Below are 57294 nucleotides of genomic sequence, written 5' to 3' on the forward strand. Positions count from 1 at the left end.
GTCGGCGCCGAACTGGATTTCGCCGTTGGGACCATAGAGGTTCAACATGGCGTTCAGCTCGTGATAGCCCAGCCCCTTATACGCGGCGGGCATCTCAGGCTTCCGGGACCTGGTTACTTCTGTGTCTGCGACAGTCGTGTCCAAAACGTGTCCAATCCTTGGTTGACCCGGGTAACGTCTTCCGGCGTTCCCATAAGTTCGAATCGATAGAGGTGGGGTACGTGGCATTTGGCGGCGATGATGTCCCCGGCCATGCAGTAGTTGTCCCCGAAGTTTGTGTTTCCGGCGCCAATCACGCCGCGGAGCAGTTTCCTGTTCTGCGGGTTGTTGAGGAACCGGATGACCTGCTTGGGAACGGACCCCTCTCCCCCGGTGCCACCGTAGGTGGGCACCACCAGCACGAATGGCCGGGTAGCGAGGAGGGGTGCGTCCTTTGGATAGAGCGGGATCCGGGCAACCTCACGGCCAAGCTTCGCGACGAAGCGGCTGGTGTTCTCGGATGCGGAGGAAAAGTAGATGAGCTGGCTGCCGGTGCGGACCGGTTCAACCTGGTCCTGCGGCCCGGCCGGCGGGGACACCTCCACGCGCTGAGCCGCGTGGATCGAAACAACCTGGTGAATTGGTAAGGCCTCGTGGTCATGCTGTGCTGCTGGTGCTGCCACGTGAGTCACCTCAGCTGATTGATGGTTGCCGGCAGGAAAAGCAGAACTCCTAGGCCACGGAGGAAACGGCGGAAAGCGCCAGTTCCTCGATCTTGTCGGGGCGGAAGCCGGACCAGTGGTCCTGGTCGGTGACTACAACGGGAGCCTGCATGTAGCCAAGTGCCTTTAGGCGCTCGAGTGCCTCGGCGTCCTGGGAGATGTCAACGCTCTGGTAGGTGATGCCCTTCTTGTCGAGCGCGCGGTAGGTGGCGTTGCACTGAACACAAGCAGGCTTCGTGTAAACCGTTACGGTCATTTGTCCCTGTCCCCTTAGTTGAAATCTTGCCGGCCCGGTGTCCCCGTCCAGCTGTATGTAGATACTACATGTAGTGCAGACGCCTCTTTGGAACCCCAAGATGATGTATTACAAGTATGTCATTTAATGCACCGTTAATCCACAGGCAGGGGCGGGAAAAATGCCCGGAATCGCGGGTTTTTTGCGGGCTGGGTCCACACCCTGTGGAGTACTTAGCCACATTTAAAGGACCGCGTGTCGCACGGCTGCGGCGTGTCGCGCCCTGTTTCCTTCCGCATGAAAAGGGTCCGTGACCACTACATGTAGTGGTCACGGACCCGGGTTCCGCTCCCTGCGGCGAAGGTGTGTCCAGCTTGCCCGGGGTTTCCTACCGCTTGGCGGAGTTGAGGTTGGCGATGGCGGTGGACAACGCCGTGGCGAAGCCGCACCACGCCGCGTAGGGAGCCAGCGATACCCCGGCCGCACGGTTCGGCCGATAGGTGCGGCGCACCAGATCGGCGCTGCTGGCGGCGAGCAGGGCGGCCTCGGCCGCCGCAAGCCAGGGCCTGCGTGAGCGCCAGAAGAACCAGCTCCACGATGCATTGAGGACCAGGTTGGCAGCCAATGCACTCCGGTAGGCGCGGAGCTCCCGGCGGGAGCCCTTGCCACCCGGGTCGGATGTGCCGGCCGGGGTGGCAGCAGCCCGGTCCAGTTCAGCAGCCCGGTCCAGTTCAGCAGCCCGGTCCAGTTCAGCAGCCCGGTCCAGTTCAGCAGCCCGGTCCATTTCAGCAGCCCGGTCCAGTGCGACGGCGGACGTCACCGCGAGGTCTGCATACAGGGCCGTCCACACCAGCGGGAAGGCGATGGCCGGCGGCTGCCAGTCCGGCTTGCGCAGCCGCAGGTACCAGCTGCCCTGCGGATCCGTGGCCACTCCGCCAGCGGCGGCTGTGGCGGCCGTCGCCGCCGTCGTCCATGCCACTGTCTTCAGTTTCATGCCTGAACCCCCGATTCCCCTTGCTTCTGCCGAATGCTATAGCTGCGCCTCCCGGCGGTCCAGCACGATCTGCTGGACATCCAGGTAACCGGACTGGAAACCGGCGCGCGAGTAGCAGAGGTAGAACAGCCACATCCGCTGGAACACTGCATCGAAGCCGAGCTCCCCCACTTCCCGGGACCGGGAAAGGAACCGTTCCTCCCACAGCCGCAAGGTGGCGGCATAGTGGTCACCCATCCCCATGCGCTCCCTTACCCGAAGGGTGGTGTGCTGCTGGGTCACGCTCTCGATGGCACGGACGGACGGCAGGAACCCGCCGGGGAAGATGTACTTGTGCACCCAGGTGTAGGCGTTGCGGGTGGCCAGCATGCGGCCGTGCGGCATGGTGATGGCCTGGATGGCCACCTTTCCGCCGGGTGCCAGCACGCGGTCGATGGTCTGGAAGTAAATGGGCCAGTACTCGTACCCCACGGCCTCGATCATTTCCACCGAGACCACGGCGTCGTACTCGCCTTCCACCGCCCGGTAGTCCTGCAGGGCAACGGTCACGCGGTCCGCGAATCCGGCATCCTCAATGCGTTCCTGTGCCAGCGCCTGCTGCTCGCTGGACAGCGTGACGCTGTAGACCGTGGCGCCGCGGGCGGCGGCACGCAGGGCAAGCTCGCCCCAGCCGGTGCCGATTTCCAGCAGCCGCGTCCCCTCGCCCACGCCGGCCTTGTCCAGCAGCCGGTCGATCTTGGCCCGCTGGGCCTCGGCCAGGAACTCCCATGCAACGGTGGACAGCGGACCCGCCTTCTCCGGGAACAATGCCGAGGAGTAGCTCATGGTGGAATCCAGAAAGTTGAAGAACAGGTCGTTGGACAGGTCGTAGTGCCGGGAGATGTTGCTGCGGGTGTTTTGTTCGGCGTTGCGTTCCTGGCGGGGTGTCCGGGGCAGGTACAGCGAGCGCAGCTTCTGCAGCGGCATGGGGATCAGCGTGTCCACGGAGGCCGCGAAGACTTCGAGCAGCGCGGCGAGGTCCGAGGCTTCCCAGTCGCCGGCCATGAAGGATTCGCCCAGACCGATCAGGCCGTTGTCTCCGATCCGTGCCTCGAACGCCTCGGGCCGCAGCATGGTCATCACGGGGGCCTCCGGCCCGCCGGTTCCGAGCACGGACCCGTCCGGATATTCGACGCGGAGCGGCAGCCGCTTGACTGCACCCCTGAACAGCAGGCCGGCTGTCCTGCCGGCCAGTCCGGCTTTCATGCCCGACGGCGGTTGGGCAACACCTGGCCACAGGTCGGGATTGATGATGGCGGGCGACGCCGGCACCCCGGTTGCGCCCCAGGCTGCGGGCACGTGTCCGGCGGATGGTCCGCCGGCCTTGCCTTCGACACGGCCTGCGGTGGTGCCGTTATCGTCCGTCATGGTCATTGAACTGCCTCCTGTGAAGTGTGGGGTGGTCTGGCAACGACGGGCAGGTGTCTTGCCCAGAGTTTAATGCCCTGTATCCGGATCAGGGCGGATACCAGCAGCGGCGCGGCAGGCACTGCGAAAGCCGCCGCCAGGATGTTCGAAACGGTGGCGGGGCGGCGCCGTCCGTCCATGGTGGCCACGAAGGGCCGGTGCCCCTCCCGCTCCAGGATGATTGATACGGCAAGCCTGTCCCCCGGGGCCGGGAGCTTCATCCGGTACTCGCCGTCGACGTCGTTGAAGGGTGACACGTAGAACGCCTTCGGCACCGAGGCCCGCCCGGAGGGATCGGTTCGCAGCAGGTAGCAGTGCCGCTCCCCGTAGGTGTTGTGGACTTCGGCCACCACGCACTGCAGTTCCCCGGTGGAGCGGTAGCACCAGAACAGGGTGAGCGGGTTGAAGACGTAGCCAAAAACCCTGGCACTGGTGAGCATGTGGATGGGTCCGCCGTCGGGCTCCACCCCCTGGGTGCGCAGGTAGCGCTCCACGTTGGCCCGAATGCTTGCGCCGGGATCGCCCAGGTGGTCTCCGGCGCGGAACACTGCCAGCGGCCGGAGCAGGAACGGCAGGCGCGGCATGTGGTCCAGGTCCACGAACCAGCTGTAGCTGCGGTAGGTGAACGCATTCTTCAAGGGGCTGCGCCGGACATGGGAGATGGACGTGCGGAAAATCGAGGCGTGCATGGTCATGCCCGTTCCGTGGACAGCAGTTCCCGCTCCCCCTCGCCGGAGGAGTTGCCCGGTTCATCCGCGCGTGCCTCCGGCCAGGTGCGGCCCAGTTTCTCGGCCGCCCGCACCCCGGAGAGGGCACCGTCCTCATGGAAGCCCCAGCCAAGGTAGGCCCCGGCGTAGGCGATCCGGTTGTTGCTCAGCGCGGCGATGGCCTGCTGGGCCTGGAGGGATTCCGGCGTGTATTGCGGATGTTCGTACACCATGCGCTCCAGCACGGTGGTGCCGGCAATCAGTTCCGACTCCCCCAGGCTCACCAGGTAGGGCTTTCCGTCCACGGGATGCAGCCGCTGCAGCCGGGTCAGGTCGTAGCTCACCAGAACCTTGTCGGGTCGCGCGTCGCACGCCGGGAGCCGGTAGTTCCACGACGCCCTGGCGTTGTCCGCGGCAGGCAGGACTGCCGGGTCCCGGTGGAACACGGTGTGGTTCACCGAATACGGCATCCCGCCCAGCGCTTCCTTCTCTTCCGGTGTGGCGTCGGACAGGAACCGGAGAGCCTGCGCGGGATGGGTGGCGACCACAACGGCGTCAAACTCTTCCGGCCCGCTGGCCGTTACGAGCTCCACGCCGTCGGGCAGGCGCCGGATGGCAGTGACGGGCGTGTTGAGCCGGACGTCGGCAAGCGTGGCGGCGAGCTTTTCCACGTACCGGGCAGAGCCGCCGGTGACGGTACGCCACTGCGGCGAACCCTTGATCCCCAGCATGCCGTGGTGGCCCAGGAACGTGAAGAGGTACCGCGCGGGGTAGGCCAGGGCGGTGGTGGGGTCGCAGGACCAGACTGCACTGACCACGGGGGTCATGAAGTGGGAGATGAAGTAAGGGCTGAACTTCTCCCGTTCCAGGAACGCGCCAAGTGTCAGTTCCGGCACCGGCACCTCGCCGCTGACGGCCGACGGCGGCGCGGTCCTGAGCAACTCCCTCGCCTTCCGGTAGAAACGGGTCACCTCCAGCAGCATCAGCAGGTAGCGGCCGCGGAGCAGGCTGGAGGGTTTGGCGATGATGCCGCGGGCGCCGTCCCGTGCCCCCGCGTATTCCAGCCCGCAGCCGTCGCAGCGGATTGACATGCTCATCTCGGAGTCCTGGGTCTCGACGCCGAGTTCGGCGAACAACCGCAGCAGTGTGGGATAGGTCCGTTCGTTGTGCACGATGAACCCGGTGTCCACCCCGATGACGCTGCCGTCGGGCTGCGGCATGTCGTGGGTGTGGGCATGGCCTCCCAGCCGTGAGTCCGCCTCGAACAGGGTGACGTCGTCCTGCCTGTTCAGCACGTAGGCGGCCGTCAATCCGGCCACGCCGCTGCCGATCACGGCGACGCGCCGCCGCCCGCCTGGACTTCCTGCTGGGTTAGGTGACAATTCATGCTCCTCTGCTGAACATTTGCCGCTGGGCTGCGTATACAACTGGCTATTCGGTGCCGTGCCGGCTGTGGATGGGTGAAGTACTGTGGGCTGGTGTTAAACCCGGTGCACCTGAAGACCCTCCTTGAAGTCACGCGGCTGGGATCGTTTGCTGCCGCAGCGGCAACGCTCGGCTACACGGCCTCCGCCGTGTCCCAGCAGATGTCGGCTTTGGAGCGGGAAACGGGCACCATCCTGTTCCAGCGTTCGGCGCGCGCCGTGATTCCTACGGAAGCCGCCGTCGTCATGACGCGGCACGCCGCAAAGGTGCTCACGGATATCGAGGCACTGATGGCCGCCGCCTCCAGGACCCAGGCCACGGAAAGCCAGGAACTGCGGCTGGGGATCTTCCCCAGCCTGGCCACGTATGTCCTGCCGCGGATCCTGAAGAACCCGGCGTGGAAGAAACTTGGGATCGACCTGCGGGTGTCCGTGGCTGAACCCGGCCAAACCATCCAGGGGCTGCGTACCGGCGGCGACCTGGACCTGGCCGTGGTGTTCCAGGTGGGCCAGACCGGCTTCGCCTGGCCCAACACCATCAACAGGCAATGGATTGGCGACGACGATTTCCGGGTGGTGCTGCCTGCCGGCTGGGGTTTCCGGGCCGACGCGAAGGTCGCGGCCGACCACCTCTCGGAGATGCCGTGGATCATGCACCATCCCGGCACCAGTGACGCCATGGTGATCGAGCGTCTGTTTGCCGGCTGCAACCTGCACCCCAGGGTGGTGGCGCACAGCGACGATTTCCATGCCAGCCTGGAGATGGCCGCCGCAGGACTGGGAGCCGCTTTGGTTCCGGAACTCGCGCTCCGGAACAAGCCGGCAGGCGTTGTGGTGCTGGACGTCCCGGAGATCCGGCTGGCCCGGAACGTGTTTGCGCTGCTGATCAATGACCGGAAGACGGCACGGGTGCAGCTTTTCGTTGACCTCCTGGCCGAAACCCTTGCCGGGATGCGCACGGCAGTGAATTAGGGCAGAACGCTGGAATGGTCTGCCCTTCGGGTCTATGTTGAGAATATGAACAAGGTAGCGAGCCAGCACTTTGGGGAGATCGAGCTCAACCACGGCATGGATCATCTCTTTGCCGCCAAACATGAGCTGCGTGGCCACCCGCTGGAACTCGACCTGAACATCAACGCCCACGACAACTTCGATGAAGCCGCGCTCCGCAAGGTCGAGTACCGGCTGCGCTTCCTGCCGGAACTGGTGGACGAGGTCCGCGAGATGATCGCTGAGGAACTTGAGCAGGAGGGCACCAGTCCGCAGGAGTATCTGCACTTCCACTGCAACGCCCTCAAAGACGAGCACCTGCACAAGGTGTTCGGTGTCCAGGACCGCAGCCAGCTCACCAACGAGGTCTTCCTCAAGGCCCTCAAACTTGGCCATGTGGGCATTTACCCCGGCCAGCCCGAGCGCTACTTTGTCCTGGATTTCACCCTGGGCGAGCACTTCACGGACGAGGTCCTGGTGGCGTCCGCCGACCAGGACGGCGTGGTGGACGACGAGATCGTCTGGGAGTCCTAGGCCGTCGACCGGTCGACAGCGCCCGGGCACCAAGGAGGGTGGGCGGCCATGGATGTGGTTGATGACAGGCGTGGCATCTGGCGGCTGGCTTCGTCGCTGCTCCTCGCCGGCGTGCTTGTTTCGATTCTCGCCGGCATCCTGCATGCTGAGTCCCACGACGCCAACGACCACGTGGCGTCCTTCACCGCCTATGCGAACAGCGGAATCTGGACCGCCGTGCACCTGGGCCAGTTCGTGGGAATGGCGCTGGTGGGGGCCGGACTTGTTACGTTGGGCACCGCGCTCGGCGTCCAGCGCCGCCCGTTGGCCTGGGCCGCACGGTTTGGTGCTCTGTCCGCCGCTGCTGCAGTTGTGCTCTACGCCGCCCTGCAGGCAGTTGACGGGGTGGCCCTGAAACAGGCGGTGGACGCGTGGGCTGCTGCCCCGGACCCGGAAAAGGCGCCCCGTTTTGCCACAGCTGAAGGCATCCGCTGGCTGGAATGGGGAATGCGCAGCTACCAGAGCATCCTGCTGGGTGCCGCCTTGGTACTGGTTGGTGTTGCTGTGGCCGCAGCCCGCCACGCCTCCCGGATTGTTGGCTACCTCATGGCGCTGTCCGGGCTGGCGTATGCGGCGCAGGGGTGGATCATCGGGGAATCCGGATTTTCGGCAGCCAATTCGTTGCCCACGCTGGTGGGCATTGTGGCCATTGTTGTGGCGGCCGTGTGGCTGGCCGTCAGCGGGTGGCGGACGACGCAGACGACGGCGGCCGGCCACCTGGGGTGACCGGCCGCGGTTGCGTCGTTTCCCGTCTTACTTGGCCGCCTCCAGCAGGCCGGCCCGGACCGTCTGCGTGGCCTTGACCAGGTTGCGCAGGGACTCTTCGGTCTCGGCGTAGCCCCGGGTCTTCAGGCCGCAGTCCGGGTTGACCCACAGCTGGCGGGACGGAACGTGCTTGACGGCGGTGGCCAGCAGCTCGGTGACTTCCTGCTCGCCCGGAACACGCGGCGAGTGGATGTCGTAGACGCCCGGGCCCACACCGCGGCCGAAGCCGTGCGACTCGAGGTCGTGGACAACCTCCATCCTGGAGCGCGCAGCCTCGATGGAGGTGACGTCCGCGTCCAGCCCGTCGATCGCGTCGATGATCACGCCGAACTCGGAGTAGCAGAGGTGGGTGTGGATCTGCGTGGAGTCGGCGGCGCCGGCGGTGGCCAGGCGGAAGGAGTCAACAGACCACTTCAAGTAATCCGCCTGGTCGGCCTTGCGCAGTGGGAGCAGTTCGCGCAGGGCGGGCTCGTCCACCTGGATGACCTTGATGCCGGCAGCTTCCAGGTCGGCGATTTCGTCGCGCAGGGCCAGGCCGACCTGGTTGGCGGTCTCGCCGAGGGGCTGGTCGTCGCGGACGAAGGACCAGGCCAGGATGGTGACGGGGCCGGTGAGCATGCCCTTCATCGGCTTGCTGGTCAGGGACTGGGCGTACTTGGCCCACTCAACGGTGATGGGGGCGCTGCGGGTGACGTCGCCCCAGAGGATGGACGGACGCGTACAGCGTGAACCGTAGGACTGCACCCAGCCGTGGACGGTGACGTCGAAGCCCTCGAGGTTCTCGGCGAAGTACTGGACCATGTCGTTGCGCTCCGGTTCGCCGTGCACCAGGACGTCGTAGCCGAGCTCTTCCTGCAGCTCCACCACACGCTTGATTTCGTCCTTCATCAGCTGCGCGTACTGGTCGTCGGTGAGCTCACCCTTGTTGTTCCGGGCGCGCGCCGACCTGATGTCCGAGGTCTGGGGGAAGGAGCCGATGGTGGTGGTGGGCAGGGGCGGCAGGTGCAGTGCTTCCTCCTGCGCCGCTTCACGGACCGCATAGTCGGAGCGGGTGAAGTCGGCTGCGGTCAGTGCCTCGGTGCGGGCCCGGACGTCAGCGCGGCGGACGCCCTCTGCGGAGGCGCGGGAAGCGATCACGGCGGTTGCCTGGTCAATGGCGGCCTTGGCGGAAGCGGGGTCGGCCAGGTAGGACGCGAGGGTTTTGACCTCCACGGCCTTCTGGTCCGAGAACGCCAGCCAGCTGCGGAGCTGCTGGGAGAGCTGTGTCTCCTCCTCGACGTCATGGGGAACGTGCTGGGTGGAGGTGGACGTGGAAACGGTGACCCTGCCGGCAGCTGCCGTCAGTTCATCCAGCTTGGCAGCCGAAGCGGCGAGGTCGTTGCGCCAGATGTTGTGGCCGTCCACGACGCCGGCAACCAGGGTTTTGTTGCCCAGCGCGGCGAGTGCCGCTGCGGAGGGGACGGCGCCCTTGAAGACATCGATATGCAGGGCGTCGATGTTGGTGGCGGCGAGGGTCCCAAGCTGTCCGTCGAGGGAACCGTATGGGGTGGAGACGAGGATCTGCGGGCGGTTGGCCGCAGCGGTGAGGACCTCGTAGGCGCGGGCCACGGCTGCTTCGATTTCGACGGCCGGGGTGTCCTGGTCAACCACGAGTGCGGGCTCGTCGAGCTGGATCCAGCCGGCGCCTGCTTCGGCGAGCTTTTCGAGCAGCTGCACGTAGACGGGCAGGATGTCTTCGAGGCGGGACAGCGGCGCGAAGCCGGCGGGGGCGTCGTCGGAAGCTTTGGACAGCAGCAGGTAGGTGACCGGGCCCACGATGTAGGGGCGGGTCTCGATGCCGTTGGCCAGCGCGAAGGCGAACTCGTCAACCTTGGCGGTGGACGCAAGGGTGAACTTGGTCTCCGGGCCGATCTCCGGAACCAGGTAGTGGTAGTTGGTGTCGAACCACTTGGTCATCTCCAGCGGCTGCTGTTCCTTGTTGCCGCGGGCCAGCGTGAAGTAGCCGTCGATGTCCAGCTGGCCCCCGGCGTTGAGGAGCTTGCCGAACCGGGCCGGTACCGCGCCAAGGTGCGCGGTGGTGTCCAGGACCTGGTCGTAGTAGGAGAACGTGCCCGGGACCGCTGCGGCTTCGGTGAGGCCCAGTTCCTGCAGGCGTTTGGCGATGCTGAGCTGGATGTCCTTGGCGGCGGCGTCCAGGGCGCCGGCGTCGATCCTGCCGGCCCAGTAGGCCTCAACGGCCTTCTTCAGTTCGCGGCGGCGGCCGATCCGCGGGTAGCCGAGGAGTGAAGCTGCCGGAAACGGCGTGCGGGCGGTGTTCTGTTCAGTCATGGGGTTACTCCTGATGTCGAGGGCGTGCGCGGATGAACGCAGCACGGATGAACGCGGCGTGTACGAACGCTGCGTGGGTGAAGGAAAGCTGGTGAGGTGGGCGCCGGTCAGCTGGCGAGCTGGCTGCGGGCGATCGATTCGCGGCGGGTGCCGGGACGGCTGCGCCGCGGCAGGGCCAGCTTGTCCAGCACTTCCAAGGCACTCTGGTGCTCGTTGAAGGTGTAGATGTGGATGCCGGGTGCACCCGCATCAAGGGCGGCGTTGGCCAGGTCAACGGTGGCGTCGACACCAATGTGGAGGCGTTCGAGGTCGGAGTCCGCTGCGGCCAGGCGGGCCATCAGTTCCGGGGCGGGTTCCACGCCCGTCAGCTGGCCCAGCCGGTTCAACCGGCGGAGGCTGGTCAGCGGCATGACGCCCGGGATGATCGGGATGGTCACCCCGGCACGGCGGGCCCGGGTGAGGAGGTCGGCGTACTGCCTGGTCTCGAAGAACACCTGGGTGATGGCGAAATCCGCGCCGGACCGCTGCTTGGCAAGCAGCACCTCGACGTCGTGCTCCTCGCTGGGCGACTCCGGATGCCGGGTTGGATATGCAGCCACGCCCACTGCGATCTTTCCTGCGCACAGCAGGGCCGACCGGCGCTGCTCCACACGGCGGATGAGTTCGATCAGGTCCTGGGCGTACCGGAGCGAACCCGTGGCCGGGGCGCTGGCGTCCTTGGGAAGGTCTCCGCGGAGGGCGAGGATGCCCCGAACCCCGGTGTCCAGCAGTTCGCCGACGATCGCGGCAAGTTCCTGCGGCGTGTTGCCCACGCAGGTGAGGTGGGCCAGCGGCCGCAGCGTGGTTTCCAGCAGGAGCCGGTTGATGAGTTCGACGGCGGTGTCCCGGTTGGATCCGCTGGCGCCGTACGTGACGGACACGTAGTCCGGTTCAGTGGCTTCCAACTCGCGGATGGTGGTCCAGAGCGTCTCCGCTGCCGCGGGAGAGCGCGGCGGGAACAGCTCATAGGAAAGCGCCACCGGAGCGGTGTCGGAGAGGTTGGGATGTGCGTCAATCAGGCTTGGTGGTGACATTTGCGTCCTTGGCTTTGGGCCATTGGGGGTTCCCTGCCACGAAACAGGACAGGAAACCGGCAATGAATTTGAGTTTGGGGAACACGGAGGGACTCCACGAGGACGCAGCCGCGACTGTTACGCCTTGAATGAAGTAGTCCGTGAGCAAATGTCAGGCCCACATGGGGGCACCCACACCCTCCGGAACGGAGGATCGCTGACACGTTACCGCGGTAACTTGTCTATGACTCTATGGGGCCGGGCGGGGCCGGGACAAGTCGGGGCCGAATTAAGACGCACTTTTACGGGCTGTTTCCTGCGGCGGCAGAATTTTCTTCGCCTGGCGGGGTTCTACCAAGGGCGGTCCGGCGCCGTGCCAGTGCCGTTGTCCAGGTATTCTTCCCGTTCGCGCCCGCTGTTCCGCTCCCGCTGGGCCTGCCGTGAATTCTCCTGGAGCCGGTCCAGCTGGCTTTGCTGTGCAGCCGCTGACCCGTCCTGCGGGGATTCCTTTCCCGGCGCATCCTCCGGGTCCTCCGGCCGTCCGGCGGCGCCCAGCTTTCCTTCCAGCCGTTCCCGCGCTTCGGCCAACCTCCTGTCCGCTCCTGCTGCCGCGTCCGGGGACAGGCAGCCTTCCGGTGCCTGCCCGGCGGTTGCCAGTGCTTCGTTGAAAAGCGGAACGGCCGACGACGGGTCCCCGGCCTGGAGCCGCTGGTCGCCCAGGCGTTCGGTCACCAGGACAAGGTTCACCAGGACCAGGCATTCATCGCCGGCTCCGTCCGGGACCAGTCCCAGCGCCTGTTCGAACAGGGCCTTCGCCTCCCCATAGTCACCTGCCAGCACCGCGGCGTCACCGGCAGCGAACGGCGCCTTGTGCGGTTCCACCAGGTTGGCCAGGCCAAGGCCCTCTGCTGCGGAATCCACGGCGGGCGCATTCCCTGCCGCAAAACCGGTCGCGGCACGGTCCGCAAGAACATTGAGGCTCAGGAGTTTGGCGGCGACGCACAGCAGCAGCATTACGGGCACCGCCGACCAGAGGAGCAGGCGTTTCCTGCGGGCCCTGGCAGTCACCGGTCCCCTCCGCTGCGGCGCATGCGGGGCAACCCGCACAGCTGCCGGACGATGCCCACCGCCTCCGGCAGGGCCAGCAGGAAGGCGCCGGCGGCGAAGATCCAGTACAGCTCGGCTGCGGCCGCCGTCGGGCCGTCTCCATCCGCACGTTCCACCCTGCCGGGGCGTGCCTGCTGCATCATGTCCCCCACGGGATCGCCGGCGGCGCGGTGGACGTAGGGCACGCCGAGCTGGCCGGCGATGGTCCGCAGCCTCCCCTCGTCGATGACCGACAGTGCGTCTCCGCTGGTGCCGGCGCGGTTGTCCTGGACATACGTGCCGCCGTCGTCCTCCTGCCCTGAGTTGTCCTGTCCTTTGTTCTCCTGTCCGGTGATCTTCTGTCCGCTGTTCTCCTTCATCCGGCCGCCCGCCGCCGTCCCGTAGCCCAGCACCGCTCCCCCGGCCACCAGGCCGCCGTCGAATGTCATTGCCCCGGGTTCCCTGCCGCTGGTCTGTTCGCCGTCGCCCAGGTAATACACCAGCCGGGGCCGGTCCGGATGGCCGTCCCTGGCGGCGGCCAATTGCTCTGCGAGCACCTGCCTCGCCGCGGTGATGCTGCTGCCTTTGGCGTACGCAGTCACCTGGGGTTCCAGGACATCCGTGATGGTCTCGAGTGCCAGCGTATCCGTGCTGAGGGGCATGCGGACGTGGGCGGTGGTGTCGAACGTGATGACTGAAAAGCGGGCGCCGGGCAACTGCCCGGCGATGGCCATGATGTCCTTCCGGACGCCTTCCAGCCGCGGGCTGCCGTTGCCGTAGTCCTCGGCCACCATGCTGGTGGTGGTGTCCACCACGAAGAACACGTTGAGGTCGGCGGCGGCAGCCTGGACCGATCCGCCGGGCAGGCCGGGCCGCAGGGCGGCTGCCATGATCATCAACACCACGGCGCCCCGCCGCAGCCACCCCCTGCTGCCGCGGGGGCCCGGCTGCAGCCGCCACAGGACTGCGCACAGGGCCAGGGCGGACAACAGCCCAGCAGCCAGCGGCAGGCCAGGTACCTCCGAGAACACAGCACGCGGCGCGCCCTGGATGGCCGCCGTTTCAGTTCTCTCCACGGCGGTGACTATTCCGGCCACGGCAGCAGGGCTGTCCAGGGCGTAATACGAGCCGCCCGAGGACTCCACTGCCGCCCGGAGCTGGGCACCGGGCTGGCCGGTCCCGCTGCCATAGTCCAGGTCCCCCGGGTTCAGCGCGTGGACGTGCACCGATCGGTCCTTGGCCAGCCGCGCCGCCTGGTCCAGGGTCATGATCGGTTCACCGGAGAGCAAGTTGTCCGTGGCCAGCACCACCGACCGCGAGCGCCGGGGAGCGTTGCTTCCCGCAGCGTCGGAGCCGGGAAAGCTGTTGATGCACGATGCCAGGCCGTCGCCTATCAGTGACGAACCCCTGCCGCTCCATGTGCCGTCGAAGAATCCGGAGCTGCCCTGCTTGCCGTCGAACGCGTCCCTCGCGAGGTGGAGCTGCTCCTGGGCGTAGTGGTAGTCGTCGGTCAGTGGAAAGACCTGGATGGCGGTGCTGTCAAAGATGGTCAGGCCGATCCGTTCACCGTCGAACTCCCGTGCCAGGCCGGCAAAGACGTCCGCCACTGCCGCGTCGGCACTGCTCATCGATCCGGAGGTGTCCAGGCAGAGCATGATGTCGCGGTTGTGCTGCTCCGGACGGAGGGTGGACACGTCAAGGGGGCGGGCCGCCGCAACCGCAGTGGAAACCAGCAGCACGCCGCAGGCGGCACCGGCCAGGACCAGCCACCGCCGGTGCCGGCGAAGGGCTGCCTGGTATTCGGGCAGCGCGGTCAGCCTGTCGGCGTGGGCAACCGGCCGCCGTCGTCCGTTGGACAACCGGTTGCTGCGCAAGGCAGCCCATACCGCCGCTCCTGCGGCAGCGGCCGCAACCGGCAGCAGCCACCAGAACATCAGCTCCACGAGCGCACCGCCGCCGAAGCTTTTGCTGCGGACACGCTCACGGACTGCAGCGGACCGGGGCCGAATTCAGCGGGGTACAGAGCTTGGACGACGTCGGCCGCCGCCGGGAGCGGGTGGCGCGCCAAATCGTGGTGCGTCATCCTGGTGGCGTCCACTCCGGTTGCATCGCGGACGAACCCGCGCAGCAGCAGGCTGAGCTGCTGGTGCGCTCCGCGTGCCTCGAGATGCCCGGCCGCCGCTGCCTCCTCCACCTCGTTGATGCGCTGAAGGTAGGCGGCTTTGAGGGCCGGCAGGTCGGTCAGGGCGGACCTGCCGGGCGCGGAGCTGCGCCGCGCTGAGCGTTCCGCCTTGCGGGTGGAGGCAAACACGTAGGCGTACCACCCGGAAACCAGTGCCAGGAGCGCTGCGCCGCACCACAGCCAGGCGGGGCTGTACTGCAGCGGGCCATAGAATCCGGGATCAGCCTGCACGCCGGTGCCTCTCCAGCAGGGCGAAGAGACCCGTGATGACGTCTCCGCTGCCTGCCACCTCCCCCTCAGTAATCCCCGCGGCCCGGAGCATGGCCCTGCGCGCCGCGTCGCGCTCTGCGGTGGCCCTGGTGTAAGCGGCCTTCACCGCGGCGGACGCAGCAGGCTGCCATGGCAGCAGGGCGGAATCGGCCACGCTGCAGTAGTCCACCTCCGCGCTTGGAACCTGACCGGTCAGGGGATATGGTGCCAGGTCTGCGTCCCTGACGGTCAGCCAGAGGATCTCGTGCTGGGCGCGCAGCCTGCGGAGGAGTTGGGCCATGGCATCGTCTGCGGCAATCTCGTCCGCGACGACGAACAGCAGGTGGCGTCCCTTGATGGTGCGCGCCGTGTACTCGAGCTGTTCCTGGATCCGGCTGGGCGCCGCGTCGAGGCTCGTGTGGGAGTCCACGTGCCCCAGCAGCCGCTCCAGGTGGGCCTCGCCGCCCTTTGCGGGCAGGGAACGCGTGGCCGTTGAATCACCGCAGACGAGCCCCACCAGGTCCCCGTGCCGGTGGGCCAGGTAGCCAAGGACCCCCAGGGCGAGCACGGCAATGTCCTTCTTCGCCTCCCCTGACCGGGCCTCCGCCGCCATGTTGCGCCCGGTATCGGTGACCAGGAGGACAGTCTGCCGGCGGACGGCGGCGTAGCGCCTGATCAGGGGTGAGCCGTGGCGCGCGGTGGCCTTCCAGTCAATGTCGCGCACTTCGTCCCCGGGCACATAGCCGCGCAGGTCATCGAAGTCCAGGCTGCGGCCCTTGAACACCGAACCGTATTCGCCGTCGAGCATGCCGCGGGCTTTGCGGTGGGCGAAGATGGCCATCTTCGATTTCACCCGCTGGAGGAGGCCGGCCATAGGGGTTCAGGGAGTCTGGACAGCGGCGACGACCGCGTCGATTACCGATTCCACCGGAACCTGTTGGGCCACCGCGTCAAAGTTCAGGATCAGGCGGTGCCGCAGCACCCGATGGGCCAGCGCCTTGACGTCCTCGGGAATGACGTGGTCGCGGCCGTTCAGCAGTGCCACGGCGCGGGCGGCCTGGCTGAAGGCGATGCTCGCACGGGGGCTGGCGCCGAACTCGATGAACCCGGCGAGCCGGGCGTCAATGTACTGGGCCGCGTTCCGTGTCACGTACACCAGGCCCACAATGTAGTTGATCACCGCCGGGTCAATGTAGATGCGCCTGGTCAGTTCCTGGATCTCCAGGATGGCATCAAGGGAAGCGGCCGCCGCCGGTTTCTGTTCCGGCGTGAAGACGCCGGCGTCGATCCGGGCGATGATCTGCGCCTCTTCCGCAGGACTGGGGTAGTCCAGGACGTCCTTGAGCATGAAGCGGTCCATCTGGGCCTCGGGCAGCTGGTATGTACCCTCGTGCTCGATGGGGTTCTGCGTTGCCAGGACCAGGAACGGCGACGGGAGGCGGTAGTCCTGGCCGCCGATGGACGTCTGGCGTTCCTGCATCGCCTCCAGCATGGCGCTTTGGGTTTTGGCGCTGGACCGGTTGATTTCATCGAGCAGGACGATGTTGGCGTGGACCGGCCCCAGCTGGGTGCGGAACGTTCCCTTGGCGGCGTCGTAGATCTGGGTTCCCACAATGTCGCTGGGCAGCAGGTCCGGGGTGCACTGGATCCGGCGGAATTCGGCGCTGACGGCTTCGGCCAGCGTTTGGGCCGCAGTGGTTTTGGCCAGTCCCGGTACGCTCTCAAGCAGGATGTGGCCGCCGGTCAGCAGGCCCACCAGCAGCGATTCCCGCAGCCGGGACTGGCCCACCACCTTGGCATCGAAACTGCGTGCGACGCCGGCGGCCACCCGCTGCGCCCTGGCCAGCTCCGCAGGCTGGATTCTTGCGGGCACGCTGGTCGAAAGCACTGGATCTCCCCCTGAAGACGGTGATGGGCGCGCGGTCCGGAAGGCCGTGTCCCGCCCGCCATCCTATCCAAGCCCGGCGCCCGGAACCCGGCAATGGGCACCCCTCCCCATGCGGGGTCTGCAGGTCTATCCTTTTGCCATGATCGAGCTTCCAGCCACCTACAAGGAATACCTCGCCGACAAGAGCCAGATGTTCATCGATACGGTCCGGCCTGTCCTGATGCAGTCTGCGGCGGAAAAGCTGCACGGTGTCCGGGTGGTGTACAACCCGGGCTCCACCGGGCACCAGGCCCACCTCGACGACACCCTGCCGTTCGGCGTGGTCTTTGAGGACATCGACTAACCCCTGACTGCGCCCGCAAGGGCCAGCGAGTTGCCGGAGCCGCGTGCCACGAAGACGTAGAGGGCCAGGACCGGGACCGAATAGAGGATCGAGAATGCGGCCAGCTGGCCGTAGGCCACTGCCCCGTGCTGGCCGAAGAAGCTGAAGATCGACACTGCCGCCGGCTGCCGGCCCTCGGACAGCAGGAGTACGAACGGAACGAAGAAGTTCCCCCAAGCCTGGATGAACACAAAGATGAACACCACACCCAGGCCCGGGCGCATGAGCGGAAGCACGATCGATCGCAGGGCGGCCAGCCTGGAGGCGCCGTCCACCCAGGCCGCCTCCTCCAGGGCCAGAGGCACGGCGTCCATGAAGTTCCTGGTCATCCAGATCGCCATCGGCAGGCTGGTGGCGGCCAGGAAAAGCACCGTGGCGGGCAGGGAATCCAGCAGGTGCAGCTGCACGAACAGTCCGTAGACCGGCACCATGATGGCGGTAACGGGAAGGCAGGTGCCAAACAGGATGCCGTACAGGAACGGCTTGTTGAACCTGGACTGGTAGCGGGAGAGCGGGTACGCCGCAAGCACGGCCGCCGCCAGGGTAACCGTTCCGGTCCCCGCGGACAGCAGCAGGCTGTTCCACAGCGGACGAAACAGCAGTTCGGGGGTCAGGACGGCAGCAAAATTGTCCAGGCCGGGCTGCTGCGGAACCCTGGTGCCGTGTCCGGCGGCCGGATCCACGGAACCGAACACCAGCCACAACAACGGCAGCAGGAAGCAGGCGCCAATCAGCACCAGGACCGCGTCCGCCCACGCGTTGCCCCGGGTACGGCCGCGCCTGGGCTGCACTCGGCGTGGACGGCTGGGGCTGGGCTGGCCGGGCTGTTGCTGCGGGAGCCGCCGTCCCGCCCATTTCGGTGCAGTCACGGCTTCTGCTCACTGAGGAGGCGGAGATAGGCTGCGCCAAACACGGCGCCGATCAGGATGAGGACGGACGCTACGGCGGTGCCGTAGCCGATGTCACCGAATTTGAAGGCTTCCTGGTAGGCCAGGACAGGCAGCGTGGTGCTGCCGTTGGCCGGTCCGCCCGCAGTCATGACCCAAATCAGGGTGAAGACAGCCAGGGTCTGCAGGGTAACCAGCATCAGGTTGGTGGCGATGCTGCCGCGGATCACCGGCAGCGTGATGAACGCCAGCCGCTGCCAGGCACCGGCCCCGTCCATGTGCGCGGCCTCGGTCAGCTCTGCCGGGACGCCGTTGAGCGCTGCCCGGTACACCAGCATGGAAAAGGCGGTCCCGCGCCACACGTTTGCCAGGATCACGGCGGCCATGGGCACGGTGTAGAGCCAGTCGGTTTCCCCCGCACCGAAGCGGCCCAGCAATTGGTTAAGCGTGCCGTCGCGGCTGAAGAAGGCATAGGCGGCGAACGCGGCCACGATTTCCGGCAGGACCCAGGCGGCAACGACGGCGGTGCCAACAGTTGCCGAGACGATCGGACGTGCGCGGCGCATGAGGACGGCGAGGGCCAGTCCCAGCACATTCTGGCCCAGGACTGCCGAGCCTGCGACAAACAGGACCGTCAGCGCCAGCGAGAGCGGGAAGACGGGGTCCTCCAGCAGCCGCTGGTAGTTCTCCAGCCCCACCCATTGGGGGTTCCTTGCGTTGCGGCCGGTCAGTCCGGCGTTGGTGAGCGAGGCGTGGAAGGCCCACAGTACCGGGCCGGCCAGGAAGACGAGCAGCAGCAGGACGGCAGGCAGGACGGGCAGGTAGCGGAGCAGCTGCCGTGTCCGGTGGTGGGCCGCCAACGCTACTTCCGGACGGTCTTGTCGCCGCCCACGATGCCGGCCACGGCTGTGTCATAGTCGGCCGCTGCCTGTTCAGGGCTCCTGCTGCCGGTGATCACGGCCTCGGTGGCTTCCTGGACGGCAGCGGAAATCCGCGGATAGTCGGAGGTGGCAGGCCGGAATTTGGTGACGGCCACCAGGCCGGACACGTCCTTCACGAACGGGTTGGCGGACTGGTAGGCGGGGTCGGCGGCCACGTCGGTCCGGACGGCGATCTGTGAGCTGGCCACCGTGAAGGCCAGCGAGTTCTTGGCATTGAGTGCCGTGGTGAGGAAGTTGAAGGCAAGGTCGGGCTGCTTGGTTTCCGCCCCGACGGCAAGGGTCCACCCGCCGGACATGCTGACCGCGCCGGGGGCGCCGCCGTTCTGCGTCGGGAACGGGGCCACGCCCATGTCCTGTTCGTAGCCCGGCCACGCGTAGCTTCCACCGGCCTGCCAGAACGACGGCGCGTAGGAGCCTTCCACGGTTGCCCCGAGCTTTGCTTTCGGGAACCATTCACCGAACACCTTCTTCCAGATGTTCGGGTCCAGCGCCTCGGCCGGGGCCACTGCGAGGTTCTCGCCGTAAAGGGTCTTGAGGAAGGTCAGCGAGTCCTTGAAGCCGGCAGACCCAACGACCCACTTTTTCGAATCCGTGTCATAGAGGCTTGCCCCGGTTCCATAGAGGAGCTCATAGAAGCCCTGCATCACGGTCCCTTCACCTGTGCCCTTGCCGGCATACATGTTGAAGGGGATGACGTCCGGGTTGGATGCCTTGATCTTCCTTGCGGTGTCCAGGATGTCCTGCCAGCTGGACGGGCGCCACGGCAACCCAATGCCGGCGGCCGCAAAGACCTTTTTGTTGTACCAGATGGCCCTGGTGTCGGTGCCCAGCGGCACCGCGTACGTGCCGCCGTCGTCCGCTTTCCCGGCCTCCTTGGCGCCGTCGCTGAACTTGTCCCAGTCACCCCATCCGGCCAGCCGGCTGTCCAGCTTCAGGAGGTACCCGGCGTCCACGTCGGAGCGGACCTTGAAGGTGTCTTCGTAGAAGACGTCCGGAGCAGTGGCAGGCGAGCGAAGGGCCAGGGCCAGCTTTGTGCCGTAGTCGTCGTCGTTCGCCTGGATGGGCTGCAGTTCGATGGTGACGCCCTGGTGTGCGGCTTCGAACTCTTTTTTCGCATCCTGGAACATGGTGTCCAGGGTCTTGAACGAATCCGTTTTCTGGTAGGCCACCTTGATGGTCTTGTTTCCCTCGGCTGGGTTTCCGGGAGTGCAGGCCGCAAGGGCAAGGACCACGGCGGCCAGCAGGGAGACGGTTTTCGATGTCCGGCGAAGCATGCTGTTCCTCAGCTTTCCAGCAGGAGCCGTTGGGCCCGGGGCGCGAGGGTATGTTCCAGGACCAGCGAGGCGGCGCCGATGGCTCCCACGTCCTCCCCGACGCCCGTGCCAACAACCTCGATGGGGTGGATCAGCCTGACGTCGCTGTTGGCATCCAGGAGTGGCGGAATCAGCTCCAGGTAGCGCTCCGCCAGTCCGCTCCAGAAGGGGCCGCCGAAAACGACGCGTTCCACGTCGAGGGTGTTGGTGACAACGGAGACCGCCCGGGCCACCAGGACGGCGGATTTGTCCAGGATGGCAGCGGCGCGTTCGTCCCCGCCGTCGGCGAGTGCGCACAGCCGGGCGAAGCTTTGCTGGACTTCGGCGCCGCTGTTACCCGCGCGGGATCCGTCCAGGATGCCCGCTGCTTCCGCCTCCGCCACCAGGACCTGCGGGATGCAGGAGGATTTCACGCAGCCGCGCAGGCCGCAGTCGCAGGGTGGGCCGTCGGGATCGACGATGATGTGTCCTATCTCCCCGGCGTTGCCGGACGTGCCGCGGACCACTTCGTCGTTCAGGACGATGCCGCAGCCGATGCCTGTGCCCATATACATGAAGACGAAGCTGCCGGCGCCGCTGGGCCCGCCTGCCCATGTCTCCGCCACGGCGGCGCTGGTGACGTCCTTGTCAACGAGTACCGAGTAACCGGTGGCCCCGGCCAGCGCTTCGCGCAGCTCCACCCTGTCCCAGCCGGGCAGCAGTGGTGGATCCACGACCGTGCCGTTGTCCAGGTCGATGGGGCCGGGCGCAGCCACGCCCAGGCCGGCGATGCGGCTGCGGTCCACGCCGGAATCGGCGACGAGCTGGTCGATTTCCGCAGCGATGGTGCTGATCACGGCGGAGGGATCGTTTCCGCCAGGGGTTTTGATCCGCGAGTGCCGGACAACAGATCCCACCAGGTCCAGCACCACGAACGTGGTGACTGCGGGGTCCAGGTGGACACCAAGGGCGTACATGCCGCCGGGATTGAGGCGGAGGATGGTGCGCGGCTTGCCCGGGCCGGTACCCTCCTTGCCGGCCTCGACAATCAGGTTCTGGTCCAGCAGGCGGCGCGAGATGTTCGAAATGGTCTGCGGGGACAGGCCCACGATCTGGGCCAGTTCAACGCGGCTCAGGCCACCGGACGTCCTGCGGATTGCGTCAAGGATGACGGTGAGGTTGAAATCCCCCATCCTGGGCAAGTTGGTTCCGCGTCTCGGAGAGGATTGGCGGATCTCAGACACTGTGTCCCCTAAACGTCTTCGGCTACCTCGTGATGGTGATGCTTTGAATCGTACGTTAAGGGTGGTCCCCCGCCCATATGCGCGGGCGGCGGCGCGGCGCGGCACCCGCGGTTCCCGGCGGTGGACCCCCGGTGGCCGGGCGCGTTCCAGTCAGAGGGGGCGGCGGCTGCTTCGGGTGACGGTGAACTTGGGGTTCCGCCCCTCCACCACGGTGGGCCCCACGTACCGTTCCAACGCCGGCAGGTAGGCGAGGTGCCGGTTGAAGACCGTCCACAGCTCGCCGCCGGGAGCCAGCACCCGCCCGGCTGCCTGGATCATCTTGAGGCCGGCACCGGCGTGGACGCCCGCACCGACGTGGAAGGGCGGGTTGAGCAGCACGGTGTCCACGGCGGCGTCCGGGAAGGTGCTCAGCGCATCGTCCTGCAGAACGCTGATGCGGTCTGCCAGGCCGTTTGCGCGGGCGGTGGCAAGGGCGGACTGCACTGCGGCCGCGGACTGGTCGGTGGCTGTCACGGCGGCTCCCGGGAACTGCCGCGCGTACATCGCGGCAAGGATTCCGGTACCGCAGCCGAGGTCGACGGCGTGCCGTGCCGGTTTCATCCGGGGCAGGAACGCCAGGAGGAAACGCGTGCCGATGTCCAGCCTGGGGCCGGCAAAGACTGCGCCGTGGGCTGCCACGTCCAGGTCCAGGCCGGCAAGGTGCTCCAACACCGGGAAGCGGGGCGCCGCGGTGGAGGGTTTGGGGCCCGCGGCAAGGAGGACCCGGGACTTTTGCCGGGCGAGCTGCGGCTGCACCGAAACGAAGTACCGTTCAAGGACGGCGTTCATGCCCAGCGACATGTGCTTCACCCGGCCTCCTGCCAGCAGCTGGACGTCCGGTGCGGCATGCAGGGCCACGGCGGCAGCGATTTCTTCCAGTTCCGCGAGGGTTTTGGGGAGCTGCAGCAGGATGGTGTCTGCTCCCGCCAGCAGCTGGTGCCCCAGGGGCAGCTGGACAAACTCCGCCCCGGGCCCGTCCCCCAGTTCGGCCGCGTTGAGCCGCAGTGCCCTTTCCCCTGTGATCAGGTCCTGGTGCACGCGCAGCGCCGCCGGGGCAAGCACTGCCGAGGCGCCGAGCGTCAGGGCCCCGTAGCGGTCATTGATCACCGCCACGGTACCGCCGGCCCGCCCCAGCTGCACTGCGGTCTCCAGCAGCAGCCGGTCCGTGGCATCCCAGGCCTGCAGGTTGGGGGCTTCGACATCGGGCCGCCGGCGCAGGACGTTGAAAATGTCCGCCAGGGTGTTTGCTGCCACCGGTGTCCTGCCGCCTTCTGTTGCCTTCGTTCGCCCCGCGTCCCGGGGCATCACCCCCACGTTACCGTTTTCGCCGCCGTCGCCATTCCAGGCAGCTTCAGGATCCCGGTCACTGCCGCGCGGCCCGCACGGTTGGCGCCAATGGTGGACGACGACGGCCCGTAACCTACCAGGTGGACGCGCGGCTCGGCCGCCACCCGGGTTCCGTCCATGGCGATTCCGCCGCCGGGCCCGCGCAGGTGAAGCGGGGCGAGGTGTTCCAGTTCCGCCCTGAAGCCGGTGGCCCACAGGATGACGTCGGCCTTGCGGAGGCTTCCGTCGGCGCGGCGGACGCCGTCCGGTTCGATGGACGTGAACATCGGCTCCCGGTCGAGGGCGCCCCTTCCCCTGGCCGCGCGGAGGGCTGGTGTCCAGATGAGGCCCGTCACGGACACGACGCTTTGCGGCGGAAGTCCCTGCCGGACACGGTCCTCCACGAGCGCCACGGCCTCGTGGCCCGCTGTGGCATCGAACGGCGCGTCGCGCCACACCGGTTCCCTTCGGGTGAACCAGCTGGTGGTGGTGACGCGGGAAATTTCTTCCAGCAGCCCGACGGCGGAAATGCCGCCACCCACCACCACCACATGTTTGCCGCGGAACTCCTCCGCGGAGACGTAGTCGGCGACGTGCAGTTGCCTGCCGCGGAACGAGGACTGGCCCGGGTAAATGGGCCAGAACGGGCGGGTCCACGTACCGGTGGCGTTGATGATGGCCCTGGCCGTCCAGTCCCCGCGTGTGGTTTCGACCCGCAAGCGCCCGGCCGGGTCATCATCTTCGCGCCTGACGGCCCGTACCTTGACGGGCCGGAGAACGGACAGACCCAGCTCAGCCTCGTAGCTTCCGAAGTACCGGGTCAGGAATTCCGAGCTCGGTTCCGCCGGATCCACCTCCGGTTTGGCGATGCCCGGCAGATCGCTGATTCCGTTGACCGTGGCCATGCGCAGGCTCCTCCAGCGGTGCCGCCATGCACCGCCCGGCCCTTCCTCGGCGTCCAGCACGGCATAATCAATTCCCCGGCGCTGCAGGTGGTAGGCAGCCGAGAGGCCGGCTTGGCCCGCCCCGATTACCACCACGTCGGTTGGGTCAGGACTCACCTGCCCATGATAGTCGCGGAAGCCAACACGGCCTTAGGGTAGGCGCATGGAAACTGGAGCAGCCGAACGGACAGGAAACGGAAGCACCGGGCACGCTGCCCGGCTGGAAAAGGCCCTGGGGGTGGTGCTGGGGACCGGGCAGATCCCGTTGCGCCTGCGCGCGTGGGACGGCTCGGAAGCGGGACCCGTGGACGCACCCGTCCTGGAGTTCAGGTCCCGAAAGGCTCTGCGCCGCATTCTGTGGTCGCCGGGACAGCTGGGACTGAGCCGCGCCTACGTGGCAGGTGAAATCGACACCCCGGGGGACATCTTCGCGGCGTTCACGGCATTGAGCTCGGCCGGCAAGTTCGCCGAGCCCGGGCCGTTCCGCCCGCTGACCGCAGGCGAGCTCTGGCTGCTGTTGCGCACCGCGGTCCGGCTCGGCGCCATCGGGCCCAACCCTGCCCCGCCACCGGAGGAGGCGCGCATTGCCAAAAAGGGCAGGATGCATTCCCGCCGCCGGGATTCGGCCGCCATCTCGCATCATTACGACGTCGGCAACGACTTCTACGCCCTGGTGCTGGGACCGTCGATGGTCTATTCCTGCGCGGTATGGGCCGCCGGCGGCGCCGAAGCCCCCGGGAGTGGCCCTGACTCGGGGCTGGACGCCGCTCAGGAGGCCAAGCTGGACCTGGTCTGCCGCAAGCTGGGGCTTCAACCGGGGATGCGGGTGCTGGATGTGGGCTGCGGCTGGGGCAGCTTCGCCCTCCACGCTGCCGCCAGGTACGGCGTCAGCGTAGTGGGCGTGACGCTCTCCAGGGAACAGGCCGCCCTGGCCCGCAAGCGTGCAGCGGACGCCGGCCTGACGGACAAAGTGGACATCCGGGTCCAGGATTACCGGGATGTCAGCGACGGGCCATTCGACGCCATCAGTTCCATCGGCATGTCCGAACACGTCGGGCGCGCCCAGACCCCCGCCTACGCCTCGGCCCTCTACGGGTTGCTCCGGCCCGGCGGGCGGCTGCTGAACCACGCCATCTCCTGGAACGCCGGCCCCACCAGCCCGGACCCGGACTCATTCATTCCCCGGTACGTGTTCCCCGACGGGGAGATGATCAGCCTCGGCGAAATGGTGGCCGCCCTGGAAACGGCGCGGTTCGAAGTCCTCGACGTGGAGGCCCTCCGCCGGCACTACGCGCTCACGCTCCGGGCATGGGTAAGCCGGCTTGAGGAAAACTGGGACGAGGCGGTGAAGCTGGCCGGTGCGGGACGCGCCCGGGTGTGGCGGCTCTACATGGCCAGCAGCGCCATTGGCTTCGAAACCGGGCTGACCGGAGTCAACCAGGTGCTGGTGCGCCGCCCGGGTGGAGAGGAACCGCCGCTGCGGCGCACCGCCTGGATGTGAGCCGTTTTACTCCCGCCAACACTCCACGTACAGCGCCCTCCTGCCGGGACGTAACCCGGCAGGAGGGCGGCCTAATCCCGGGGAGGACCCGGGCTTCCTTCAGGCCACCGGCGGAGGTCCGCCTGGCCGGGTGAAAGGCTGGATTTTCTCGATCTGGACCACCTTCGGGTCTGTCTCGTCGGCGGCGTAATCCGTGGGCCGGGTGAGGTCCTCCCCCGTGCGGACCTTCAGGGCCCGCAGCACCAGGGTCAGGACGGCGGCGACAATCAGGTTCAGCGCGAACGCGGACACCGCGATGTAAACGGTGAAGTCCGTCCCGGGGATGGGGGCCAAAGAGCCGCCAAAATGGGCCTTGGTCGCCGGATTGACCACGTTGTATGCGGAGATTGTTCCGAAGATGATGCCCACCGCCCAGCCGACAAGCAGCGCCCAGCGGTCGAACCACCGGGTGTACAGGCCGGCCACCACGGCCGGGAAGGTCTGCAGGATCCAAATGCCGCCCAGCAGCTGCATGTTGATGGCCGCGGACTGGTCCATGGCGATCACGAAGACCAGCGCGCCCACCTTCACCACCAGCGAGACGATCTTGGAAACCTTCGCCTCTGTCCTGGCATCGACGTCAGGCCGGATGAAGTCGCGGTAGATGTTTCGGGTGAACATGTTTGCCGCCGCAATGGACATGATCGCCGCGGGGACAAGCGCCCCGATGGCGATGGCAGCCAGGGCCACCCCCGCAAACCAGGCCGGGAAATGGTCAAGGAACAGCTGCGGTACCACCAACTGCGGATTGACCGATCCGTCCAGGTCGATGGGCTTGGTGCCCGCCTTGATGGCCACGAAACCCAGCAGGGCCAGGAAACCAAGCATCAGCGAGTACAGGGGCAGGATGGCGGCGTTGCGGCGGATGGTATTGCGGGCCTTGGATGCCAGCACCGCCGTCACGGAGTGGGGATACATGAAGAGCGCCATGGCCGAACCCAGTGCCAGTGACCAGTAGGCGGAGTAGTTGGCAGCACCCGGAATGAAGACCCCTGCGGGCTTTCCGGTGGCCTGGTTCACCGTGCCCAGTTTGGCCTGTGCCGAACTGAAGATGGTGTCCCAGCCGCCGAACTTGATGGGCAGGTAGATGACGGCCACGATCACCGCAAGGTAGATCAGGAGGTCCTTGACGACGGCAATCATCGCCGGCGCGCGGAGTCCCGATGTGTAGGTGTACGCGGCCAGGACCACGAAGGCCAGGATCAGCGGCAGGTCGGTCAGGAGCACATTGCCTGAGCTGCCCAGGCCAAGGACCGTGAGGACGGCCTTGATGCCTACCAGCTGCAGCGCGATGTAGGGCATGGTGGCCACGATGCCCGTGACGGCGACGGCCAGCGAAAGCCAGCGGCTGCCGTAGCGGCCGCCCACGAAGTCCGCTGAGGTGACGTAGCCATGGCGGTGGGACACCGACCACAAACGGCTCATGATGATGAAGATGATCGGATAGAGGACGATGGTGTAGGGCACGGCAAAGAAGCCGCTGACGGCGCCCGTGGCCCACATCGCTGCGGGCACTGCCACGAAGGTGTAGGCGGTGTAGAGGTCCCCGCCCAGCAGGAACCAAGTGATCCAGGTGCCGAATCCGCGGCCGCCCAGGCCCCACTCGTCCAGGCTGTGCAGTCCTTCCACCTCTCCGCTGCGGCGCCATTTGGCGGCCAGGAAGCCCATGACGGCAACAACGACGAACAGCAGCACAACAATGATCAAGGCAATCCAGTTGATCTCGCGCCCGTTCATGGCCGGTCCCCTCCCAACCCGGCATCAGCGGAGGCTGTGCCTGCCCGTGGCGGGCCGCCTGGACGTGCCTCAGCCCGCCGTCGTCGGTCTTCCTTGGTTACCAGCCAATAGGCCGTGCCGGTCAGGATGGCCGAAATGGGCACCCAGAGCAGCTGGTACCAGTAAAAGAACGGCAGCCCGGCCAGCCTGGGCGCATCGAAGGAGTAGAGCTGCGGCATGAGGGGGAAGAGGATGGCGGCGGCCAGGATGATGCCGGCACCGATGTATGGAGCGGGCCTCGCAGGCCCCCGGATCGCGGTATCGCGTGTCAGGCGCGATTCCTCTGGAACAGCATCGCCGTTGTAGCCGGAACCATCTGCGTGGGACATCTGTGACCTCCTCGTCAGCCTGTCCCGCGTCCCCGCTCTTGGGTGAAAGCGGCCGGGCGGCGGGACGATGTGCCCTCAACCTCAGTTGTACCCCGCTTTGACCTGCGCGGGAAGGGTTTTTCCACCGGCTGCAGGTCCCCATCCGGAGAGAAAAGGACCAGGCCCCCAACAACGACGAAAAAGGGAACCAGCACAAATGTGATGGTTCCCTTTTCCGAGTATCGGTGGAGCTGAGGGGACTCGAACCCCTGACCCCCTGCATGCCATGCAGGTGCGCTACCAGCTGCGCCACAGCCCCGTACTCTTGTTCCTTCCGGTCGAATTCGCCGGAGCAACCTGACCAGAGTAATGCACTTTTCCGCTGGACGCCAATCGGCGGTCAACGGCCCCGGAACCGCGCTCCTCCGCCGCGCAGTCCTGCAGGCATTCAGCCGTCGTCAGCTGCGCGGGAACGGCTGGAAACGAAAAAGTCCGCCGGAACCAGGATGGTTCCGGCGGACCCGCCGGTGGAGCTGAGGGGACTCGAACCCCTGACCCCCTGCATGCCATGCAGGTGCGCTACCAGCTGCGCCACAGCCCCGGATTGTTGCTGCTCCAAGGAGCTCTCTCCGGGGTCTCCCCCGAAGCAACTCAAATATCTTAGAACAGCAATTCCGAAAATTCCAAATCGGGAATATTCACTCTCCGCACACGTTCACGGCGCGGGCGCGGCCTACTCGCTGTCGGCTATTGCGCCGGCTTTGGCGGATGCGTCGTCCCCGAGCTGCAGGTCCACCACGGGGCAATCCTTCCAGAGCCGCTCCAGTGCGTAGAACACCCGGTCCTCCTCATGCTGGACGTGGATGACGACGTCGGCGTAGTCCAGCAGGACCCACCGGCCGCCGGAACGGCCCTCGCGGCGCACCGGCCGCAGGTCCTGTTTGGCAAGTTCTTCCTCGATGCCGTCAACGATGGCGTTGACCTGGCGTTCGCTGGGTGCCGAGGCGATGAGGAAGACGTCGGCCAGGGCCAGGCGTTCACTCACGTCCATGGCGACGATGTCCTGCGCAATCTTGTCGGCGGCGGCCTTGGCGGCCGTACGGGCTATTGCAATGGACGATTCTGTTGCAGTCACGGGACTCCTTGTTTGGTGAAAAGTTGATGCCGGTGCGGTCAGCGGGACATGCCGCTGACGATCAGGATGATGCCGGCAATGAGGGCCAGGATCCCGAACGCGAGGATGCAGAACTGAAGGATGCGGTTCCGCCGCGCCCTTGTCAGGCCGGCCGTTGCGGCGTCCAGGGGGTCAAGGCCATGGGCGGCGCGGGCAGGGACGCGGGGAAGATCCTCGAAGAGATCCTCTGAGGGGTTCTCCGTCTGGTTGTCCGGGAGCGATACCCGTTTGGGACGGCTGGCGGCTTTGGCCGCTGCCTCGGCACGGGCTATGACCTGGGACCTGCCGCTGGCGGATTCGGGCGCTGGCGCCTTGGGGCGGTTGGCAGGTTTGCGTTTTCCCGGAACTTTGGTGCCGGGCCTGGTGGTGACCGGGACATGCGAGGTTGCCGGCGGCTTCATCACCGGACGTTCGACGCCGGGCACCTGGACGAACTCGAGCGGCGTCACCATCGCCAGGTTGTTGGCGGTGGACGGGCCGGGCTTGTCTTTGGCGGCGGCTTCCCTGGCCGGGGCGGGAGGATTCCCCGCCTGTTCGGCGAGCTTCTGCCGGGCCATTGCCCTGCGGTTCAGGACCGCGGCCCGCTCCGCCAGGGCGATCTGTTCGGCCAGGATCTCCGGATCGACGGCCTCCGGATCCACAGACGCGATGTGCTCCATTTTGGCGATCTGGTTCCTGGCCTGCGCGGCGATCAGCGCCCGCGCTTCCAGTGCCTGTTCCACCGTCATCCCCTCCGGGGCGCCTCCTGGAGCCGGTGCAGGACGTTCAGCGGCGGCTGCGGGCCCTGGTTTCGCCGGGGCACCAGTTTTTACCGGCGCGCCGGTGTTCGCTGCAGGGGCCGGGGCAGCAGTGTCCGCTCCTGACGACGCGGTGGGGGCGGGCGCAGCGGCTGGTGGCACAATCGGATTGGCGGCCGTCAGTGCCTGCTCTTTGAGTTGCTGCAACCGCAGCTGGCGCCGGGTGGGCGGTCCCCCGGCAGCAAGCTGGCCTTCCTTTTCCTCAAGTTCCTTGATGGTGCGAAGCGCGGCCCGGTCGCGGGCGCGGATCTGGGACGAACGCTGGGTGGGCGTCTGGTCTTCAGGCGTCCGGTCGGCAGGCGTGTCGGCGGGGGCCGGCGGAGTTGTTACTGCGGAGCGGGAGCGGGCCGTCGCATCCTGTCCCGCCGGTGCGGGTGCGCCGTCGGCCGGCCGGTTCGCGGCAGGCGGGCGCTGCCCGGTGGCGGGCGGGGTGGCCTGTTGGGCGTCCCTGGCCTTCCGGAGTTCCCGGCGGCTGCGGATTGGGGGCTGTTCCTGACTCATTGAGAACTCATTCAGTACTGGCTGGTTCGCGTGCTTCGGAAGTTATTTCATCCGCGCTTGCAGGCGGCGGGTCCGAATACAGGCCGTACTTGGCGATGTATTGGACCACCCCGTCGGGGACCAGGTACCAGACCGGGTTGTTCGCTGCCACACGGGCCCGGCAGTCCGTTGACGAAATGGCCATGGCCGGAACTTCCAGGAGGCTGACGTCGTCGCGGCCCATCCCGTCCAGGACGTGCCCGGGACGTGTCACGCCCACGAAGTGGGCCAGCGACCACAGCTCGTCAATGTCCTTCCAGGACAAAATCTGCGCCAGGGCGTCCGCGCCGGTGATGAAGAAAAGGTCGGCATCGGGGCGCTGGGCCCGGAGGTCGCGGAGGGTGTCGATGGTGTAGGTGGGACCCGGACGGTCAACGTCGACACGGCTGACGGTGAAGCGCGGATTGGATGCCGTGGCGATGACGGTCATCAGGTAGCGGTGTTCGGGCTCGCTGACCTGTTTATGGGACTTTTGCCATGGCTGCCCGGTGGGGACGAAGACCACCTCGTCGAGGTCGAACTCCGCCGCGACTTCGCTGGCCGCGACAAGGTGGCCGTGGTGGATGGGATCGAATGTCCCGCCCATCACGCCAAGCCGCAGCCGCCCCCGGGCACCATTGCGGTGCAGGTTGTGGGAAATCTTAGTGGCCCTGCCCGCGATCGTGCTTATTGGGGTGCTGGCGGTGCGGATCGGCGTGCTCGTCCGTGGCGGCGTGGCGGTTGCCCAGGTTGGTGTAGGACCAGGCAATGAACATCAGGACCACCAGGATGCCGAACATGGAAACGCCAAAGACCCACGGTTCGGCCCACAGCGGCGCAAGCTCCTCATGGCCTGATTCACCTGCGGCGGCGACGGACGTGGCAATCTGCTGGAGCAGCATTTTCTCCCCTATGTTCAAGGATTTACGGGCAGCGGAACCTTCCGCTGCTTTCCGGGTTCTGGTCTATGTTACCGCGTTGCTATGCGCGGACCTGGCCTTCGCCCTGGACGATCCACTTGGTGGTGGTGAGCTCGGTCAGGCCCATGGGCCCGCGGGCGTGCAGCTTCTGGGTGGAAATGCCCACCTCGGCACCGAGGCCAAGTTCCCCGCCGTCGGTAAACCGCGTGGAAGCGTTCACGATCACCGCCGCCGAATCCACCTCGGCGATGAACCGTTCAGCGTTGGCAAGGCTGTTGGTGAGGATCGCTTCGGTGTGCCCGGTGGACCAGGTGCGGATATGTTGCACGGCCTCATCGAGGCTGTCCACCATGGCCACGGCCAGGTCAAGGTCCATGTACTCGGTTCCCCAGTCCACATCCGTGGCCGGCTGGGTCTCGATCCCGGGCAGCGCGGCGCTGATGCGCCCGTCCACGTGCAGGCGGACACCGGCGCCACGCAGGGCGGCGGCCACGGCGGGCAGGACGGTTGAGCGCGAATGCACCAGCAGGGTCTCGACCGTATTGCAGACACTGGGCCGCTGGGTCTTGGCGTTGAGCAGGATCTCCACGGCCATGTTTTCGTCGGCGGACTCGTCGAGGAAGATGTGGACGTTCCCCTCCCCCGTTTCGATGACGGGCACGGCGGAGTTGGTCACCACGGTCTGGATCAGGTCGCGGCCGCCGCGGGGAATCAGCACGTCCACCCTGCCGCGGGCCTTCATCAGGACGTTGGCACCGGCGCGGCCGTACTGGTCCACGGTCTGCACGGCGTCGGCCGGAAGGCCCACAGATTCGAGGGCTTCGCGCAGCACCCGGACCAGGACCTGGTTGGTGGCCTCGGCAGCGCTGCCGCCGCGCAGGATGACGGCGTTGCCGCTCTTGAGGGCCAGCCCCGCGATGTCCACGGTGACGTTGGGCCGTGCCTCGTAGATGGCCGCCACGACGCCCATGGGCACGTTGACCTGGCGGAGGCGGAGCCCGTTGGGAAGGGTCTGGCCGCGCACCACATTGCCCACGGGATCCGGGAGGTTGGCCAGGTTCTCGAGGGCGGCCACCAGCCCTGCCACGCGGGCCTCGGTGAGGGTGAGCCGGTCCAGGAGCGCGGCGGAGGTGCCGTTGGCCTTGCCTTTTTCCACATCCATGGCGTTGGCGGTGAGGATGGCCGGCACGTTCTCCTGCAGGGCGGCTCCGACAGCCCGGAGGGCGCGGTCCTTCCAGGCACGGTTGGCAGTGGCCATCCGGCGGGCAGCGTGGCGGGACCGGTCCGCGAGGGCGTGGACAGCCGCTTCAACCTCCGCAGCGGATAGAGGCGCAGCAGCTGATCCCTGTTCTGCCACGGCACCCGGCTGCGCCTGCGCAGCAGTGGTTCCGGAATTTTCAGCAGTGTGGATCAGGGCTTCAGTCATGCTCCAAGTTTAGGCGAGCCCTGGGCTCAGACCAGCACCAGGTCATCAACATGAACAACTTCGCGGTCATAGCCGCTGCCCAGTGCCTCGCCCAGCTCCCGGGTGGAACGCCCCAGCATGCGGGGCAGCTCCTCCGACGAGTAGTTCACCAGGCCGCGGGCCACAACGATGCCGTCGGTTCCTGCCAGCTCCACGGCGTCGCCCGCTTCAAAGTCGCCCTGCACCGCGGAAATCCCTGCCGGCAGCAGGGAGGTGCGGTGGTGCCGCACGGCACGCACCGCCCCCTCGTCCAGGACCAGGCGGCCCTGCACCGAGGCAACGTGCGCCAGCCACAGGAGCCGGACGGGCTTGCGGGAACCGTTGACGGAAAACCACGTGCCCACGTCCTCGCCATTCAGGGCTGCGGCGGCGTTGGACGTGGAGGTCACCAGGGCGTGAATGCCCGAACCTGCCGCCATGCTGGCAGCTTCCACCTTTGTCATCATCCCGCCGGTTCCCACACCGGCCTTGCCCGCTTTGCCGATGGAAACGCCCTCGAGGTCGTGCGCGCCCGTGACCAGGGGGATGCGCTTGGCACCCTGGGCGGGCGGCCCGTCATAGAGGGAGTCGACGTCGGACAGCAGCACCAGTGCGTCGGCGCGCACCAGGTGCGCCACCAGGGCGGCGAGCCGGTCGTTGTCGCCGAAGCGAATTTCGTGGGTGGCCACGGTGTCGTTCTCGTTGACCACGGGGACCACACCGAGGTTCAGCAGCCGGTCCATGGCGCGGAGGGCGTTGGTGTGCTGGCTGCGGCGCATCAGGTCCTCGGCCGTGAGCAGGACCTGGCTGACGGTGACGCCGTGCGCGCCGAAGGCCTGGGTGTACCGGGCCATCAGCAGCCCCTGGCCCACGCTGGCGGCGGCCTGCTGGGTGGCGAGGTCGCGGGGGCGCTTGGCCAGTCCCAGCGGGGCCAGTCCGGCCGCGATGGCGCCGGAGGAGACCAGGATGATCTCGGCGCCCGCGTTGCGCTTGGCCGCGAGTGCGTCCGCCAGGGCGGTCAGGGATTCCTCCGAGATGCCGCCCTTGATGCTGGTCAGAGACGAGGAGCCCACCTTCACGACGATCCGGCGGGCGCCTGCCAGTGCGCTCCTGTCCGCCGTCCGCCCGGCGGGTTCCGCGGTCATGCCCCTAGAGGTCATCGTCCGCTTCCAGTCCGCTCTCCTTCACAGGGTGGGCAGCGCGGCGGCCACTGACGGATTCGGTCCAGATACCGGCTTTCCGTTCCGCCTCGAGCTCGGCCCGGGCGGCGGCCTTGGCGTCACGGCGCTCCTGCTGCTCATCGCGCTTCTGGCTGCGGGTGGGCCGATCCCCAATGTCTGCGAACCGCACATCGGTGCCGCGCGGTGACGCCAGGAGCTCGGCCCCTGCCATCATGGTGGGCTCCCAGTCGAAGACGACACCGTCGTCCCCGCCGATGACCACGGTGTCGCCCGGCTTGGCGCCCTGCTTGAACAGTTCAGTCTCCACGCCGAGCTTGGCGAGCCGGTCCGCAAGGTAGCCGATGGCTTCCTCGTTGGTGAAGTCGGTCTGCTTGACCCAGCGTTCGGGCTTTTCGCCGAGGACGCGGAACAGCGGCTCCAGGTTCTTTTCCTCGCGCCGGATCTTGAAGCCGGCCTCGTTGACGGCGCGGGGACGCAGTACGGCGGGCTGGACCTTGGGCGGTGCCGCAGCGACGGCGTCGCGGGCCGCCTTGACGATCTCCGCCATGGCGAAGCCCAGCTGGCGCAGGCCCTCATGGCTGGTGGCGGACACCTCGAACACGCGGTAGCCGCGGGATTCGAGTTCCGGACGCACGAATTCGGCCATGTCCTTGCCGTCGGGCAGGTCTACCTTGTTCAGGGCCACCAGCCGGGGGCGGTGGTTCAGGGGTACCACTTCGCCGTCCTGGCCTGCGTAGCTCATGTCGACGGCGTACTTCTCCAGCTCGCCCTCGATGATGGCGAGGTCCGACAACGGGTCGCGCTCCGATTCCAGCGTGCCGCAGTCCAGCACGTGCACCAGGGCTGCGCAGCGCTCCACGTGCCGCAGGAAGTGGTGGCCCAGGCCGCGTCCCTCGCTGGCACCTTCGATGAGCCCGGGTACGTCGGCGATGGTGAACCGCACGTCTCCGGCCTGCACGACGCCGAGGTTGGGAACCAGCGTGGTGAACGGGTAGTCAGCGATCTTGGGCCGGGCCGCGGACATCGCCGCGATGAGGCTGGACTTGCCGGCCGACGGGAAACCCACCAGCGCGATGTCGGCGATGGACTTCAGTTCCAGGACGATGTCGCGGGACTCGCCTTCGATGCCCAGCAGCGCAAAGCCGGGGGCGCGGCGCTTTTGCGAGGACAGGGCGGCGTTGCCGAGTCCGCCAATGCCGCCTGCGGCGGCCACGTACTCGGTGCCCTCGCCGACGAGGTCAGCCAGGACGGTGCCGTCCTTGGACTTCACCACGGTGCCGTCCGGGACGGGCAGGATGAGGGTTTCACCGTTTTTGCCGCCGCGCCAGTCACCCATGCCGGGGCCGCCGTTGCTGGCGTGCCGGTGCGGTGCGTGGTGGTAGTCAAGAAGCGTGGTGGTCTGGTGGTCGACGCGGAGGATCACGTCGCCGCCGTTGCCCCCGTTGCCGCCGTCGGGTCCGCCCAGCGGCTTGAACTTCTCGCGGTGGACGGAGACGCACCCATGGCCGCCGGTACCGCCGGATACGTGCAGTACTACCCGGTCTACAAAGCTGGCCACGTGGATCTCCTCAGAAACTGTTTACCTGGCGGCCCAGGGGACGCCACATCGATTGTAATGCGGTTAAAAGAACAGTGGAGCGGACCCTCAGGCCCGCTCCACCGTTTCAGAACTTGTTGTTACTCTGCAGCTGCAGCAGCAACGATGTTGACTACGCGACGACCGCGGCGGGTGCCGAATTCAACGGCGCCCGGGGTCAGGGCGAACAGGGTGTCGTCGCCGCCACGGCCAACGCCGGCGCCCGGGTGGAAGTGGGTGCCACGCTGGCGGACGATGATCTCGCCGGCCGAAACAACCTGGCCGCCGAAGCGCTTGACGCCGAGGTACTGAGCGTTGGAATCGCGACCGTTGCGAGTGGAGCTCGCGCCCTTTTTATGTGCCATCTGAAATGCCTGCCTCTAAATTCTGGGGAATCTGTTGAAATGCCTGAACAGTAACCGGTGGTTACTTGATGCCGGTGATCTTGACCTTGGTCAGTTCCTGGCGGTGACCCTGGCGCTTCTTGTAGCCGGTCTTGTTCTTGAACTTCTGGATGACAATCTTAGGACCACGCAGGTCCTGGAGGATTTCAGCCGTAACAGTTACCTTGGCCAGGTCAGCGGCGGCGGAGGTGACCTTGTCACCATCAACCAGGAGCAGTGCGGGCAGCTCAATGGTGCTGCCGGCTCCACCGGCGACGCGGTTCAGGGTAACGAAGTCTCCAACGGAAACCTTCTCTTGGCGGCCGCCTGCGCGGACAATCGCGTACACCACTTGGGAACTCACTTCTCTCGACGTTTATTACAAAATTTGCGTGCGGAACCGACTTGCTAAAAGCTTGGTTTCTCGCTGTGCCTCAACGCCGTGGGGTCGTAACCCAAGTGTTGGCGTAAGCACCGAAGATCAAGAATACGCTAAATCCATCTTCGGCCGCAAATGAGGCTGGTTCAGGCGGGCCGGCTGTGGTAGTAACCACAGCCCGGCAGGAACCGCCGCAACCGTGCTCCACCATCATAGCCGGGCCCGGCCCGCGGGGGTCAGGAATGCAGCCTCGGCGCGTCGAAGAACTCCACTTCCAGGCGGCAGGACTGCTTGAACGCCGTCACCATCGCCGCCCTCTCATGGTCCGGCGCGGTCCGTCCGGCTGCATCCACGATGGCGATGGCTTTGCGGGTTGCTTCGGCGAAGCCCTCGTCGGCGTACGTCCGGAGCCAGGCCGCGTAGGCATGGCCGTCCGGTTCGCCCGAGGCCAGGAACCGGGCGTGGAGCTTCCCGCCGACTTCGGCGTAGAGCCAGAAGCAGGGAAGCACGGCGGCGGCGAGGACGGCATAGCTGCCCGACGCCGACGCTGCCGTGAGGTGGTCCACGTATGACTTGGTGACGGGGCCCAGGCCCTTCGGGGCCGGGCGGGTGCTGAGCCACGAGCGGTGGAGTTCCGATTCCACCTCAAGGCACTGCTGCGCGGATCCGGCCCAGAAAAGCTGCTCGGCCTCCGAGGGGGCCAGCGCGCTGGCCCGTGCCAGCACCCTGGAGTAGCCGTTCAGGTAGAGGGCATCCTGCGCCAGGTAGTAGGCAAAGTCCTTCTCCGGAAGGTCTCCGGACGCCAGGCCGTGGATGAAGTCCAGTGCGTAGATGTCCGCCAGGTCCTGTTGGGCTTCCGACCACAACCGGGCCGCGAAGCCGCCCTCCTCCAGGACCGGCCGCACGTGGTGGAAGTGGTGTACGGGGCCGTTCCCCTGGCCCACCTCCAATTGGCCGGAGTTCTCAAGTGCGCCGGCCAGCCAGGGCTTGACCGTTCGCAGTGATGCCTCCCAATTGCCCAAACGGGCCTGGACTGTTGCCATGGCAGAGGACAGGGAACAGCCCGTCCCGTGGCTGTTCCGCGTGGAAACCCGCTTCCCCTGCACTTCCACCACGTCCGGCCCCAGGAGGCCCGAAGTGTTGACCAGCGCATCCGGGCAGTCGAGGCCTGAAAGGTGGCCACCCTTGACCAGCACGGTGGCTCCGGTGGCTTCCGCCAGGCGCCTGCCCTGGTCCAGCGCGGTGTCCCAGTCCTTCGCCGGCTCCGTGCCCAGCAGCAGCGCGAGCTCGGGAAGGTTGGGGGTGATGAGGTGGGCAAGGGGCAGCAGTTCCCGGAGCGCGGCTTCGGCGGATTCCTTCAGCAGCCTGTCGCCGCTGGTGGCCACCATGACGGGGTCCAGGACCACGACGGCGGGACGGGCCTTTCCGAGCCACTGGCGGACAGTGCGGATCACCGACTCGTCGCCCAGCATGCCGATCTTGACGGCGTCGATGCTGATGTCGTCACTGACCGCGTCCAGCTGCTGGGCCAGGAAGCCGGCCGGCGGGACGTGGACGGACTGCACGCCCCGGGTGTTTTGCGCCGTGAGTGCCGTGATCGCGGCCATGCCGTATCCGCCATGGGCGGCAATGCTTTTGAGGTCCGCCTGGATCCCGGCCCCGCCGGACGGGTCGGAGCCTGCAATGGAGAGGACGCGCGGGACATCGCGGCCCCCAGGCAGCGCGGGGGCCACGCCGGACGCTGTGGGCAGGGGCATGGAGAGGGTCGAAGACAACAGACATCCCTTCGCCGGTACTAGCCGGACAGGTTCAACGGGTGTGGATCTCAGCCGGCCTTCTGCGCGGCACCCCGTGTCGGGTTCCAGAGTAGCCGCTGGGGCGTACCCGGCGGAAAGGTGACAGCACCCGCGCATGCAGGAAGTCCCCGCCCGTGGACTGTTCCCCCTGGATTCATGGGGGAACAGTCCGCACGACGGGGACTTCCTGGGTGGCGCGTTGGCTGCGCCCTGGCTTAGAGCTCCGAGGCGGGGACGCCGACGCCGAGGATGATCGGTTCCCCTGCCGGCTTGCCGGGCTCCGCCGCAGCGGGCTGTGCTTTGGCGGTGTCCGGGGCCTTGGCTGCGTGCGAGTGCCCCGCGCCTGTCGCCTGGACGTTCTCGTGGTGCTGGACAACGGTTTCATTTGCGGCACCCTGGGCACGGCTGGCAGCGCGGTGGCGCCGCGGCCTGCGTTGCCGGGACTGCTCCAGCGTGTGGTCGGAGTAGTCCTTTTCCGCCGGAGCTTCCACGGCGGCACGCGCCTCCGCTCCCCCGCCGGGCTGCTGTTCGGGCACCGACTGTTTGGGCGCTGACTGTTCGGCCGGCTTCACCGTGTCTGCGGCCTTGGCGGGCGCGTTCTCCACGGGGGAAGCCGGCTGGCCGAGGTGGGCAAAGGCTTCCGCGAGCCGGTCCAGCGTGAGGGCGGGCCTGGGATGCTGGTCCTCAGCGTGCTCCACGAAGGGAAGCGGGACTTCCTCGCCGCCGAAGGTCAGGACAGCTGCGGGGCGTGCCGGGCCATCGGCGTCGTGCTTCTCTTCAATAGGGGCCTGCGCAGGCTCGGCGGACGGTGCCTGCCGGGTGGCTGCCACCTCATCGTCATGCAGGTGGGCCGCATGGGCGGCAGCCGCGATGTTCGCCAGGGCAAGCCGGGTGGCCTCTGCCTTTGCGTGCCGCTCTGCGTCTGTGGGGTCCGGAAGGACGGTGTGGACGTGGACAGCAGGCGCCGGGGCAGCCTCGGGCTGCTGGCCGCCGCGTCCCCGCCGCCGTTTGCGCTCGGGACGGACTCCGGGCTGGCCGCCATCGGCCCGCTGCCCTTCGGGGCGGTGGGCTTCCCCGCGGGCTTCGGGGCGGCTGTCGGCGCGCTGGACGTGGTGCTCGGCCGCCACAATGTTGGCGCGGCGGTGCTCCACGGGATCGTCGTGCGTCACTACGCCCCGGCCGGCGCAGGCCTCACACTGCTCGCCGAAGACTTCCAGCAGGCCCGTCCCCATGCGCTTGCGGGTCATCTGGACCAGGCCCAGCGACGTGACCTCGGCAACCTGGTGCTTGGTCCGGTCGCGGCCCAGGCATTCCACCAGGCGGCGCAGGACCAGGTCGCGGTTGGATTCGAGCACCATGTCGATGAAGTCGATCACGATGATGCCGCCGATGTCGCGCAGCCGCAGCTGGCGCACCACTTCCTCGGCAGCTTCCAGGTTGTTCTTGGTGACGGTTTCCTCGAGGTTGCCGCCGCTGCCGGTGAACTTGCCGGTGTTGACGTCCACCACGGTCATGGCCTCGGTGCGGTCGATGACCAGGGAGCCGCCGGAGGGCAGGAACACCTTCCGCTCAAGGGCCTTGTGGATCTGCTCGTCGATGCGCCAGGCGGAGAAGATGTCCTGGTCCTTGGTCCACTTCTCGAGGCGGCCCACCAGGTCCGGCGCCACGTACGTGACGTAGGCCTCGATGGTGTCCCAGGCCTCCTCACCGGAGACGATCAGTTTGGAGAAGTCCTCGTTGAAGACGTCCCGGACCACCTTGATGGTCAGGTCCGGTTCGCCGTACAGCAGCTCCGGGGCCAGGATCTTGGTGGACTGGGACTGGCTTTCGATGCCTTCCCACTGGGCGCGCAGGCGGTTGATGTCGTGCGTCAGTTCCTCTTCCGAGGCACCTTCCGCGGCGGTCCGGACGATGACGCCGGCGTGCTCGGGCAGGCGGTCCTTGAGGATGCGCTTGAGGCGGTTGCGTTCGACGTCGGGCAGCTTGCGGGAGATGCCGGTCATGGAGCCGCCGGGCACGTAGACCAGGTAGCGGCCGGGAAGGGAGATCTGGCTGGTCAGCCGGGCGCCCTTGTGGCCGACGGGATCCTTGGTCACCTGGACCAGGACGGTGTCGCCGGATTTGAGCGCGTTCTCGATGCGGCGCTGCTTGCCTTCGAGGTTGACGGCTTCCCAGTTGACCTCACCGGCGTACAGCACGGCGTTGCGGCCACGCCCGATGTCCACGAACGCAGCTTCCATTGACGGCAGCACGTTCTGGACCTTGCCCAGGTAGACGTTGCCGATGAGCGAGTCCTGCTGGGTCTTGGATACGAAATGCTCGGCCAGGACACCGTCTTCAAGGACGGCGATCTGGATTCTGTCGTCGCGCTGGCGGACGATCATCTGCCGGTCCACGGATTCGCGGCGGGCCAGGAACTCGGCCTCGGTGATGACGGTGCGGCGGCGGCCGGTGTCGCGGGATTCGCGGCGGCGCTGCTTCTTGGCCTCAAGGCGGGTGGAGCCCTTGACGCTGGTGACCCGGTTGTTGACCGGCGCTTCACTGACCGCGCGCGGGGCACGGACCCTCGTCACCGTGTTGGGCGGGTCGTCGCCTTCCCCGCCGGTCAGCTCCAGGTCCTGGTCACCGCGGCGGCGGCGACGGCGGCGGCGGGACGTCACGCCGTCCTCGGCTTGTGTGGCGCTGTCCTCGTCGGCCTCGTCCTCGGCGTCAGCCTCGGCGCTCCCACCCTCGATGTCCTCGTCCGCCTTGTCGCCGACGCGGCTGCGGCCCCTGCGGCCGCGGCTGCGGCGCCGGCGGCGGCTGGAGGAATCGTCGCCGTCGTCGGTTTCTTCCTCTTCAGGTTCCTCGACGGCGGGTGCTGCGGGACGGACCACGGTGCTGAGGTCCGGGGCCTGGAAGAGCACGGATGTGGGCGATGCAGGCTCCAGGAAGAGGGAACCAAAGGGGCTGGCGGCCGCGGCGGGGGCGGTCTGTTCCTTGACCGCAGCGTGCTCTTCCTTGGCCACAGCGGGGGTTTCCCGGGCAGGCCCGGGGGCTCCGGCAGCCTCGGCGGCCGCGACGGGTTCCTGGGGCTGCTCCTGCGCAGGAGCTGCTTCCTGGGCGGCAGCTTCCTCCCGGGCCGGTTCCTGTGCCGGGGCTTCCGGGATTGCTGGTTCTGCAGCGACGGCGTCCGCTGCCGCGGCTTCCGCCGCGGGCGGGGCAGCCGGGGACGCGGCCTTGCGGGTGGCTACCCGACGGCGGCGAACAGGTTTGGTTTCGGCGTCCGCCGTGGCAGCAGGTGCTGCGGCAGCGTCTTCACCGGCCACGGCCGGTGCCGGGGCATCAACGGACGCAGCATCAACAGGCGCAGTGCCGGCGGCAGCGGTTGCCTCTGCGTCATCAGCGAAGGCGGGCAGGGGTTCGGGGGCGTCCGCTTTCCTGCGGGCGCGGGTGCGGCGGGCCGGGGCCTTGGTCGCCGCGGCGGCTTCCGCCGACGGCGAGTCGCCGCTTACTTCAGGGGCGGCTGCCTCCGGCGCCGTGGCCGCTGCATCCGTCACGTCTTCTTCGGTCTTGGGAGCCGTTTTCCGGCGGGTACGTACAGCCCTCTTGGGTGCAGCAGCAGCCTCGGCAGCCGGTGCATCATCGTTAACGGCCAGTTCCTGATCATTGTCCATATGTGGCAACACTCCTGCCCCTGACGTACCGCCACATCCGGCACCCATTGGGGCACATATTGTCAAAACCCGCAGGCGTTGACAGAAGTCACGTGGATACTCCCAGGTTCGCACCGTCATTGGGGTGCGGCAGCCCGTGGGAGCCGGTGGATGTTCTGAAAACCCGTTGTTCTGCGTGCCACAACCAGGTGCCGCCCAATGGAGTGGCGGGAGTGCCGGAAGAATCCGAAGCCTGCCCTGCCCATCATTGGCGGTCTTGGGAACATACCACCGGACCGGAGTCCGAATGTGGATCGGCTTCCAGCCACGTTCATTCTCTCATACCCGCGCCGGATCGCCGCGGAGGCAGGCACTTCCGTTCCCATTCCTGTGTGGCGGCACCAGCCGCCGGCGTTACAATCAGGCTCAGGAGCACCGGACGAAAAGGACGCCACACCCATGCCCAGCATCTCCCCCGTCAGCGCCCATGAAACGGAAAGGGCCACGGATCCGCAGGCCACTGCGGCCGCAGGCGTTCCGCGGATGGCCCGGAACCGGCCCTTCGGCTGGCTGCTGGTCATCACCGGAATCGTGGGCTGGCTTGCCTCCGGAACCCTGGTCCTGGAAAAGCTCGAAGTCCTCAAGGACCCCAACCACACCACCGTCTGCGACGTGAACCCCTGGATCTCCTGCGGCCAGGTCATGCAGACGTGGCAGAGTTCGCTGTTCGGTTTCCCCAACATGTTCATCGGTATCGTCGCGTTCGCCGTCACCATAACCGTGGGCATGGCGTTGCTGTCCGGTGCCGCGTTCGCGCGGTGGTACTGGATGGGGCTTCAGGTGGGCGTCACGCTCGGCTTCGCCTTCGTGGTGTGGCTGTGGTCCCAGGCCCTGTATTCGATCCACATCCTGTGCCCGTTCTGCATGATCGTCTGGGCGGCCATGATTCCGCTCTTTGTGTGGACCACCATCAGGAACATCACGGCCGGAGTGATCCCAATGCCCGCGGGGGCGGCCCGCGTGCTGGGTGATTCCGGCTGGATCATCACGGCACTGCTGTACGTGGCCGTCGTCGCCACCATCTTCTTCGCGTTCATCCAGGTCTTTGCGGGCACGTCAGGCTTCTGAGCTGCGGACGGCAAAAGGCCCCTGGTTCCGAAGAACCAGGGGCCTTTTGCTGTCCTTGGACTGTCAGCCCTGGAACCAGATCTTGATCTCGCGCTCGGCGGAGTCGGTTGAGTCGGAGCCGTGCACCAGGTTCTGCTGGACCTTCAGGCCCCAGTCCCGGCCGAAGTCGCCGCGAATGGTGCCCGGGGCCGCGGTCGTGGGGTCCGTGGTGCCGGCCAGTGACCGGAACCCTTCAATGACGCGGTGGCCTTCGAAGATGGCCGCCACCACGGGTCCGCTGAGCATGAACTCCACCAGCGGCTCGTAGAACGGCTTGCCTACGTGCTCCTCGTAATGCTGCTCCAGCAGCTCACGGGTGGCGTCGACCTTTTTCAGCTCAACAAGGCTGTAGCCCTTGGCTTCAATGCGGGCCAGGATGGCGCCGGTCAGGTTACGGGCGACGCCGTCGGGCTTGATCAGGACGAGGGTGCGCTCTGTAGTCACAACTGCTCCAATGCGTTCGTGGGGTTTCGGGATAAGTCTACGGGGACTGGCTTACGGGGACTGGTTTACGGGGACTGGGGCTGGGCGGGACCGGCCCCGTCCGGGTGGGCGGCTTCCCATTCGGCCTGTTCGCGTGCCCGCTGCGCAGCCTCGCGGTCCAGCCGGATGCCGGTGCGGATTCCGTACCACCAGGCCGCGGCGAAAAGCCCACCCACCAGGAACATGGCCGGCTCGAAGATGCCTGTGAGGATCAGGACCAGCTGCAGGATCCAGCCCAGGCCGATGCCCCAGGGCCTGTTGAGGACCGCGCAGGCGAAGATCATGACCACGCTGAGTGCGATCCCCACGCCGAGGATCAGTGCCGGCGGAAACTCCCCGCGGCGCAGGCCAAACACCACCAGGGTGGCGAAGAACATGACGAACGCTTCCAGGAGCAGCACCGTGGAAGCGAACATCACCTTGGTGGAGCGGCGCTTCTTGGGCATGCCGGGACGCCACTCGCGCTGGGCCTTGGTCAATCTGGCCACGCTTACGCCTCCGTTTTTCCGAGCAGGATCCGCGCCTCTGCCACCAGGGTGATGGAGCCGGTGACCAGCACGCCGCCGGAAAGGTCGTCATTGGCTTCGGCCCGTTCCACGGCCCATTCGAGTGCGTCGTCCAGCTTTTCGGCGATGTGGACGTTGTCCTCGCCAAATCCCAGGTCGATCGCCAGCTCCGCCAGCTCGGCGGCCGGAACCGCCCGGGGAGAGTTGGACTGGGTGAAGCAGTACTCCACTGCCATGTCGCCCAGCGACTCCCTGATTTCGCGCAGGATCTCCTCCGCGTCCTTCTCCTTGAGCACGCCCACCACCGGAACCAGCCTGGTGAAGGTGAATGCTTCCCGCAGGGCGGCGGCGGAGGCCTTGATGCCGTCGGGGTTGTGGGCGGCGTCCACGATGATGGTGGGTGCGGTCCGCACCACCTCAAGGCGGCCGGGGGACGTGACGGCCGCGAAGCCTTCCTGCAGCACGTCGAGGTCGAGTTCCTTTTCACCGCCGAAGAACGCCTCCAAGGCGGCCACCGCGACGGCAGCGTTCTGTGCTTGGTGGGCGCCGTGCAGTGGCAGCATGAGGTCCGGGTAGCGGCCGGCGATGCCCTGGATAGTCAACACCTGCCCGCCAACAGCCACCGTCCGTGACTCGACACCGAACTCAACGCCCTCGAAGCGGAACGGTACGCCCACCGCCTTGGCCTTCTCCAGCAGCACCTGGGCCGCATCGAGGGGCTGGGCCGCGCTGATGAGGTAGCCGCCGGGCTTGATGATGCCGGCCTTTTCGCGGGCGATGTCCTCCGTGGTGTCGCCCAGGAGGTCGGTATGGTCCAGCGAAATCGGCGTCACCACCGAGACCTGGCCGTCGCCGACGTTGGTGGCATCGGTAATGCCGCCCAAACCCACCTCGATGATGGCCACGTTGACCGGCTGGTCAGCGAAGATGGCGAAGCCCAGGATGGTGAGGCACTCGAAGTACGTCAGTCTCGGCTCCCCCTCGGCTTCGAGTTCCGAGTCCACAATCTGCAGGTAGGGCCTGATTTCGTCCCAGATCCTGACAAACGTCTCGTCGGATACCGGATGGCCGTCGATGCTGATCCGCTCGGTGACCTTGGACAGGTGCGGGCTGGTGTAGCGTCCGGTGCTCAGGCCGTGGGCGCGGAGCACGGACTCGATCATCCTGGATGTGGACGTCTTGCCGTTGGTTCCGGTCACATGGATGATCGGGAACGCCTTGTTGGGCTCGCCCAGCACGTCCATCGCACGGAACAGCGGAGCCAGCCGCGGCTCCATCTTGTTTTCCGGCGCCCGTCCCAGCAGTTCGGCGTAAACGCTTTCCACGGAAAATTCGTCGCTCATGTCCTAGGCCTCCACTTTTTCAACCGCAACGGCGGGTTCGGACACGGTGCCCGGCTCTGCCACCAGGTCCACCGTCAGTGTCTCGCCCTTGACCAGTTCGGCGTTGGCCAGCAGGGCATCAACGACGTTCCCGGGAGCGGTGACGGTGGTACGGATGCGGTCGCTCACGTTGAGCCCGGCGTCCTTGCGGGCCTGCTGGATTGCCCGCACCATGTCGCGTGCCAGCCCTTCGGCTTCAAGCTCCGGCGTGACTTCCGTGTTCAGCACGACGAAGCCGCCGCCGGGCAGCACGGCCACAGCCGCGGAAGCACCGCCGGACCCGGCAACCACTGTCTCAAGCGTGTACTCCTGGGGTTCCAGCTGCAGCCCGCCGGCGGTGACCACACCGGCGTCGTCCACCGACCAGTCCCCTGACTTGGACCCCTTGATGGCAACCTGGACGTTCTTGCCCAGGCGCGGCCCGGCAGCGCGGGCGTTGACCACCAGCTTCTGCTGGATCCCGAACTCCTCCGGGGAGGCGGTGGCGGCGTCCAGCAGGCGAACGGAACGGAGGTTCAGTTCATCGGCGACGACGGCGGCGAAACCCTGCAGGGCGTCCGCTCCGGGTGCCACAACCGTCAGCTCCTGCAGCGGCAGGCGGACACGCAGGTTGGCTGCCTTGCGGAGCGAGGAACCGGTGGAGCAGATCTGCTGGATCCGGTCCATGGTTTCCACCAGGGAGGGGTTGGCGGGGAACAGGTCCGCCTCCGGCCAGTCGGCCAGGTGCACGGACCGGCCGCCGGTCAGGCCGCGCCAGATTTCCTCGGAAACCAGCGGCAGCAGCGACGCGGCGGCACGGGTGACGGTCTCCAGGGCAGTGAACAGCGCATCGAAGGCGTCCTGGTCCTCGTCGAAGAACCGCTGGCGGCTGCGGCGGACGTACCAGTTGGTGAGCATGTCCAGGTAGCTGCGCAGCGAGTCGCAGGCGCCGGAGATGTCGTAGGTGTCCAGCTGTGCCGTCATGCTGCGGACGAGGTCGCCCGTGTTGGCCAGCAGGTACTGGTCCAGGGTGTCCCGGTAGCCCTCGTAGCGCAGTTTGGCATCGTAACCGGCGCCACCGTTCGCGGCGTTCGTGTACAGGGTGAAGAAGCTGTACACGTTCCAGAGCGGCAGGATCACCTGGCGGACGCCGTCCCGGATGCCCTGCTCGGTGACGATCAGGTTGCCGCCCCGGAGGATGGGGCTGGACATGAGGAACCAGCGCATGGCGTCGGAGCCGTCGCGGTCCAGGACCTCGGAGACGTCCGGGTAGTTGCGCAGGCTCTTGGACATTTTCTGGCCGTCGGATCCAAGCACAATGCCATGGCTGATGACGTTGCGGAACGCCGGCCGGTCAAACAGTGCGGTGGACAGGATGTGCAGCATATAGAACCAGCCGCGGGTCTGGCCGATGTACTCCACGATGAAATCCGCGGGGTTGTGCGTGTTGAACCAGGCTTCGTTTTCGAACGGGTAGTGCACCTGTCCGTAGGGCATGGAGCCGGAGTCGAACCAGACGTCCAGGACGTCCTCGACGCGGCGCATCACGGACTGGCCCTCTTCGGGGGTGCGGGGATCGTCCGGGTTGGGCCTGGTGAGCTCGTCGATGAACGGCCGGTGGAGGTCCACCTCGCCGTCCTTGTTCAGGGGCAGCCGGCCGAAGTCCGCCTCGATCTCGGCCAGGGAACCGTAGACGTCGGTGCGCGGGTATTCGGGATCCGTTGACTGCCACACCGGGATGGGGCTGCCCCAGAAGCGGTTCCGGCTGATGGACCAGTCGCGGGCGTTCTCCAACCATTTGCCGAACTGGCCATCCTTGACGTTCCCCGGGATCCAGTTGATCTCCTGGTTCAGTTCGGACATCCGGTCCTTGAACTTGGTGACCTCCACATACCAGGAGGACACCGCACGGTAGATCAGCGGGTTGCGGCAGCGCCAGCAGTGCGGGTAGCTGTGCTCGTAGCTGGCCTGCCGGACCAGCCTGCCCTGGGCGCGGAGCACTTGGGTGATGGGCTTGTTGGCCTCGAAGACCTGCAGGCCCGCGATGTCGTGGAGGTCGCCGTGCTTGAACAACGGCAGGAATTTGGCACCCTCGTCCACGGAGAGCACCACGGGAATGCCAGCCTCCTCGCAGACTTTCTGGTCGTCTTCACCGTAGGCGGGCGCCTGGTGCACCACGCCGGTTCCGTCGGTGGTGGTGACGTAGTCAGCCACTACGAACCGCCAGGCGTTCTCCATGCCGTACTTTTCGTTGTCGGCAAAGTCGTCCCAGAGCCGCTGGTATGCCAGGCCTTCCAGTTCGGCGCCGGAGTGGGTGGACACCACGGCGGCTTCCGCGTCCTCGAAGCTGTCGTAGCCGAGGTCCTTGGCGTAGGCGCCCAGGAGGTCCGCCGCGAGCAGGAAGCTGCCCGTGACCGGGGCGTCGGCCGAGGCGGCCTTGATGCCGTTGGGACCGGCGGGCAGCACGGCGTACGTGATGGAAGGCCCGACGGCGAGCGCGGCGTTGGTGGGCAGCGTCCAGGGGGTGGTGGTCCAGGCGAGCGCCTGCACGCCGGCAAGTTCCTTGGACAGTTCCGAATCCCCGGCAAGGATGGGGAAGGTGACGGTGACGGTCTGGTCCTGGCGGTTCTTGTAGACGTCGTCGTCCATTCGCAGCTCATGGTTGGACAGCGGGGTTTCGTCTTTCCAGCAGTACGGCAGCACCCGGTAGCCGTTGTACGTCAGGCCCTTGTCATGCAGCTGCTTGAACGCCCAGAGAACCGACTCCATGTACTCGACATTGAGTGTCTTGTAGTCGTTGTCGAAGTCCACCCACCGGGCCTGCCGGGTGACGTAGCTGCGCCACTCATCGGCGTACTTCATGACGGACGCTCGGCAGGCGTCGTTGAACTTGTCGATGCCCATGGCCTCGATCTGGGTCTTGTCCGTCATCCCCAGCTGTTTCATGGCCTCCAGCTCGGCGGGCAAGCCGTGGGTGTCCCAACCGAAACGGCGTTCCACGCGCTTGCCGCGCTGGGTCTGGTAGCGGCCAACCAAGTCCTTGGCGTAGCCGGTGAGGAGGTGGCCGTAGTGGGGCAGGCCGTTGGCGAACGGCGGGCCGTCGTAGAACACGAATTCGTTGCTGCCCGGCTCCCCGCCGGGGACGTCGGCGCTGCGCTGGTCAATGCTGGCCTGGAAGGTGCCGTCCTGGTCCCAGTACTTCAGGATGCGCTCTTCGATCTCCGGGAACTTCACGGAGGCGGAAACGCCGGCGCTGCCTTTGGAGGAGGTGCTGGAGGCTGAGGCCTTGGGGTAAAACGTCATGTTCGACATCCTGGGTTGAGCGTGGTGAGCCCCCGGCACGGCCGGAGGTTCCGTTCAGGATGCGAGGACGGCTGCCGTGCCGTCCCGAAGACTGCACGCCCACCGCGGTACCACCTCACTTACCGGCGCCGCGTGGTTCCCAAAGGAACACCCGCCGCCCCGGCCGCTTCATTACTGCTGTGACGGGCTTACCCGTCCGGTTCTACTGACGCGGGCCCGCCTTGCGGGGCGCGGCCTGCGTGTTCTTCCGGAAGCTCACCGGTGATTGCCGGGTCATAGCCACTGCAGAGTCTACTATCGCCGCGGCATCCAGTGCCATTCCGGGCGCAACGCGGTTCCGGCGGGCAGTGCCGTTCCGCCGGGGTGTGCCGTTCGGGGCGGGCCGGGCCATTTCCGGGCGGCCTTCTCCGTCCGGGGGCTGCCGCCGTCACCGTGCATTGCCTAGACTCGCGTCATGACGGCTTCCGGGCGCCCCGCGGGATGGAGGCGTACGGCCACCGCGTGCAGGTGGCTGTTCATCCCTGCTGCCCTGCCGGTGGCGGCGGTCTCCGCCGTCCGCGCGGTGCCTGCCGACTGGCCGGTACTCGGTGTCCAGCTGGTGGCATTCACGCCCTGGCTCGCCGTTCCCGCCGCCGCAGCGCTGCTCATGGCCTTCGCTGGACGGAGCCGGTGGCAGCAGGTCCTGGCCACGGCACTGGCGGCCTGCCAGGTGTTCTGGCTTTTCCCGCTCGATATCCGCGCACCGGCCGCCGGGGCAACCGCCGGGGCAGCGGCCGGGGCTTCCGGCACGTCGGTCTCCCTGGTTGCCATGAGCATCAACACGGAACTGGGCGGGGCTGATGCCGGCAGCATCGTGGCCCTGGTCCGTGATTTGCATGTAGACCTGTTGGCGGTTGAGGAGTACACACCCGAAATGGCGCGAAAGCTGATGGCGGCCGGACTCGACGACCTGCTCCCCCACCGGGTTGCCCAGGCCCGTGACCGCGCCGCAGGCTCCGCCATCTACTCCTCCTACAACCTGACAGCCACCAGCGTCCTCCCGGACACGCGGTTCGCCATGCCCGTGGCACGCCTTGACCTCGGCAGCGGTGCCGGCCTGCGTGTGGTGGCAGTCCACGCCCTGGCGCCAGTGGGAAAAGGCCTCAGTCAATGGCGCAGCGACCTGGCTGCCGTGGCCAGGGCTGCCGACGGATCCGGTCCCCTGCTGCTGGCGGGAGACTTCAACGCGACCTACGACCACCGGGAATTCCGGGACCTGTTGGCCGGAACGGGCGGCAACCTGCCCCTGGTGGACGTGGCTGCCGCCGTGGGCAGCAGGCTGGTGCCCACGTGGCCCATGCGCGGCTTCCGGCTGCCGGGGATTGCCCTGGACCATCTGGTGACCAGCCCGGACATCAGAGCATCGGATTACTCGGTCCACCGGGTTGGCGGGACGGACCATGCCGCCGTGGCAGCCACCCTGACCGTCCGGGTCTCCCAGTGTTCCTGACCGGTCCAGCCACGGGATGGGCAGGCCCCGCCCGGCTCAGCCCTTCCTGACCAGCTTGTGGGTGGCTGCCTGCGCCACCGGCCGGATGACGATCTGGTCCAGGTTGACGTGGTGCGGAACCGTGACGGCATAACGGACCACGTCGGCCACGTCCTCTGCGGTCAGCGGCTTCTCAACCCCCCGGTAGACCTTGTCCGCCGCCTGCGCGTCCCCCAGGCGGTTGAGCGCGAATTCCTCGGTCTGCACCAGGCCCGGCGCCACCTCGATGACGCGGACGTTGTTCTCCACCTCTTCAAGCCGGAGCGCGTTGGTCATGGCGTGCTGGGCGAACTTCGCGGCGTTGTAGCCGCCGCCGCCCTCGTACGCGTCCAGTCCCGCAGTGGAGGTGAGGTTCAGCACGGTACCTTCGCCGTTGGCGCGCAGCATGGGCAGGAAGGCGCGGGTGAGCTTCATGGTGCCCAGGACGTTGACCCGGTACATCCACTCCCAGTCCTCCGTGCTGGCATCTCCTACCCTGTCGGCGCCGCGGGCGCCGCCGGCAATGTTGATGAGCGTATCGATGCCGCCCGAGTCGGTGACCTGCGCGAGGAGCCGGGACACGTCGTCGTCCTCTGCAATGTCAGCAGGAATCGCCACGGCGCCTGTCCCGCTTTCCAGGGCGGCCAGGCGTTCGGCGCGGCGTGCCACGGCGAAGACCGTCCACCCGTCGGCGCGCAGCGCGCGCACAGTGGCCTCCCCGATTCCGCTGCTTGCTCCGGTCACCAGTGCCGCTTTTTTCTGCATGTCCTTCGTCATGGCACCACCCTAACGGGATCAGCCGGCAGGACGTCCCCGGAGGTAATCAAGCAGGACAAGGGCGTGGTTTGCCTCCGTGTTGCGGGCAGCGTAGAGCAGGGTGATCCTGGGGTGGCCGGCGGCCAGTTCCAGCAGCGTCTCCACCGCCGGATTGGAATCCAGTTCCACCTGGTAGCGTTCGCTGAATTCCGCGAACCGTCCGGGGCGGTGGTTGAAGTCCTTGCGCAGCCCGGTGGACGGGGCCACGTCCTTGAGCCACATATCGATGGCCGCGTTCTCCCTGGACATCCCACGCGGCCAGAGACGGTCCACCAGCACCCGGCAGCCGTCGTCGTCCGCCGGTGGATCGTAGATGCGCTTGATGCCAAAGGTGCCCCGCTGTTGGACCATACGCCGCATGCTACCCGCCTTCGCATGCGGCGTAGCGGGACCGGTTGGGTGGGATGGAAGCGGGCATGAAAGAATTGCCCAATGGCTGAAGACACGCAGGGTACAGACACGCCCACCACCGCCCCCATCAACGTTCCGGACAAACCGGCCCTCGAAGGCCTCGAAGCAGCGCTCACCCAGCGCTGGCTGGCCGAGGGAACCTACAAGTTCAACCGCGACACCACCCGGGAGCAGGTCTACTCGATCGACACTCCCCCGCCCACGGCGTCGGGATCCCTGCATGTGGGCCACATGTTCTCCTTCACCCAGACCGACGTGCAGGCGCGCTACATGCGCATGACCGGCAGGAACGTCTTCTACCCCATGGGCTGGGATGACAACGGCCTCCCCACGGAGCGCCGTGTCCAGAACTACTACGGTGTCCGCTGCGATCCCGCCATCCCCTACAACGCCGACTACCGGCCGCCCGCCCAGCCTGCCAAGAACCAGCGCGATTTCGACGTCGTCTCACGCCAGAACTTCATCGAGCTCTGCGAGGAACTGGCTGTCGAGGACGAGAAGGTCTTCGAAAACCTGTTCCAGACCCTGGGCCTGTCCGTCGACTGGGACCTGACGTACCGCACCATCGACGACACCTCCCGCGCCGTGTCCCAGCGTGCCTTCCTTGCCAACCTGGCCGCCGGCGACGCGTACATGGCCGAAGCACCCACACTGTGGGACGTCACCTTCCGCACGGCGGTTGCGCAGGCCGAACTGGAGGACCGTGAGGTTCCGGGCGCCTACTACCGGTACCCCTTCTTCACCGAAGACGGGGACAAGGTATTCATCGAGACCACGCGTCCGGAACTCCTGGCTGCCTGTGCCGCGCTGGTGGCAAACCCCGACGACGAGCGGTACCAGCCGCTGTTCGGCAAGACCGTGAAGTCCCCGCTGTTCGACGTTGAACTCGAGGTCAAGGCCCACCCGCTGGCCAAAGCGGACAAGGGCTCCGGCATCGCCATGGTCTGCACCTTCGGTGACCTGACCGACGTCACCTGGTGGCGGGAACTGCAGCTGCCCACTCGCGCCATCATGGGCCGAGACGGCCGCATCATTGCCGAGACCCCCGACTGGATCACCAGTGAGGCCGGCAGGGAAGCGTACGCCGCGATCGCCGGCAAGACGGCCTTCTCCGCCAAGGAAGCCGTGGTGGAACTGCTCAAGGAAGCGGACCTGCTGGACGGTGAGCCCAAGAAGATCACCCACCCGGTCAACTTCTTCGAGAAGGGCGACAAACCCCTGGAAGTGGTCACGTCCCGCCAGTGGTACATCCGCAACGGCGGCCGCGACGAGGACCGCCGCGAACGCCTGATCGGCCGCGGCAAGGAGATCGACTTCCACCCGTCCTTCATGCGCTCCCGCTACGAGAACTGGATCGCCGGCCTGAACGGTGACTGGCTGGTCTCCCGCCAGCGGTTCTTCGGCGTGCCCATCCCCGTCTGGTACCCGCTCGACGCCCAGGGCAACCCGGAGTACGACAACCCCATCCTGCCCTCCGACGAACTGCTGCCCGTTGACCCCGCGGCTGACGCTGCCCCCGGCTTCGACGAGGCGCAGCGCGACCAGCCCAACGGCTTCACGGGCGACGCCGACGTCCTGGACACGTGGGCCACCTCCTCGCTGACCCCGCAGATCGTTGGCGGCTGGAGCCGCGACGAGGACCTGTTTGCCAAGGTCTACCCGTTCGACCTCCGCCCCCAGGGGCACGACATCATCCGGACCTGGCTCTTCTCGTCGGTGGTCCGCGCCGATGCCCTCCAGAACTGCGCGCCGTGGAAGCACGCTGCCATCTCCGGCTGGATCCTGGACCCGGACCGCAAGAAGATGTCCAAGTCCAAAGGCAACGTGGTGGTCCCCACCGACGTGCTGAACGAGTACGGCTCGGACGCGGTCCGCTACTGGGCTGCCTCCGCACGCCTTGGCGCCGACACCGCCTATGAGATTGCCCAGATGAAGATCGGCCGCCGCCTGGCCATCAAGCTCCTCAATGCCTCCAAGTTCGTGCTGAACCTCGGTGCCACCGAGAACTCGGTGCTGGCCGGCGATCTCTCCGTCCTTTCGAACCCCCTGGACCGTGCCCTGCTGGCCCAACTGGCCGACGTCGTCACCCAGTCCACCAAGGCGTTCGACAACTACGACTACGCCCGCGCCCTGCAGCTCACGGAGACATTCTTCTGGCAGTTCACGGATGACTACGTGGAGCTGATCAAGGACCGCGCCTATGGAGCGGCAGGCGAAGCCGAGCAGGCATCCGTGCTGGCAGCCCTGGCCACCACCCTGGACACCCTGCTGCGCCTCTTCGCCCCGTTCCTGCCCTTCGCCACCGAGGAAGTCTGGAGCTGGTGGCGCAACGGATCGGTGCACCGGGCGGCGTGGCCGGCCGCGCTGGAGATCCCCGGCGGAGACACCACCATGCTGGCAACCGTGGGCGTGGCCCTCAGCGGTGTCCGCAAGGCCAAGTCCGAGGCAAAGGTCAAGCAGCGCACCGAGGTCCTCTCCGCGACGATCACCGCTCCGGAGGCACTGACGGCGCAACTGCAGGCTGGCCTGGCCGACCTGAAGGCGGCGTCCAACGCCCGGCAGATCACGTTGGTGGCGGGCGACGGAGATCTTGCCGTCACGGACGTTGCCCTCGCCGCTAGCGACGAACCCGCCAAGGCCTGACAGCCGGTCTCATCCGAACGGGCCCGTTTCCGGGCAAAGGGGAAGCCCCATCAGCGTTTTGCCGTTGGTGGGGCTTCGACTTTTCGGCCATCTTGTGACGTTATTTCGATGGTCTGGCAGGATCCTCCGAAACTCCAGGTCTTACTACACCGTCACTGGTAGCTTGCACTCAACTTTGCCGATGGCTGCGTCAAATTACATATCACTGGATCTTTGGTTCCTGCGTCCCGCCTCTTTCGAAGTGGGTAAGAACCATTGTTCTCCTGCCCCAAGGCATGCACAAGGGCCCCGCAGGAACTACACGCTGGTAGTTTCTGCGGGGCCCTTGGCGCGGCCAGCCAATGGCAGGCGGCCCGGCGCTTAGTTGAATTCCGGGCTCTCCGTGCGGCTGCGCTTGAGCTCGAAGAAATGCGGATAGGCGGCGATGGTGGTGGTGGCGTCCCAGATCCTGCCGGCTTCTTCACCGCGGGGGATGCGGGTCAGGACCGGTCCGAAGAACGCCGTTCCGTTGAAAGCGACCACGGGCGTTCCCACGTCCTGGCCCACGAGTGAGATGCCTTCTTCGTGGCTGGCCCGGAGCTGCCGGTCATAGGCGTCGGTGGTGGCGGCATCGGCCAGGGAGGCGGGCAGGCCACACTCGGCGAGGGCTTTGGTGATGACCTGTGCGCGGTCCTTTTCCCCCTGGTTGTGGATCAGCGTGCCCATGGCGTCGTAAAGCGGCTTGATGACCTGCGGGCCGTGCCCTTCGCGGGCCGCAATGATCACGCGCACCATGCCCCAGGCGTCGTCCATGGACTCCCGGTAAGCGGGCTCCAGGTCGCGTCCCTCATTCAGGACGGCGAGGCTCATGACGTGCCATTCGGTCTCGATGTCCCGGACGGCCTCCACCTCGCCGAGCCAGCGGCTGGTGACCCATGCGAACGGGCAGAGGGGGTCGAACCAGAAGTCGGCTTTGTTCTTGGCAGGTACAGTCACAGGGTCCTCTCGGTCAGGCAGACTTACGGCGCTTGGCCACGTGCGGAATCATGGTGGGTTCGGCCCCGCGCAGGACCACGTCCTCGGTGATCACCACGCTGGCGACGTCCTCGCGGCTCGGGAGATCGAACATCACGGGAAGCAGGACTTCCTCCAGGATGGCGCGAAGACCGCGTGCACCGGTGCCACGCTCCAGTGCCTGGTCGGCGATGGCTTCCAGGGCGGGCTCGTCAAACACCAGCTCCACGCCGTCGATCTGGAACATCTTCTGGTACTGCTTCACCAGGGCGTTCTTGGGGGTGGACAGGATCTGGATCAGGGCGTCACGGTCAAGGTTGGACACCGTGGTGATCACCGGAAGGCGGCCAATGAACTCCGGGATCAGGCCGAACTTCAGCAGGTCCTCCGGCATGACTTCGCCGTAGGAGTCCACCTTCTTGCTGGCGTCGTTCAGTGGGGCGCCGAAGCCGATGCCCTTGCGGCCGGAGCGGGAACCGATGATCTCCTCCAGGCCGGCGAAGGCGCCGGCCACGATGAACAGGACATTGGTGGTGTCGATCTGGATGAACTCCTGGTGCGGGTGCTTCCGTCCGCCCTGGGGCGGGACAGAGGCAACGGTGCCTTCCAGGATCTTCAGCAGGGCCTGCTGCACGCCCTCACCGGATACGTCACGGGTGATGGAGGGGTTTTCGCTCTTGCGGGAGATTTTGTCGATCTCGTCGATGTAGATGATGCCCTGTTCGGCCTTCTTGACGTCATAGTCTGCGGCCTGGATGAGTTTGAGGAGGATGTTCTCCACGTCTTCACCCACATAGCCGGCCTCGGTCAGGGCGGTGGCGTCCGCGACGGCGAACGGGACGTTCAGGCGCCGGGCGAGGGTCTGGGCCAGGTAGGTCTTGCCGCAGCCGGTGGGGCCGATGAGGAGGATGTTCGACTTGGCGATTTCGACGTCGTCGTGATGCCCGCCGTCCCCCAGGCTTCCGGACTTGGGCGCGTGGCCCGCCTGGATGCGTTTGTAGTGGTTGTAGACCGCGACGGCGAGGGAACGCTTTGCGGGTTCCTGGCCGATGACGTATTCCTGCAGGAAGTCGAAGATTTCGCGCGGCTTGGGCAGTTCAAAGCTGCCGAGGTCTGCCACCTCCGCGAGCTCCTCTTCGATGATTTCGTTGCACAACTCGATGCACTCATCACAGATGTAGACACCGGGCCCGGCAATGAGCTTGCGCACCTGCTTCTGGCTCTTTCCGCAGAAAGAGCACTTCAGCAGATCCGTGCTCTCGCCAATCCGAGCCATATGTGAACCCCTTAGTATCCTGCTGCCAGGCAGCCCTGCACCGTTGCTGAAATCTTCGGCCGGCCCGCGGGGGCCGGTTTGTGACAACATCCACTCTAGGTCACATTCGCCCCCAAGGGTGGAAAGAAAAGGCCGGTGCGGCCAAATGAAGCTGGGCCGCACCGGCTTTCCGCACTGTTACCTCGTGATTGCCTGGGGCTTGATCTTGCGTGAATCAAGCACCTGGTCGATCAGGCCGTATGCCTGCGCCTCTTCGGCGGTGAGGATCTTGTCGCGCTCGATGTCGTTGTTGACCTGCTCCGACGTGCGGCCGGAGTGGTGGGCCAGCGTGTCTTCGAGCCAGGAGCGCATGCGCATGACCTCGGCCGCCTGGATCTCCAGGTCGGAAGCCTGGCCGCCCTGGCCGCCGGACAGGGCCGGCTGGTGGATCAGGACGCGGGCGTTGGGCAGTGCCAGCCGCTTGCCGGGGGTACCGGCAGCCAACAGGACAGCAGCCGCGCTGGCGGCCTGGCCCAGGCAGACCGTCTGGATCTCGGGACGGATGTACTGCATGGTGTCGTAGATGGCCGTCATGGCCGTGAACGAACCGCCAGGGGAGTTGATGTAGAGGGTGATGTCGCGGTCCGGGTCGGTGGACTCAAGGACCAGCAGCTGGGCCATGATGTCGTCGGCGGAGGCGTCGTCAACCTGCACGCCGAGGAAGATGATGCGGTCCTCGAACAGCTTGGTGTAGGGGTCCTGGCGCTTGAAGCCGTAGGGCGTGCGCTCCTCGAACTGCGGCAGGACGTAGCGGCTGGACGGAAGATTGCCGGCGGACCACCCGAAGTTGTAGTTCATTGTTTTTGCTCCTGATCGAAGTGTTCTGGTTGCCGGTTAGTTCTGGGAGGCTGACTCGCCGGAGGACCCGTTGGACGTTCCGCCGCCACCGGATACCGAACCGGCGTGCGCGGCGATCTTGTCGAAGAAACCGTACTCGAGGGCCTCTTTAGCCGTGAACCACTTGTCACGGTCGTTGTCCTTGAGGATGGTCTCAACGGTCTGGCCGGTCTGCTCGGCCGTCAGTTCCGCCATGACCTTCTTCATGTGCAGGATGAGCTCGGCCTGGATCTTGATGTCCGAGGCCGTGCCGCCGATGCCGCCGGAGGGCTGGTGCATCAGGACGCGGGCGTTGGGCGTGGCGTACCGCTTGCCCTTGGTGCCCGAGGAGAGCAGGAACTGTCCCATGGACGCGGCCAGGCCGGTGGCGACGGTCACGACGTCATTGGGGATGAACTGCATGGTGTCGTAGATGGCCATGCCTGCGGTGACGGAGCCGCCGGGCGAGTTGATGTAGAGGTAGATGTCCTTTTCCGGGTTCTCGGCCGAGAGCAGGAGCAGCTGCGAGCAGATCGCGTTGGCGTTGTCATCACGCACCTCCGAGCCCAGCCAGATGATCCGCTCCTTGAGGAGGCGGTTGTAAATGTAGTTGTCCTGGGCTGCAGGATCGACGGTCGCCATCCGGGGGGCCTCTGAGTGCTGTGACATGTTTACTTACCTCTCACTGGTGACGGTGACATCACTGAAAATCACTACTTGGACACTAACCGGTTTCCCCGGCGTTTTGTTCGCGCACTGACGGCTGTTCGCTGACGGCGCACGATCGCCGAACCAGCGCTGCGGGGTTTCGGGTCCAACGCGAACGGCCCCCGGATCGGAAGGATCCAGGGGCCGTTGCTGCGGGTTGTT

At 66.8% G+C, this 57294-nt stretch carries 51 protein-coding genes, 2 tRNA genes and 1 riboswitch (1 of these 54 running past the window's edge); of the genes, 8 read left to right on the forward strand and 45 right to left on the reverse strand.

Annotated features, from left to right (window positions below):
- The 7 genes from nrdE to FB478_RS03505 all read right to left on the reverse strand — a co-directional run.
- Nucleotides 1–93, reverse strand: the start of a protein-coding gene (gene nrdE, locus FB478_RS03475; RefSeq protein ID WP_144599797.1) for a class 1b ribonucleoside-diphosphate reductase subunit alpha. It extends 2028 nt beyond the left edge of the window; the window shows 93 of its 2121 coding nt (coding positions 1–93); its start codon is at nucleotides 91–93; its stop codon lies beyond the left edge, outside the window.
- Nucleotides 94–113: 20 nt separating this feature from the next.
- Nucleotides 114–584, reverse strand: a complete 471-nt coding sequence (gene nrdI / locus FB478_RS03480) for a class Ib ribonucleoside-diphosphate reductase assembly flavoprotein NrdI (protein WP_144600040.1) — start codon at nucleotides 582–584, stop codon at nucleotides 114–116.
- Between the two features lie 127 nt (nucleotides 585–711).
- The gene (gene nrdH / locus FB478_RS03485; RefSeq protein WP_013601222.1) at nucleotides 712–957 is read right to left on the reverse strand and encodes a glutaredoxin-like protein NrdH; all 246 of its coding nucleotides are present in this window, start codon (nucleotides 955–957) and stop codon (nucleotides 712–714) included.
- Nucleotides 958–1324: 367 nt separating this feature from the next.
- A complete protein-coding gene (locus FB478_RS03490) occupies nucleotides 1325–1930 on the reverse strand; it encodes a TspO/MBR family protein (protein ID WP_144599798.1) in 606 nt (201 codons plus the stop codon).
- 36 nt (nucleotides 1931–1966) lie between these two features.
- A complete protein-coding gene (locus tag FB478_RS03495) occupies nucleotides 1967–3343 on the reverse strand; it encodes a class I SAM-dependent methyltransferase (RefSeq protein ID WP_186447720.1) in 1377 nt (458 codons plus the stop codon).
- Nucleotides 3340–4071: a DUF1365 domain-containing protein gene (locus FB478_RS03500; RefSeq protein ID WP_144599799.1), complete on the reverse strand. Its 732-nt coding sequence runs from the start codon at nucleotides 4069–4071 to the stop codon at nucleotides 3340–3342. Before FB478_RS03500 ends, FB478_RS03495 begins: the two co-directional genes overlap by 4 nt.
- Nucleotides 4068–5465 (reverse strand): NAD(P)/FAD-dependent oxidoreductase, encoded by a 1398-nt coding sequence (locus FB478_RS03505; protein ID WP_144599800.1) that lies wholly within the window; start codon nucleotides 5463–5465, stop codon nucleotides 4068–4070. The genes FB478_RS03500 and FB478_RS03505 overlap by 4 nt, the downstream gene beginning before the upstream one ends.
- Before the next feature lie 96 nt (nucleotides 5466–5561).
- Between FB478_RS03505 and FB478_RS03510 the strand changes: the two genes are divergently transcribed.
- From FB478_RS03510 to FB478_RS03520, 3 genes are read left to right on the forward strand one after another with little or no spacing between them, the layout of a single operon-like run.
- Nucleotides 5562–6479 (forward strand): LysR family transcriptional regulator, encoded by a 918-nt coding sequence (locus FB478_RS03510; RefSeq protein WP_026265795.1) that lies wholly within the window; start codon nucleotides 5562–5564, stop codon nucleotides 6477–6479.
- 45 nt (nucleotides 6480–6524) lie between these two features.
- Nucleotides 6525–7031 carry a DUF2004 domain-containing protein gene (locus FB478_RS03515; RefSeq protein WP_018769437.1) on the forward strand — a complete coding sequence of 169 codons (507 nt, stop codon included), beginning with the start codon at nucleotides 6525–6527 and terminating at the stop codon, nucleotides 7029–7031.
- A gap of 48 nt (nucleotides 7032–7079) precedes the next feature.
- Complete coding sequence (locus FB478_RS03520; RefSeq protein ID WP_018769438.1) at nucleotides 7080–7796, forward strand: hypothetical protein; 717 nt, start codon at nucleotides 7080–7082, stop codon at nucleotides 7794–7796.
- A 27-nt stretch (nucleotides 7797–7823) separates the two neighbouring features.
- Here the strand turns inward: FB478_RS03520 and metE are convergent, their stop codons facing one another.
- The 7 genes from metE to FB478_RS03555 form a co-directional block, all read right to left on the reverse strand.
- A complete protein-coding gene (metE, locus tag FB478_RS03525; protein ID WP_144599801.1) occupies nucleotides 7824–10163 on the reverse strand; it encodes a 5-methyltetrahydropteroyltriglutamate--homocysteine S-methyltransferase in 2340 nt (779 codons plus the stop codon).
- 107 nt (nucleotides 10164–10270) lie between these two features.
- Entirely contained in the window at nucleotides 10271–11236 is a 966-nt protein-coding gene (locus tag FB478_RS03530) for a methylenetetrahydrofolate reductase (RefSeq protein ID WP_018769440.1), read from the reverse strand.
- Between the two features lie 330 nt (nucleotides 11237–11566).
- The gene (locus FB478_RS03535) at nucleotides 11567–12283 is read right to left on the reverse strand and encodes a hypothetical protein (protein ID WP_315898337.1); all 717 of its coding nucleotides are present in this window, start codon (nucleotides 12281–12283) and stop codon (nucleotides 11567–11569) included.
- The gene (locus FB478_RS03540; RefSeq protein WP_144600043.1) at nucleotides 12280–14235 is read right to left on the reverse strand and encodes a VWA domain-containing protein; all 1956 of its coding nucleotides are present in this window, start codon (nucleotides 14233–14235) and stop codon (nucleotides 12280–12282) included. Before FB478_RS03540 ends, FB478_RS03535 begins: the two co-directional genes overlap by 4 nt.
- Nucleotides 14235–14714 carry a hypothetical protein gene (locus FB478_RS03545; RefSeq protein WP_056390638.1) on the reverse strand — a complete coding sequence of 160 codons (480 nt, stop codon included), beginning with the start codon at nucleotides 14712–14714 and terminating at the stop codon, nucleotides 14235–14237. The genes FB478_RS03540 and FB478_RS03545 overlap by 1 nt, the downstream gene beginning before the upstream one ends.
- On the reverse strand, nucleotides 14704–15606 hold the full coding sequence (locus tag FB478_RS03550; protein ID WP_018769444.1) for a DUF58 domain-containing protein: 903 nt from the start codon (nucleotides 15604–15606) through the stop codon (nucleotides 14704–14706). Before FB478_RS03550 ends, FB478_RS03545 begins: the two co-directional genes overlap by 11 nt.
- A gap of 6 nt (nucleotides 15607–15612) precedes the next feature.
- Nucleotides 15613–16620, reverse strand: a complete 1008-nt coding sequence (locus tag FB478_RS03555) for a MoxR family ATPase (protein ID WP_018769445.1) — start codon at nucleotides 16618–16620, stop codon at nucleotides 15613–15615.
- Nucleotides 16621–16729: 109 nt separating this feature from the next.
- On the opposite strand from FB478_RS03555, the gene FB478_RS03560 reads away from it, so the two are divergent.
- Complete coding sequence (locus FB478_RS03560) at nucleotides 16730–16963, forward strand: hypothetical protein (RefSeq protein WP_018769446.1); 234 nt, start codon at nucleotides 16730–16732, stop codon at nucleotides 16961–16963.
- Here FB478_RS03560 and FB478_RS03565 read toward each other — a convergent pair.
- From FB478_RS03565 to FB478_RS03590, 6 genes are all read right to left on the reverse strand, one after another.
- The gene (locus tag FB478_RS03565; protein ID WP_018769447.1) at nucleotides 16960–17793 is read right to left on the reverse strand and encodes a carbohydrate ABC transporter permease; all 834 of its coding nucleotides are present in this window, start codon (nucleotides 17791–17793) and stop codon (nucleotides 16960–16962) included. The two genes, FB478_RS03560 and FB478_RS03565, sit on opposite strands and share 4 nt — an antisense overlap.
- 74 nt (nucleotides 17794–17867) lie before the next feature.
- A complete protein-coding gene (locus tag FB478_RS03570; protein ID WP_018769448.1) occupies nucleotides 17868–18749 on the reverse strand; it encodes a carbohydrate ABC transporter permease in 882 nt (293 codons plus the stop codon).
- A 2-nt stretch (nucleotides 18750–18751) separates the two neighbouring features.
- Nucleotides 18752–20104 (reverse strand): extracellular solute-binding protein, encoded by a 1353-nt coding sequence (locus FB478_RS03575; RefSeq protein ID WP_018769449.1) that lies wholly within the window; start codon nucleotides 20102–20104, stop codon nucleotides 18752–18754.
- 8 nt (nucleotides 20105–20112) lie between these two features.
- Complete coding sequence (locus tag FB478_RS03580) at nucleotides 20113–21315, reverse strand: ROK family transcriptional regulator (RefSeq protein WP_134164661.1); 1203 nt, start codon at nucleotides 21313–21315, stop codon at nucleotides 20113–20115.
- Nucleotides 21316–21516: 201 nt separating this feature from the next.
- Nucleotides 21517–22659 (reverse strand): class I SAM-dependent methyltransferase, encoded by a 1143-nt coding sequence (locus FB478_RS03585; RefSeq protein WP_056390644.1) that lies wholly within the window; start codon nucleotides 22657–22659, stop codon nucleotides 21517–21519.
- Between the two features lie 50 nt (nucleotides 22660–22709).
- Nucleotides 22710–23792, reverse strand: a complete 1083-nt coding sequence (locus tag FB478_RS03590; protein ID WP_134164660.1) for an FAD-dependent oxidoreductase — start codon at nucleotides 23790–23792, stop codon at nucleotides 22710–22712.
- A gap of 46 nt (nucleotides 23793–23838) precedes the next feature.
- Between FB478_RS03590 and FB478_RS03595 the strand changes: the two genes are divergently transcribed.
- Nucleotides 23839–25176 (forward strand): class I SAM-dependent methyltransferase, encoded by a 1338-nt coding sequence (locus FB478_RS03595; protein ID WP_018769453.1) that lies wholly within the window; start codon nucleotides 23839–23841, stop codon nucleotides 25174–25176.
- A 99-nt stretch (nucleotides 25177–25275) separates the two neighbouring features.
- On the opposite strand, the gene mctP is transcribed toward FB478_RS03595, so the two are convergent.
- The 15 genes from mctP to FB478_RS03670 form a co-directional block, all read right to left on the reverse strand.
- Entirely contained in the window at nucleotides 25276–26952 is a 1677-nt protein-coding gene (gene mctP / locus FB478_RS03600) for a monocarboxylate uptake permease MctP (protein WP_018769454.1), read from the reverse strand.
- On the reverse strand, nucleotides 26949–27320 hold the full coding sequence (locus tag FB478_RS03605) for a DUF3311 domain-containing protein (RefSeq protein WP_018769455.1): 372 nt from the start codon (nucleotides 27318–27320) through the stop codon (nucleotides 26949–26951). The genes mctP and FB478_RS03605 overlap by 4 nt, the downstream gene beginning before the upstream one ends.
- A 225-nt stretch (nucleotides 27321–27545) precedes the next feature.
- Nucleotides 27546–27618: transfer RNA gene (locus FB478_RS03610), tRNA-Ala, on the reverse strand.
- Nucleotides 27619–27827: 209 nt separating this feature from the next.
- Nucleotides 27828–27900, reverse strand: a tRNA-Ala gene (locus tag FB478_RS03615).
- Between the two features lie 132 nt (nucleotides 27901–28032).
- On the reverse strand, nucleotides 28033–28434 hold the full coding sequence (gene rsfS, locus FB478_RS03620) for a ribosome silencing factor (RefSeq protein ID WP_018769456.1): 402 nt from the start codon (nucleotides 28432–28434) through the stop codon (nucleotides 28033–28035).
- A gap of 38 nt (nucleotides 28435–28472) precedes the next feature.
- Complete coding sequence (locus FB478_RS03625; protein WP_134164659.1) at nucleotides 28473–29771, reverse strand: hypothetical protein; 1299 nt, start codon at nucleotides 29769–29771, stop codon at nucleotides 28473–28475.
- A 7-nt stretch (nucleotides 29772–29778) separates the two neighbouring features.
- Nucleotides 29779–30450, reverse strand: coding sequence for a nicotinate-nucleotide adenylyltransferase (gene nadD, locus FB478_RS03630; protein ID WP_377204418.1), 672 nt, complete (start codon nucleotides 30448–30450; stop codon nucleotides 29779–29781).
- Nucleotide 30451: 1 nt separating this feature from the next.
- Complete coding sequence (locus tag FB478_RS03635; protein ID WP_018769459.1) at nucleotides 30452–30691, reverse strand: hypothetical protein; 240 nt, start codon at nucleotides 30689–30691, stop codon at nucleotides 30452–30454.
- A 79-nt stretch (nucleotides 30692–30770) separates the two neighbouring features.
- Entirely contained in the window at nucleotides 30771–32135 is a 1365-nt protein-coding gene (locus FB478_RS03640) for a glutamate-5-semialdehyde dehydrogenase (RefSeq protein WP_056390655.1), read from the reverse strand.
- Between the two features lie 26 nt (nucleotides 32136–32161).
- Nucleotides 32162–33298 (reverse strand): glutamate 5-kinase, encoded by a 1137-nt coding sequence (proB, locus tag FB478_RS03645; RefSeq protein ID WP_018769461.1) that lies wholly within the window; start codon nucleotides 33296–33298, stop codon nucleotides 32162–32164.
- A 4-nt stretch (nucleotides 33299–33302) separates the two neighbouring features.
- Nucleotides 33303–34892 carry a GTPase ObgE gene (gene obgE, locus FB478_RS03650; protein ID WP_018769462.1) on the reverse strand — a complete coding sequence of 530 codons (1590 nt, stop codon included), beginning with the start codon at nucleotides 34890–34892 and terminating at the stop codon, nucleotides 33303–33305.
- A gap of 119 nt (nucleotides 34893–35011) precedes the next feature.
- The gene (gene rpmA, locus FB478_RS03655) at nucleotides 35012–35275 is read right to left on the reverse strand and encodes a 50S ribosomal protein L27 (protein ID WP_009372867.1); all 264 of its coding nucleotides are present in this window, start codon (nucleotides 35273–35275) and stop codon (nucleotides 35012–35014) included.
- A gap of 61 nt (nucleotides 35276–35336) precedes the next feature.
- Entirely contained in the window at nucleotides 35337–35645 is a 309-nt protein-coding gene (gene rplU / locus FB478_RS03660; protein ID WP_003803420.1) for a 50S ribosomal protein L21, read from the reverse strand.
- A 263-nt stretch (nucleotides 35646–35908) separates the two neighbouring features.
- Nucleotides 35909–37429, reverse strand: coding sequence for a bifunctional hydroxymethylpyrimidine kinase/phosphomethylpyrimidine kinase (gene thiD / locus FB478_RS03665; RefSeq protein ID WP_056390658.1), 1521 nt, complete (start codon nucleotides 37427–37429; stop codon nucleotides 35909–35911).
- Nucleotides 37430–37436: 7 nt separating this feature from the next.
- Nucleotides 37437–37534: riboswitch (TPP riboswitch) on the reverse strand.
- Between the two features lie 149 nt (nucleotides 37535–37683).
- Nucleotides 37684–41124: a ribonuclease E/G gene (locus FB478_RS03670; protein WP_144599802.1), complete on the reverse strand. Its 3441-nt coding sequence runs from the start codon at nucleotides 41122–41124 to the stop codon at nucleotides 37684–37686.
- Between the two features lie 438 nt (nucleotides 41125–41562).
- On the opposite strand from FB478_RS03670, the gene FB478_RS03675 reads away from it, so the two are divergent.
- Nucleotides 41563–42231 carry a vitamin K epoxide reductase family protein gene (locus FB478_RS03675; RefSeq protein WP_056390664.1) on the forward strand — a complete coding sequence of 223 codons (669 nt, stop codon included), beginning with the start codon at nucleotides 41563–41565 and terminating at the stop codon, nucleotides 42229–42231.
- A gap of 63 nt (nucleotides 42232–42294) precedes the next feature.
- Here the strand turns inward: FB478_RS03675 and ndk are convergent, their stop codons facing one another.
- From ndk to ileS, 4 genes are all read right to left on the reverse strand, one after another.
- Nucleotides 42295–42714 carry a nucleoside-diphosphate kinase gene (ndk, locus tag FB478_RS03680; protein WP_018769466.1) on the reverse strand — a complete coding sequence of 140 codons (420 nt, stop codon included), beginning with the start codon at nucleotides 42712–42714 and terminating at the stop codon, nucleotides 42295–42297.
- Between the two features lie 65 nt (nucleotides 42715–42779).
- A complete protein-coding gene (locus tag FB478_RS03685) occupies nucleotides 42780–43241 on the reverse strand; it encodes a DUF4233 domain-containing protein (RefSeq protein WP_026265799.1) in 462 nt (153 codons plus the stop codon).
- A 2-nt stretch (nucleotides 43242–43243) separates the two neighbouring features.
- Nucleotides 43244–44602: a folylpolyglutamate synthase/dihydrofolate synthase family protein gene (locus FB478_RS03690; protein ID WP_056390666.1), complete on the reverse strand. Its 1359-nt coding sequence runs from the start codon at nucleotides 44600–44602 to the stop codon at nucleotides 43244–43246.
- Nucleotides 44603–44605: 3 nt separating this feature from the next.
- Nucleotides 44606–47923, reverse strand: a complete 3318-nt coding sequence (gene ileS / locus FB478_RS03695) for an isoleucine--tRNA ligase (RefSeq protein ID WP_056390669.1) — start codon at nucleotides 47921–47923, stop codon at nucleotides 44606–44608.
- A 454-nt stretch (nucleotides 47924–48377) separates the two neighbouring features.
- On the opposite strand from ileS, the gene FB478_RS03700 reads away from it, so the two are divergent.
- A complete protein-coding gene (locus FB478_RS03700) occupies nucleotides 48378–49412 on the forward strand; it encodes an endonuclease/exonuclease/phosphatase family protein (RefSeq protein ID WP_056390673.1) in 1035 nt (344 codons plus the stop codon).
- A 36-nt stretch (nucleotides 49413–49448) separates the two neighbouring features.
- Here the strand turns inward: FB478_RS03700 and FB478_RS03705 are convergent, their stop codons facing one another.
- Both FB478_RS03705 and FB478_RS03710 read right to left on the reverse strand, forming a co-directional pair.
- On the reverse strand, nucleotides 49449–50207 hold the full coding sequence (locus FB478_RS03705; protein WP_026265800.1) for an SDR family oxidoreductase: 759 nt from the start codon (nucleotides 50205–50207) through the stop codon (nucleotides 49449–49451).
- An 18-nt stretch (nucleotides 50208–50225) separates the two neighbouring features.
- Nucleotides 50226–50606: a DUF488 domain-containing protein gene (locus tag FB478_RS03710; RefSeq protein WP_082581724.1), complete on the reverse strand. Its 381-nt coding sequence runs from the start codon at nucleotides 50604–50606 to the stop codon at nucleotides 50226–50228.
- 72 nt (nucleotides 50607–50678) lie between these two features.
- Between FB478_RS03710 and valS the strand changes: the two genes are divergently transcribed.
- Nucleotides 50679–53300 (forward strand): valine--tRNA ligase, encoded by a 2622-nt coding sequence (gene valS / locus FB478_RS03715; RefSeq protein WP_056390681.1) that lies wholly within the window; start codon nucleotides 50679–50681, stop codon nucleotides 53298–53300.
- Nucleotides 53301–53660: 360 nt separating this feature from the next.
- On the opposite strand, the gene FB478_RS03720 is transcribed toward valS, so the two are convergent.
- From FB478_RS03720 to FB478_RS03735, 4 genes are all read right to left on the reverse strand, one after another.
- On the reverse strand, nucleotides 53661–54275 hold the full coding sequence (locus tag FB478_RS03720) for a DsbA family protein (RefSeq protein ID WP_186447721.1): 615 nt from the start codon (nucleotides 54273–54275) through the stop codon (nucleotides 53661–53663).
- A 13-nt stretch (nucleotides 54276–54288) separates the two neighbouring features.
- Entirely contained in the window at nucleotides 54289–55569 is a 1281-nt protein-coding gene (gene clpX, locus FB478_RS03725; protein ID WP_018769475.1) for an ATP-dependent Clp protease ATP-binding subunit ClpX, read from the reverse strand.
- Between the two features lie 177 nt (nucleotides 55570–55746).
- Nucleotides 55747–56406 (reverse strand): ATP-dependent Clp protease proteolytic subunit, encoded by a 660-nt coding sequence (locus FB478_RS03730; RefSeq protein WP_018769476.1) that lies wholly within the window; start codon nucleotides 56404–56406, stop codon nucleotides 55747–55749.
- A 36-nt stretch (nucleotides 56407–56442) separates the two neighbouring features.
- Nucleotides 56443–57066, reverse strand: coding sequence for an ATP-dependent Clp protease proteolytic subunit (locus tag FB478_RS03735; protein ID WP_056390687.1), 624 nt, complete (start codon nucleotides 57064–57066; stop codon nucleotides 56443–56445).
- Between the last annotated feature and the right edge of the window lie 228 nt (nucleotides 57067–57294).

This window comes from Arthrobacter sp. AG367, from assembly GCF_007828995.1.
Lineage (GTDB): Bacteria > Actinomycetota > Actinomycetes > Actinomycetales > Micrococcaceae > Arthrobacter.

Excerpts from the sequence above, each read along its gene's own strand:
- nrdH (WP_013601222.1), bottom strand. The coding sequence starts at position 957 with ATGACCGTAACGGTTTACACGAAGCCTGCTTGTGTTCAGTGCAACGCC.
- FB478_RS03490 (WP_144599798.1), bottom strand. The coding sequence starts at position 1,930 with ATGAAACTGAAGACAGTGGCATGGACGACGGCGGCGACGGCCGCCACA.
- FB478_RS03495 (WP_186447720.1), bottom strand. The coding sequence starts at position 3,343 with ATGACCATGACGGACGATAACGGCACCACCGCAGGCCGTGTCGAAGGC.
- FB478_RS03500 (WP_144599799.1), bottom strand. The coding sequence starts at position 4,071 with ATGACCATGCACGCCTCGATTTTCCGCACGTCCATCTCCCATGTCCGG.
- FB478_RS03515 (WP_018769437.1), top strand. The coding sequence starts at position 6,525 with ATGAACAAGGTAGCGAGCCAGCACTTTGGGGAGATCGAGCTCAACCAC.
- FB478_RS03520 (WP_018769438.1), top strand. The coding sequence starts at position 7,080 with ATGGATGTGGTTGATGACAGGCGTGGCATCTGGCGGCTGGCTTCGTCG.
- metE (WP_144599801.1), bottom strand. The coding sequence starts at position 10,163 with ATGACTGAACAGAACACCGCCCGCACGCCGTTTCCGGCAGCTTCACTC.
- FB478_RS03530 (WP_018769440.1), bottom strand. The coding sequence starts at position 11,236 with ATGTCACCACCAAGCCTGATTGACGCACATCCCAACCTCTCCGACACC.
- FB478_RS03540 (WP_144600043.1), bottom strand. The coding sequence starts at position 14,235 with ATGTTCTGGTGGCTGCTGCCGGTTGCGGCCGCTGCCGCAGGAGCGGCG.
- FB478_RS03550 (WP_018769444.1), bottom strand. The coding sequence starts at position 15,606 with ATGGCCGGCCTCCTCCAGCGGGTGAAATCGAAGATGGCCATCTTCGCC.
- FB478_RS03560 (WP_018769446.1), top strand. The coding sequence starts at position 16,730 with ATGCGGGGTCTGCAGGTCTATCCTTTTGCCATGATCGAGCTTCCAGCC.
- FB478_RS03575 (WP_018769449.1), bottom strand. The coding sequence starts at position 20,104 with ATGCTTCGCCGGACATCGAAAACCGTCTCCCTGCTGGCCGCCGTGGTC.
- FB478_RS03580 (WP_134164661.1), bottom strand. The coding sequence starts at position 21,315 with ATGGGGGATTTCAACCTCACCGTCATCCTTGACGCAATCCGCAGGACG.
- FB478_RS03595 (WP_018769453.1), top strand. The coding sequence starts at position 23,839 with ATGGAAACTGGAGCAGCCGAACGGACAGGAAACGGAAGCACCGGGCAC.
- mctP (WP_018769454.1), bottom strand. The coding sequence starts at position 26,952 with ATGAACGGGCGCGAGATCAACTGGATTGCCTTGATCATTGTTGTGCTG.
- FB478_RS03605 (WP_018769455.1), bottom strand. The coding sequence starts at position 27,320 with ATGTCCCACGCAGATGGTTCCGGCTACAACGGCGATGCTGTTCCAGAG.
- FB478_RS03625 (WP_134164659.1), bottom strand. The coding sequence starts at position 29,771 with ATGAGTCAGGAACAGCCCCCAATCCGCAGCCGCCGGGAACTCCGGAAG.
- FB478_RS03635 (WP_018769459.1), bottom strand. The coding sequence starts at position 30,691 with ATGCTGCTCCAGCAGATTGCCACGTCCGTCGCCGCCGCAGGTGAATCA.
- FB478_RS03640 (WP_056390655.1), bottom strand. The coding sequence starts at position 32,135 with ATGACTGAAGCCCTGATCCACACTGCTGAAAATTCCGGAACCACTGCT.
- proB (WP_018769461.1), bottom strand. The coding sequence starts at position 33,298 with ATGACCGCGGAACCCGCCGGGCGGACGGCGGACAGGAGCGCACTGGCA.
- rpmA (WP_009372867.1), bottom strand. The coding sequence starts at position 35,275 with ATGGCACATAAAAAGGGCGCGAGCTCCACTCGCAACGGTCGCGATTCC.
- thiD (WP_056390658.1), bottom strand. The coding sequence starts at position 37,429 with ATGCCCCTGCCCACAGCGTCCGGCGTGGCCCCCGCGCTGCCTGGGGGC.
- FB478_RS03670 (WP_144599802.1), bottom strand. The coding sequence starts at position 41,124 with ATGGACAATGATCAGGAACTGGCCGTTAACGATGATGCACCGGCTGCC.
- FB478_RS03675 (WP_056390664.1), top strand. The coding sequence starts at position 41,563 with ATGCCCAGCATCTCCCCCGTCAGCGCCCATGAAACGGAAAGGGCCACG.
- FB478_RS03690 (WP_056390666.1), bottom strand. The coding sequence starts at position 44,602 with ATGAGCGACGAATTTTCCGTGGAAAGCGTTTACGCCGAACTGCTGGGA.
- ileS (WP_056390669.1), bottom strand. The coding sequence starts at position 47,923 with ATGACGTTTTACCCCAAGGCCTCAGCCTCCAGCACCTCCTCCAAAGGC.
- FB478_RS03700 (WP_056390673.1), top strand. The coding sequence starts at position 48,378 with ATGACGGCTTCCGGGCGCCCCGCGGGATGGAGGCGTACGGCCACCGCG.
- FB478_RS03705 (WP_026265800.1), bottom strand. The coding sequence starts at position 50,207 with ATGACGAAGGACATGCAGAAAAAAGCGGCACTGGTGACCGGAGCAAGC.
- FB478_RS03710 (WP_082581724.1), bottom strand. The coding sequence starts at position 50,606 with ATGCGGCGTATGGTCCAACAGCGGGGCACCTTTGGCATCAAGCGCATC.
- valS (WP_056390681.1), top strand. The coding sequence starts at position 50,679 with ATGGCTGAAGACACGCAGGGTACAGACACGCCCACCACCGCCCCCATC.
- clpX (WP_018769475.1), bottom strand. The coding sequence starts at position 55,569 with ATGGCTCGGATTGGCGAGAGCACGGATCTGCTGAAGTGCTCTTTCTGC.
- FB478_RS03730 (WP_018769476.1), bottom strand. The coding sequence starts at position 56,406 with ATGAACTACAACTTCGGGTGGTCCGCCGGCAATCTTCCGTCCAGCCGC.
- FB478_RS03735 (WP_056390687.1), bottom strand. The coding sequence starts at position 57,066 with ATGGCGACCGTCGATCCTGCAGCCCAGGACAACTACATTTACAACCGC.